Annotated in this window: 71 protein-coding genes and 3 pseudogenes; 24 read left to right on the top strand and 50 right to left on the bottom strand. The window is 62.7% G+C overall.

The genetic code is table 11. From position 1 onward, the window contains the following. Positions 1-199: 199 nt before the first annotated feature. The 26 genes from ACLFKU_RS34460 to ACLFKU_RS34335 form a co-directional block, all read right to left on the bottom strand. Entirely contained in the window at positions 200-400 is a 201-nt protein-coding gene (locus ACLFKU_RS34460; RefSeq protein ID WP_410852126.1) for a hypothetical protein, read from the bottom strand. Between the two features lie 207 nt (positions 401-607). Beyond that, positions 608-832, bottom strand: a complete 225-nt coding sequence (locus ACLFKU_RS34455; RefSeq protein WP_410852125.1) for a hypothetical protein — start codon at positions 830-832, stop codon at positions 608-610. Continuing rightward, complete coding sequence (locus tag ACLFKU_RS34450) at positions 829-1,248, bottom strand: tail fiber assembly protein (protein WP_410852124.1); 420 nt, start codon at positions 1,246-1,248, stop codon at positions 829-831. The genes ACLFKU_RS34455 and ACLFKU_RS34450 overlap by 4 nt, the downstream gene beginning before the upstream one ends. Before the next feature lie 2 nt (positions 1,249-1,250). After that, positions 1,251-2,162 carry a hypothetical protein gene (locus tag ACLFKU_RS34445; RefSeq protein WP_410852123.1) on the bottom strand — a complete coding sequence of 304 codons (912 nt, stop codon included), beginning with the start codon at positions 2,160-2,162 and terminating at the stop codon, positions 1,251-1,253. A gap of 11 nt (positions 2,163-2,173) precedes the next feature. Next, positions 2,174-2,770, bottom strand: coding sequence for a YmfQ family protein (locus tag ACLFKU_RS34440; protein WP_410852122.1), 597 nt, complete (start codon positions 2,768-2,770; stop codon positions 2,174-2,176). Positions 2,771-2,776: 6 nt separating this feature from the next. After that, positions 2,777-3,889: a baseplate J/gp47 family protein gene (locus ACLFKU_RS34435; protein ID WP_410852121.1), complete on the bottom strand. Its 1,113-nt coding sequence runs from the start codon at positions 3,887-3,889 to the stop codon at positions 2,777-2,779. A gap of 16 nt (positions 3,890-3,905) precedes the next feature. Then, positions 3,906-4,337: a phage GP46 family protein gene (locus ACLFKU_RS34430; RefSeq protein ID WP_410852120.1), complete on the bottom strand. Its 432-nt coding sequence runs from the start codon at positions 4,335-4,337 to the stop codon at positions 3,906-3,908. Positions 4,338-4,343: 6 nt separating this feature from the next. After that, the gene (locus ACLFKU_RS34425; RefSeq protein ID WP_410852119.1) at positions 4,344-4,949 is read right to left on the bottom strand and encodes a phage baseplate assembly protein V; all 606 of its coding nucleotides are present in this window, start codon (positions 4,947-4,949) and stop codon (positions 4,344-4,346) included. A 2-nt stretch (positions 4,950-4,951) separates the two neighbouring features. After that, a complete protein-coding gene (locus ACLFKU_RS34420) occupies positions 4,952-6,013 on the bottom strand; it encodes a phage baseplate assembly protein (RefSeq protein ID WP_410852118.1) in 1,062 nt (353 codons plus the stop codon). A 12-nt stretch (positions 6,014-6,025) separates the two neighbouring features. Beyond that, positions 6,026-7,378 (bottom strand): DNA circularization protein, encoded by a 1,353-nt coding sequence (locus ACLFKU_RS34415; protein ID WP_410852117.1) that lies wholly within the window; start codon positions 7,376-7,378, stop codon positions 6,026-6,028. A gap of 4 nt (positions 7,379-7,382) precedes the next feature. Next, positions 7,383-9,389, bottom strand: coding sequence for a transglycosylase SLT domain-containing protein (locus tag ACLFKU_RS34410; protein ID WP_410852116.1), 2,007 nt, complete (start codon positions 9,387-9,389; stop codon positions 7,383-7,385). Between the two features lie 3 nt (positions 9,390-9,392). Next, positions 9,393-9,521 (bottom strand): GpE family phage tail protein, encoded by a 129-nt coding sequence (locus ACLFKU_RS34405; protein ID WP_410852115.1) that lies wholly within the window; start codon positions 9,519-9,521, stop codon positions 9,393-9,395. A 20-nt stretch (positions 9,522-9,541) separates the two neighbouring features. After that, the gene (locus tag ACLFKU_RS34400) at positions 9,542-9,778 is read right to left on the bottom strand and encodes a phage tail assembly protein (RefSeq protein ID WP_410852114.1); all 237 of its coding nucleotides are present in this window, start codon (positions 9,776-9,778) and stop codon (positions 9,542-9,544) included. Between the two features lie 10 nt (positions 9,779-9,788). Beyond that, a complete protein-coding gene (locus ACLFKU_RS34395; protein WP_410852113.1) occupies positions 9,789-10,163 on the bottom strand; it encodes a phage tail tube protein in 375 nt (124 codons plus the stop codon). A 13-nt stretch (positions 10,164-10,176) separates the two neighbouring features. Next, positions 10,177-11,664 carry a phage tail sheath subtilisin-like domain-containing protein gene (locus tag ACLFKU_RS34390; protein ID WP_410852112.1) on the bottom strand — a complete coding sequence of 496 codons (1,488 nt, stop codon included), beginning with the start codon at positions 11,662-11,664 and terminating at the stop codon, positions 10,177-10,179. Continuing rightward, the gene (locus ACLFKU_RS34385) at positions 11,661-11,921 is read right to left on the bottom strand and encodes a DUF2635 domain-containing protein (RefSeq protein WP_410852111.1); all 261 of its coding nucleotides are present in this window, start codon (positions 11,919-11,921) and stop codon (positions 11,661-11,663) included. Before ACLFKU_RS34385 ends, ACLFKU_RS34390 begins: the two co-directional genes overlap by 4 nt. 17 nt (positions 11,922-11,938) lie before the next feature. Further along, entirely contained in the window at positions 11,939-12,640 is a 702-nt protein-coding gene (locus tag ACLFKU_RS34380) for a hypothetical protein (protein ID WP_410852110.1), read from the bottom strand. A 30-nt stretch (positions 12,641-12,670) separates the two neighbouring features. Beyond that, a complete protein-coding gene (locus ACLFKU_RS34375; protein WP_410852109.1) occupies positions 12,671-13,009 on the bottom strand; it encodes a hypothetical protein in 339 nt (112 codons plus the stop codon). Positions 13,010-13,011: 2 nt separating this feature from the next. After that, a complete protein-coding gene (locus ACLFKU_RS34370) occupies positions 13,012-14,175 on the bottom strand; it encodes a major capsid protein (protein ID WP_410852108.1) in 1,164 nt (387 codons plus the stop codon). Between the two features lie 98 nt (positions 14,176-14,273). Next, on the bottom strand, positions 14,274-14,654 hold the full coding sequence (locus ACLFKU_RS34365; protein ID WP_410852107.1) for a head decoration protein: 381 nt from the start codon (positions 14,652-14,654) through the stop codon (positions 14,274-14,276). A gap of 28 nt (positions 14,655-14,682) precedes the next feature. Then, on the bottom strand, positions 14,683-15,426 hold the full coding sequence (locus tag ACLFKU_RS34360) for a hypothetical protein (protein ID WP_410852106.1): 744 nt from the start codon (positions 15,424-15,426) through the stop codon (positions 14,683-14,685). Beyond that, complete coding sequence (locus ACLFKU_RS34355; protein ID WP_410852105.1) at positions 15,411-16,307, bottom strand: S49 family peptidase; 897 nt, start codon at positions 16,305-16,307, stop codon at positions 15,411-15,413. Before ACLFKU_RS34355 ends, ACLFKU_RS34360 begins: the two co-directional genes overlap by 16 nt. Positions 16,308-16,317: 10 nt before the next feature. Beyond that, on the bottom strand, positions 16,318-18,015 hold the full coding sequence (locus ACLFKU_RS34350) for a phage portal protein (RefSeq protein WP_410852104.1): 1,698 nt from the start codon (positions 18,013-18,015) through the stop codon (positions 16,318-16,320). A gap of 9 nt (positions 18,016-18,024) precedes the next feature. Continuing rightward, complete coding sequence (gene gpW / locus ACLFKU_RS34345) at positions 18,025-18,300, bottom strand: gpW family head-tail joining protein (RefSeq protein WP_410852103.1); 276 nt, start codon at positions 18,298-18,300, stop codon at positions 18,025-18,027. Positions 18,301-18,303: 3 nt separating this feature from the next. Next, a complete protein-coding gene (locus ACLFKU_RS34340) occupies positions 18,304-20,415 on the bottom strand; it encodes a phage terminase large subunit family protein (protein WP_410852102.1) in 2,112 nt (703 codons plus the stop codon). After that, positions 20,351-20,884 (bottom strand): hypothetical protein, encoded by a 534-nt coding sequence (locus ACLFKU_RS34335; RefSeq protein WP_410852101.1) that lies wholly within the window; start codon positions 20,882-20,884, stop codon positions 20,351-20,353. Before ACLFKU_RS34335 ends, ACLFKU_RS34340 begins: the two co-directional genes overlap by 65 nt. Before the next feature lie 184 nt (positions 20,885-21,068). Here ACLFKU_RS34335 and ACLFKU_RS34330 point away from each other — a divergent pair, with 184 nt between their 5' ends. Both ACLFKU_RS34330 and ACLFKU_RS34325 read left to right on the top strand, forming a co-directional pair. After that, positions 21,069-21,962 (top strand): DUF2971 domain-containing protein, encoded by an 894-nt coding sequence (locus ACLFKU_RS34330; protein WP_410852100.1) that lies wholly within the window; start codon positions 21,069-21,071, stop codon positions 21,960-21,962. 141 nt (positions 21,963-22,103) lie between these two features. Further along, positions 22,104-22,412: a hypothetical protein gene (locus ACLFKU_RS34325; RefSeq protein WP_410852099.1), complete on the top strand. Its 309-nt coding sequence runs from the start codon at positions 22,104-22,106 to the stop codon at positions 22,410-22,412. Positions 22,413-22,443: 31 nt separating this feature from the next. Here ACLFKU_RS34325 and ACLFKU_RS34320 read toward each other — a convergent pair whose 3' ends face one another. From ACLFKU_RS34320 to ACLFKU_RS34210, 23 genes are all read right to left on the bottom strand, one after another. Beyond that, the gene (locus ACLFKU_RS34320) at positions 22,444-23,106 is read right to left on the bottom strand and encodes a hypothetical protein (RefSeq protein ID WP_410852098.1); all 663 of its coding nucleotides are present in this window, start codon (positions 23,104-23,106) and stop codon (positions 22,444-22,446) included. Positions 23,107-23,118: 12 nt separating this feature from the next. Beyond that, entirely contained in the window at positions 23,119-23,802 is a 684-nt protein-coding gene (gene queE, locus ACLFKU_RS34315) for a 7-carboxy-7-deazaguanine synthase QueE (RefSeq protein ID WP_410852129.1), read from the bottom strand. After that, positions 23,799-24,215 (bottom strand): 6-pyruvoyl trahydropterin synthase family protein, encoded by a 417-nt coding sequence (locus ACLFKU_RS34310; protein WP_410852097.1) that lies wholly within the window; start codon positions 24,213-24,215, stop codon positions 23,799-23,801. The genes queE and ACLFKU_RS34310 overlap by 4 nt, the downstream gene beginning before the upstream one ends. 2 nt (positions 24,216-24,217) lie before the next feature. Beyond that, on the bottom strand, positions 24,218-24,421 hold the full coding sequence (locus ACLFKU_RS34305) for a GTP cyclohydrolase I (protein WP_410852096.1): 204 nt from the start codon (positions 24,419-24,421) through the stop codon (positions 24,218-24,220). Continuing rightward, positions 24,391-24,678 carry a GTP cyclohydrolase I gene (locus tag ACLFKU_RS34300; protein WP_410852095.1) on the bottom strand — a complete coding sequence of 96 codons (288 nt, stop codon included), beginning with the start codon at positions 24,676-24,678 and terminating at the stop codon, positions 24,391-24,393. The genes ACLFKU_RS34305 and ACLFKU_RS34300 overlap by 31 nt, the downstream gene beginning before the upstream one ends. After that, on the bottom strand, positions 24,627-24,881 hold the full coding sequence (locus ACLFKU_RS34295) for a hypothetical protein (protein ID WP_410852094.1): 255 nt from the start codon (positions 24,879-24,881) through the stop codon (positions 24,627-24,629). The genes ACLFKU_RS34300 and ACLFKU_RS34295 overlap by 52 nt, the downstream gene beginning before the upstream one ends. Continuing rightward, on the bottom strand, positions 24,878-25,303 hold the full coding sequence (locus ACLFKU_RS34290) for a DUF6884 domain-containing protein (RefSeq protein ID WP_410852093.1): 426 nt from the start codon (positions 25,301-25,303) through the stop codon (positions 24,878-24,880). Before ACLFKU_RS34290 ends, ACLFKU_RS34295 begins: the two co-directional genes overlap by 4 nt. Next, the gene (locus ACLFKU_RS34285) at positions 25,300-25,650 is read right to left on the bottom strand and encodes a 7-cyano-7-deazaguanine synthase (protein WP_410852092.1); all 351 of its coding nucleotides are present in this window, start codon (positions 25,648-25,650) and stop codon (positions 25,300-25,302) included. The genes ACLFKU_RS34290 and ACLFKU_RS34285 overlap by 4 nt, the downstream gene beginning before the upstream one ends. Further along, positions 25,598-26,185, bottom strand: coding sequence for a ParB N-terminal domain-containing protein (locus ACLFKU_RS34280; RefSeq protein WP_410852091.1), 588 nt, complete (start codon positions 26,183-26,185; stop codon positions 25,598-25,600). The genes ACLFKU_RS34285 and ACLFKU_RS34280 overlap by 53 nt, the downstream gene beginning before the upstream one ends. Further along, positions 26,166-27,368, bottom strand: coding sequence for a phosphoadenosine phosphosulfate reductase family protein (locus ACLFKU_RS34275; RefSeq protein ID WP_410852090.1), 1,203 nt, complete (start codon positions 27,366-27,368; stop codon positions 26,166-26,168). The genes ACLFKU_RS34280 and ACLFKU_RS34275 overlap by 20 nt, the downstream gene beginning before the upstream one ends. Beyond that, positions 27,365-28,108, bottom strand: coding sequence for a cupin domain-containing protein (locus tag ACLFKU_RS34270; RefSeq protein ID WP_410852089.1), 744 nt, complete (start codon positions 28,106-28,108; stop codon positions 27,365-27,367). The genes ACLFKU_RS34275 and ACLFKU_RS34270 overlap by 4 nt, the downstream gene beginning before the upstream one ends. Further along, positions 28,105-28,710, bottom strand: coding sequence for a class II glutamine amidotransferase (locus ACLFKU_RS34265; RefSeq protein ID WP_410852088.1), 606 nt, complete (start codon positions 28,708-28,710; stop codon positions 28,105-28,107). Before ACLFKU_RS34265 ends, ACLFKU_RS34270 begins: the two co-directional genes overlap by 4 nt. Next, positions 28,710-29,474, bottom strand: coding sequence for a phosphoadenosine phosphosulfate reductase family protein (locus ACLFKU_RS34260; protein ID WP_410852087.1), 765 nt, complete (start codon positions 29,472-29,474; stop codon positions 28,710-28,712). The genes ACLFKU_RS34265 and ACLFKU_RS34260 overlap by 1 nt, the downstream gene beginning before the upstream one ends. A 1-nt stretch (position 29,475) precedes the next feature. Beyond that, positions 29,476-30,264 (bottom strand): ParB/Srx family N-terminal domain-containing protein, encoded by a 789-nt coding sequence (locus ACLFKU_RS34255; RefSeq protein WP_410852086.1) that lies wholly within the window; start codon positions 30,262-30,264, stop codon positions 29,476-29,478. Positions 30,265-30,285: 21 nt separating this feature from the next. Continuing rightward, complete coding sequence (locus tag ACLFKU_RS34250) at positions 30,286-30,885, bottom strand: hypothetical protein (protein ID WP_410852085.1); 600 nt, start codon at positions 30,883-30,885, stop codon at positions 30,286-30,288. Between the two features lie 132 nt (positions 30,886-31,017). Beyond that, positions 31,018-31,509 carry a hypothetical protein gene (locus tag ACLFKU_RS34245; protein WP_410852084.1) on the bottom strand — a complete coding sequence of 164 codons (492 nt, stop codon included), beginning with the start codon at positions 31,507-31,509 and terminating at the stop codon, positions 31,018-31,020. After that, positions 31,506-31,997, bottom strand: a complete 492-nt coding sequence (locus ACLFKU_RS34240; protein WP_410852083.1) for a hypothetical protein — start codon at positions 31,995-31,997, stop codon at positions 31,506-31,508. The genes ACLFKU_RS34245 and ACLFKU_RS34240 overlap by 4 nt, the downstream gene beginning before the upstream one ends. An 8-nt stretch (positions 31,998-32,005) precedes the next feature. Beyond that, positions 32,006-32,365 (bottom strand): hypothetical protein, encoded by a 360-nt coding sequence (locus ACLFKU_RS34235; RefSeq protein WP_410852082.1) that lies wholly within the window; start codon positions 32,363-32,365, stop codon positions 32,006-32,008. Continuing rightward, a complete protein-coding gene (locus tag ACLFKU_RS34230) occupies positions 32,362-33,159 on the bottom strand; it encodes a hypothetical protein (protein ID WP_410852081.1) in 798 nt (265 codons plus the stop codon). Before ACLFKU_RS34230 ends, ACLFKU_RS34235 begins: the two co-directional genes overlap by 4 nt. Before the next feature lie 3 nt (positions 33,160-33,162). After that, entirely contained in the window at positions 33,163-34,188 is a 1,026-nt protein-coding gene (locus ACLFKU_RS34225) for a hypothetical protein (RefSeq protein WP_410852080.1), read from the bottom strand. Positions 34,189-34,206: 18 nt separating this feature from the next. Continuing rightward, a complete protein-coding gene (locus ACLFKU_RS34220; protein ID WP_410852079.1) occupies positions 34,207-34,416 on the bottom strand; it encodes a hypothetical protein in 210 nt (69 codons plus the stop codon). Next, a complete protein-coding gene (locus tag ACLFKU_RS34215) occupies positions 34,409-35,071 on the bottom strand; it encodes a hypothetical protein (protein ID WP_410852078.1) in 663 nt (220 codons plus the stop codon). Before ACLFKU_RS34215 ends, ACLFKU_RS34220 begins: the two co-directional genes overlap by 8 nt. 319 nt (positions 35,072-35,390) lie before the next feature. Beyond that, entirely contained in the window at positions 35,391-35,699 is a 309-nt protein-coding gene (locus ACLFKU_RS34210) for a hypothetical protein (RefSeq protein ID WP_410852077.1), read from the bottom strand. Positions 35,700-36,073: 374 nt separating this feature from the next. On the opposite strand from ACLFKU_RS34210, the gene ACLFKU_RS34205 reads away from it, so the two are divergent. The 14 genes from ACLFKU_RS34205 (at position 36,074) to ACLFKU_RS34140 (ending at position 43,504) form a co-directional block, all read left to right on the top strand. Further along, positions 36,074-36,301, top strand: a complete 228-nt coding sequence (locus ACLFKU_RS34205; protein WP_410852076.1) for a hypothetical protein — start codon at positions 36,074-36,076, stop codon at positions 36,299-36,301. Further along, the gene (locus ACLFKU_RS34200; protein WP_410852075.1) at positions 36,298-36,516 is read left to right on the top strand and encodes a DNA-directed RNA polymerase subunit alpha C-terminal domain-containing protein; all 219 of its coding nucleotides are present in this window, start codon (positions 36,298-36,300) and stop codon (positions 36,514-36,516) included. The genes ACLFKU_RS34205 and ACLFKU_RS34200 overlap by 4 nt, the downstream gene beginning before the upstream one ends. Further along, positions 36,513-36,761 carry a hypothetical protein gene (locus ACLFKU_RS34195; protein ID WP_410852074.1) on the top strand — a complete coding sequence of 83 codons (249 nt, stop codon included), beginning with the start codon at positions 36,513-36,515 and terminating at the stop codon, positions 36,759-36,761. The genes ACLFKU_RS34200 and ACLFKU_RS34195 overlap by 4 nt, the downstream gene beginning before the upstream one ends. Next, a complete protein-coding gene (locus ACLFKU_RS34190) occupies positions 36,758-36,904 on the top strand; it encodes a hypothetical protein (RefSeq protein WP_410852073.1) in 147 nt (48 codons plus the stop codon). The genes ACLFKU_RS34195 and ACLFKU_RS34190 overlap by 4 nt, the downstream gene beginning before the upstream one ends. Before the next feature lie 373 nt (positions 36,905-37,277). After that, positions 37,278-37,952, top strand: coding sequence for a hypothetical protein (locus ACLFKU_RS34185; RefSeq protein WP_410852072.1), 675 nt, complete (start codon positions 37,278-37,280; stop codon positions 37,950-37,952). Between the two features lie 5 nt (positions 37,953-37,957). Then, positions 37,958-38,404 carry a hypothetical protein gene (locus ACLFKU_RS34180; RefSeq protein WP_410852071.1) on the top strand — a complete coding sequence of 149 codons (447 nt, stop codon included), beginning with the start codon at positions 37,958-37,960 and terminating at the stop codon, positions 38,402-38,404. Then, positions 38,401-39,309, top strand: coding sequence for a YqaJ viral recombinase family protein (locus ACLFKU_RS34175; RefSeq protein ID WP_410852070.1), 909 nt, complete (start codon positions 38,401-38,403; stop codon positions 39,307-39,309). Before ACLFKU_RS34180 ends, ACLFKU_RS34175 begins: the two co-directional genes overlap by 4 nt. Then, positions 39,306-40,403, top strand: a complete 1,098-nt coding sequence (locus ACLFKU_RS34170; RefSeq protein WP_410852069.1) for a hypothetical protein — start codon at positions 39,306-39,308, stop codon at positions 40,401-40,403. Before ACLFKU_RS34175 ends, ACLFKU_RS34170 begins: the two co-directional genes overlap by 4 nt. Before the next feature lie 150 nt (positions 40,404-40,553). Then, complete coding sequence (locus ACLFKU_RS34165; RefSeq protein WP_410852068.1) at positions 40,554-41,009, top strand: hypothetical protein; 456 nt, start codon at positions 40,554-40,556, stop codon at positions 41,007-41,009. Between the two features lie 3 nt (positions 41,010-41,012). Further along, the gene (locus tag ACLFKU_RS34160; RefSeq protein WP_410852067.1) at positions 41,013-41,561 is read left to right on the top strand and encodes a hypothetical protein; all 549 of its coding nucleotides are present in this window, start codon (positions 41,013-41,015) and stop codon (positions 41,559-41,561) included. Continuing rightward, complete coding sequence (locus tag ACLFKU_RS34155; RefSeq protein ID WP_410852066.1) at positions 41,555-42,067, top strand: hypothetical protein; 513 nt, start codon at positions 41,555-41,557, stop codon at positions 42,065-42,067. The genes ACLFKU_RS34160 and ACLFKU_RS34155 overlap by 7 nt, the downstream gene beginning before the upstream one ends. Then, positions 42,054-42,287, top strand: a complete 234-nt coding sequence (locus ACLFKU_RS34150; RefSeq protein WP_410852065.1) for a hypothetical protein — start codon at positions 42,054-42,056, stop codon at positions 42,285-42,287. Before ACLFKU_RS34155 ends, ACLFKU_RS34150 begins: the two co-directional genes overlap by 14 nt. 16 nt (positions 42,288-42,303) lie before the next feature. Further along, entirely contained in the window at positions 42,304-42,588 is a 285-nt protein-coding gene (locus ACLFKU_RS34145) for a hypothetical protein (protein WP_410852064.1), read from the top strand. Position 42,589: 1 nt separating this feature from the next. After that, entirely contained in the window at positions 42,590-43,504 is a 915-nt protein-coding gene (locus tag ACLFKU_RS34140) for a hypothetical protein (protein ID WP_410852063.1), read from the top strand. 127 nt (positions 43,505-43,631) lie between these two features. Here the strand turns inward: ACLFKU_RS34140 and ACLFKU_RS34135 are convergent, their stop codons facing one another. Further along, entirely contained in the window at positions 43,632-45,371 is a 1,740-nt protein-coding gene (locus ACLFKU_RS34135) for a recombinase family protein (protein ID WP_410852062.1), read from the bottom strand. Between the two features lie 50 nt (positions 45,372-45,421). Here ACLFKU_RS34135 and ACLFKU_RS34130 point away from each other — a divergent pair. The 8 genes and pseudogenes from ACLFKU_RS34130 to ACLFKU_RS34095 form a co-directional block, all read left to right on the top strand. After that, positions 45,422-45,703 (top strand): annotated as a pseudogene (locus tag ACLFKU_RS34130) (SDR family NAD(P)-dependent oxidoreductase); the annotation flags it as partial. A gap of 25 nt (positions 45,704-45,728) precedes the next feature. Further along, the gene (locus tag ACLFKU_RS34125) at positions 45,729-46,232 is read left to right on the top strand and encodes a DUF3237 domain-containing protein (RefSeq protein ID WP_410852061.1); all 504 of its coding nucleotides are present in this window, start codon (positions 45,729-45,731) and stop codon (positions 46,230-46,232) included. Between the two features lie 18 nt (positions 46,233-46,250). Continuing rightward, on the top strand, positions 46,251-46,652 hold the full coding sequence (locus ACLFKU_RS34120; RefSeq protein ID WP_410852060.1) for a nuclear transport factor 2 family protein: 402 nt from the start codon (positions 46,251-46,253) through the stop codon (positions 46,650-46,652). A gap of 219 nt (positions 46,653-46,871) precedes the next feature. Further along, entirely contained in the window at positions 46,872-47,717 is an 846-nt protein-coding gene (locus ACLFKU_RS34115) for an alpha/beta fold hydrolase (RefSeq protein WP_410852128.1), read from the top strand. 48 nt (positions 47,718-47,765) lie between these two features. Further along, entirely contained in the window at positions 47,766-48,515 is a 750-nt protein-coding gene (locus ACLFKU_RS34110; protein WP_410852059.1) for an SDR family NAD(P)-dependent oxidoreductase, read from the top strand. Between the two features lie 98 nt (positions 48,516-48,613). Beyond that, a pseudogene (locus ACLFKU_RS34105) lies at positions 48,614-49,066 on the top strand (MFS transporter); the annotation flags it as partial. Continuing rightward, positions 48,975-49,846: pseudogene (locus tag ACLFKU_RS34100) on the top strand (L-histidine N(alpha)-methyltransferase). The pseudogenes ACLFKU_RS34105 and ACLFKU_RS34100, both read left to right, overlap by 92 nt. Then, a complete protein-coding gene (locus ACLFKU_RS34095) occupies positions 49,827-50,189 on the top strand; it encodes an L-histidine N(alpha)-methyltransferase (RefSeq protein WP_410852127.1) in 363 nt (120 codons plus the stop codon). The pseudogene ACLFKU_RS34100 and the gene ACLFKU_RS34095 overlap by 20 nt, the downstream one beginning before the upstream one ends. The last annotated feature ends 475 nt before the right edge of the window (positions 50,190-50,664 follow it).

The following is a 50,664-nucleotide window of genomic DNA, read 5'->3' as shown; positions in this document are numbered from 1 at the left end:
GGCCGAGCAGGTATGCGCGTTCCTTTCAATGAGTGAAACAACCATCACCCTTCGTTTCAAGCCCAGCGGCACCGATGACTAGCGAGTTACTCGATGGACAAGAGTAACGTGTTTTCACACAGCCTCGGTCGATATGAGGCGTCGGCTCGACGTCCCGAGCATAAGGTCCGATGCTTCGATCGGACGAATCATGCTCACCCTACCGAGGCGGTCGTTTTTGCATCGATATCGGCGAGCTTGACGATGCGAATGGCTGTGGCCCGAGCAATTCCTCAGAGCAGCCCGTATAGGCGCAGAAGTGGCCGAAGTCGACCATCGCAGCAAAGCCACGATCATTCGGTACGAGCGGCGTGGCTTCGAGCAGGTTCTCCAAAAGCTGGACGGGTTTCTGATAGCACATGATGACCTCCGGGCGAAGAATCTGCCAGAGCAAGGCAGATTCCCGATCGCACTTGTCGTCGGCTTCCGTCACATCCGTAACCGCCAAACTCTAGCGTCTGGCTGGCGCAGTGTCCCTGGTCAGCCATAGAATTGATTTGTCCGCATCCACGAGTGGACAGTTAGATCGGCCCGTCGTTCGCGGCGGGCTTTTTTTCGCGCTGAGCTTCTACGGTCTTGCCGATAGCGGCTCCGCGTAGTCCCGCAGTAACGGGCGTGCCTCTCGTGGCTGCGGGACCATGCTGGTGTCGCCGCCGATGTCGGTCAGCGTGTTGCCGTTGCCCGCGATGCGCACGCACGTACAGCCGAGCGCGCAGACGATCGCCACGACGCCGGCGAACACGATCACGCACAGCAGCGCGGAGCGCAGCGCGCGCACGAGATCGGGTTTCATGACTGAGGCAACTGCGGCCAGTCGATGTCGAGCGGGAACCCGGCCTGCTGCGGTATGTCGCGCAATGCCTGACGATACGCGAGGATGGCTTGATATTCCGTCTCAGGGATCGGTGGCGGCTTTACTTCGCTCTGACGCGTCGTGATCCAGTCCGTCTCGTGCAGCAGCACGTCACGTTGCGCCCGCACGGATATCGCGAGTTGTTCATCAGTCGGCCGAAGCTGATCGAGCAGTACTGCGCCGCCGCTTTCGTCGACGCTCATACGCTTGCCGTTGCTCTGTCCATCGAGCAACATCGTGTACGTGTCGTCGGTGATCGCGACGGCATCACCGGGAACGTTCTCGCCGTGAATGTCCTCGTCGTAGAAGCCGATTACGATGCGGTCGGCGTCGAGGTGCGCGTGCTTTTGGCCCATGTTCAATTCCCCATTGCGATATAGTTGGTGCCGGTGCCGGCGATGCTTGTCCCGGAAAGGTTGAACAGCGCAAACGGAAAGCTGGAGGTGTTCTGATTTGTGGTGGGAATGACGGGAATAATTGCTGCACCGATTGTCGGCGCGGCAAGCGCGACCATAAATAGACTGTGCGGAAACGTCGTGGGAAATGTCACATTACTGCCGCCCACTACTGATGCGCCGGTATATCCCCATTGCACCATCAAGCCGCTGGCCAATGTTTGATAGCCACTGGAAACCAGAGATTTCTTTCCGACGCCTTCAATCGCAACGAACCATTGCGTCGAACTGATTGCGACGAGACGGAATGCGATGCCTGGCGGCGGCGTATAGGTCGACGCGTTTGGAGTGCTGTCATTGAAATAAAAGTTGTCACTCCCGGAACAGTTGAAAACTGCCGCGCCCGTACCGACCGAGAAAGATAAGGCAGAGCCCAGGGGGACGGAATTAGCGGGTGGAGCGGTTACGGTCGCATTCGAATAGATATCCCAGAATCCGCCCACCTGTGCGGAAGTGATATTGATCGTTCCGCCTGCCGTCACCACGCCTGACTGATAGTTCCCGAGCGCGCGTTGCACGAATTGCGTCGTGGCCGTCTTCGTCGTGTTATCGAACTGCGGCGGCGTCACGCCCGGGTTCTTCGCGATGGTCTGCATCGCGGTCCAGAGCTGATTGAAAGCAGCCTTGTTCAAGGGCTGCCCGGAACTCGTGACGGCGTTGACGAGTTCCATCATCACGGAGTTCAGGAACTCTGCGGGCACGATCGTGGCCGCGAGATTCGAGGCCGGACTGCCATCGGTAAAGAACCCCGCCGCGCCTGCCGGCGTCGAAGGTGGCTGCGCACTGACAGCAGTCGAATTGTCGATCTGGAACATACGCCAGCCCCCTATGAATAGTGGAATTGCAGAATCGTGTGTGCGGGCTTGAGCGCGTTCATCTCGCACTCAAGGACGGCGTTACCCCACGTCGCGAGCGGATCGCCCGCTGCGGACTGACCCGCTGCAAAGTGAGTAACGGAGTTCTTCGGCGCGTTGATCGACCACGTAAAGAACCAGTCCTGAGTGCCTAGCTGCTGTCCACAGCGGCTCTGTCCCGCGCGAAACGGTGCGTAGTCGATCGTCGTGATCTGATAGCCGAGCGCCGCGGCGTAATCGATATAAAAAGCGGCGTTCTGTCCGCCCTCATTGGTGAGGCGCGCGACGACCTGCGCGCGGCGCTGCTGCGTCGAAGGATTCGAGCCAGTACATGGATCGGGTAGTCCTAACGTCGCTTCCCATTCGGGAAGGAAGTCCGTTACGGTCCCCGGGAATGCGGCGGCAATCAGCGTTAGCGCTGCGCCGTCCAGTGACTCAGCGGTAAAGCCGAGCGCGTCGAGTACTGCCGCCTGGGTACCATCGTCCTCACGCGTCCATACGCGCCCGCGAGGCTGGAGCTTGCGCAGCACGTCGCCATAGTCGGCGGCGCTATTACGCGGAGCGGTCATCGCGTCCTAGCTCCACGTGATCGCGCCGAGCGTCGGCAGAGCGCCGGTCGACAATTGAATGTCCGCCGTCGGTGAGAGAATCACGAAGTCGTTCACGCCCGGGACGGACGAAACGGCGCTCCACAGATGCGAGACGAGCACCTTGCCGCCTGGCTGACCGTCTGCGAGCAACTGAGTCTGTAGCGCGGCAGTGACCGCAGCCTGATACTGCACGGCGACGCCCTTGATGCTCATGGGAATAGCCTGCGCAGTCGGCGCGACGGCATACACGAGCGCCGTTACCGGTTGCTGCGGATAGATCGCATTCGCGACCGTCAACTGATCGCCGGTCGCAGTCGTCCCGCGTGTCTCCGCCGTCGCACAGCCATTGGTACCTTGCGGAAAGCCGCCTTCTGCGGTATTCGCGTTATCGAGCATGATGTACACGACGACCGTGCCCGGTCCCATGCCATTCGGCGTACACCACGCGCGCGTGACACCCGGCACCGCGAGAGCCCATTCGATATAGTCAGATGCCGAGCCACCCTGCGGCGGCTTCTGATACTCGTATAGGACGCGCTCGCGGTAGTCGTCATCGCTCTCGATATCCGCGCCGCCCGTGAAAGCCGTTGCCGCTGTCCCGGTCGAGTCGATGCCTGCGACTGCATTGGCGAGCGTGAACTGTGTACCCGCTGCGCAGTCGCCATTCGCGCCAGTCAGTCCCTGCGGGTCCGGGTTCGCGCTCGCCGTGACGGTCACGGTTCCGCTACTGACCTGAGCAGCAGAGGTCGTCGTGTACGGGACGTTATCGCTGCGCGTGACGATCGAGCCAATCGGCAACATCACGCCATTGGTGCCCGTGAACGTCAGTTGTCCGGACGCTTGCGCGCATGGCTTGCGCGTGACGCCTTTAAGCGCGCCCCATGCTTCTAGGTATTCGTCGGGCGCCGTGAATGGCGTGGCCTGTAGGGCAATCCAGTCGAGATAGCCGTAGAGCATGCAGGCGAGGCCTGCATCGATATCAGCAATCACGCGCAGATTCGAGAAGCGCAGCAGCGCGTCTGCCCCCGGCAGTTCCGCATTCAGTTGCTGCGCGCTCGCGTTGCGCAACTGCGTAAGCGTTGGGCGCGAGAAAGGCATGATGGGGAGGACTGCTTTAGCGCGTCCAGACCTGCGGGAAGTTCATCGCGACGTGCGTGCCGTCTGCGCGATTCGCGATAACGGTGAGGTCAAGACGATTGGGGTTGATCCACTGCGCCGAGATATCGAAGCTGGCCACCACGCCGTCATCGATCATCCATTGCAGGGCTTCCTGCGCGTAGTCCTGCGCGCGTTGCGGTACATCCATCGGACCCTTGACGCGGCCGAGGAGCCAGAGGCGCGAGCCGATCGGATGGAGCGGATCGTCGCCCCACCAGCCGCGCCGGTCGCCGTCCGGTGTCTCGTCGGACGGCAGCGCGAGGCGATCGGAAAACAGCGAGATCAGTACCGCAGTCTGGAGGTCGTCGCCCGATTGCAGGGACGCGCCGGCCATCGCCCAGTCGCCGCGCATGTCGGGAATGACCCAGACTGTCGAGACGTCGGCCATCGTTGCTCAGGCGTGGGGATCGTTCGCGGCGTCGCGCTGCAACTGGTTCGGAGCGTTCGTATTGATCGTGCTACCGCCGCTCTGTACGCTCGCGACCGGGTGCGTATGACTGTTGTACGTCGCTCGCATACCCGACATGGTTTTGTTGCCGTGGTCGGATATCTCTTTCTGGCCGGTGATATTTCCATCTACGTTCAGATTGCCGGTGCAATGCACAGTCGGAGAGTCGAGCGTGACCGTTGGCGTATTGGTCACGAGTACCGGATTGCCGCCACCGTTGAGCACGATGCCCGACGCCGTGAGATAGACCGACTGCCCGATGTTGTCGCTGATCGCGACTTCGCCCGACTTCAGGCCGCGCATACGGTATTGCTGGCTACCGCACGCGATAACAATTCCGTTTGAGCGCTTGCCGGCGAGAAAGACCGCGACCGCATCGCTACCTGCGGGCGGATTCGACTGGAAACCGTATTCCGCGAGGCGCGGTGTCGAGTCCCGTGTCTCGTTCTCCGATAGCTGCATCTGCACGAGCTGCACCACGCCGCTATCGTCGATGCGCGTCAGCCGTCCGCGCGAGAGCGAGCGCACGATGCTCCAGAAAAGCGAGTCCATTCCTATTGGCCGAGCGCTGCGCCTACGTCCTGCGCGAGTGGCAGATAGAGGATCGGTTCGGGCTGGAATGCCTGCGGCGGCATGAGAATGAGATCGCACGAAGTGCCGCCCATATCTCGCCGGTACGTGACCTCGCTAATGGTGAACTTCTGCCCCTCGATGAGCTTTAGCTGCGGCATCGAGAGCGCGGCGAGCGTGTTCGGCGCGTAGAGGGTGCCCACGTTATCGCGCCATGACGAAGTAGTCACGGTGACGATATTGCCGCGCCCGATGCGCCGATTGCACTCCCAAAGCGCGTGCTGGTTCGATACTGTTGCGCCCGCGTCATTCGTCTCCGCAATAAACGCCTTCGGACGATAGCGCGGCATCATCGTGTCGTTCACCGTATATTCAATGAACGACTGGTTGCCCGCGTCCTTCGTCGACGAGACACCGACGAGATACACGCGGTACTCGCTGAATCGCTGCGAGGTATCGCGCAGATAGCCCGCGCGCTTGCAGTTCACACCGAGCGCGAAGCCACCCGCCGCCTCGTCGGTCGAGAGCGGCGCAATCACGAGATCGCCGTCCGTGTTTTCGTAGCAGAGCAGTTGCGAGAGCTTGCAGACGGTATCGATGACGCTATATGGCGTATCGCCTACATTCATGACGTACTGCGCGATTTGCAGCCCGCCCGCTGCTGCCTTCACGCTGATACCGAACGGCTTCGCGAGTACGGTCGCAATTTCGGCAGCAGTCGCATTCATGAACTGGAACGAGTCGTACTGCGCAGAGCAGTCGACCAGATCCTCGCACTTGCCGCGCCCCGATATCGAGAGCAGATGATTGTGCGCGTCGTACTGGTCATTCACGCGATCGACATAGCCCGTGATGACGGAATCGCCACCGATCGAGAGCAGGCACGGATCGCCCTCATTCACGACCACATCGGCCTCGCCCGGGTAACGCTCGGTAAGTGCAATATCGAAGTCGGCCGGAATGCGCTCCATACCGCGCGTCACCCGCACGGCAGTCCACCCGGATATCGTCGAGCTGCCCACCGTGAGCGAAACATCGTCAGCCATCGTTGACGCGTCTCAGGCAGTCCGCGAGCCAGACGTCGACGAAGGGAGCGCGGCGCGGAACGAGACCGGCGAAAACGCCGGATTGACCGGATCGACCTGTTGCACGAGCGCGTCATACTCCGAGACGTCCTGATACAGCCGGTACGCAAGGACGAGCATCGGCATCGATTGCGCGAGATCGACTTCCTGCGTGGTCGCGAGCGAGTTGCCGCGCGTCGTGAGGTCCTGCACGACCGCCGTCTGTAGCGCCTGGAGTGCTTGATACGTCGCATCGCAGCCACTATCCGACGCGGCCACGATCTCCGTATCGAGCGCGTCACAGACCGTCTCGCGCAGCGACTGCGCATCGTCGTAAGAAGTGAGCCCATAGTCGGCGGTGCTGTCCGCGAGTGCAATCACGGCGCTGCGGCGGTAAAGATCGGTGCTCGATGTACTCGCGGCGGCGAGGTCCGCATTCGCGCGCGGCTCCGCAGTCGTGGCCTGCTGCAAGGCGAGCAGCGACTGGACCGCCTGGTGCGGATCGGGGTTCGCGCTCTGTACCGCGCCGACAAGCGACTGCGCGGCGCTGCTCATACCGCCATAGTCCGCCACTGCTGCGGCGCTGGTCAGCGCGTGGCCGGACTCGACCACGGACTCATGCGCCTTTGCGACCTGTCCAGAGAGCTGCGCCATTGTTGTGTAAGGATTCTTTATGCTCGCGGTGAACTGCCCGACATAGCGCCCGAAGTTACCCGGCAGCGTCGCGACCATCGAGACGAGATTGGTCGCGCGCGCCGTGATCGAGAGCGCGTTATTGACGAAGGCCTGCGCGGTGCGTTCGAGTTCGCCAATGACGGGCGGCGTCGTAAGTAGCGCCGACATCTGATTGGCGAAGTCCTGCGCAGTAGCAGCGAACGCGGCAAGCGCCGAGAGGCCGGTCTGCGCCTGCGTCGCAATGAGGAGCGTCGGAAACTGCTGCTTGCCCGCCGTAATGAAAGTAAAGCGGACCTCGAACGCGCGGCCCTGATCGGCGCTTTCCTCGCATTCGAAGTCGAGCAGCGAAACGGTCAGCCGCCCCAGCGACGGATGCACGAGTTCGCCGTCGCCCTCGTCGGGCGTCTCGCACGCGGCGATCATCGACGCGCGCTGCGCGATGACGTCGCCGCCACCATACGCGGCGTCCTGCACGAGAAACCCCGTAATCGAGATACGCCGCCCGGCGCGGCCCAAGTCCTCGACCCAGACGTCATCGCGGAACGGGTATTCGTGCACCGCGACGCGCCGCCCGACCTTCAGCGTTCCGCGTCGCGTGGCGAACGGCACGCCTCGCCAGGAGGCGCGCTGCAATTCGCCGAAGTAAGGCGAGGAGGAAATCAGCGTGCTCATGCTCTTACGCCGCCTCCGGCTGCATCGAGCGCTCGATCTTCAGACCCGACGGCGTCTGCGTGCGGATTGTCGCCTGGCCGTTGCTCGCGACGTGGAATGAATTCGTGACGTTCACGACCGGAGCGGGGACGATGACGTTCTGCGGCGGTGCGACGTTGAGCGACGGAAGCGCGGCCGTCTGCTGTTCGCCGCCCATGCGCGCGAGTATCCGAGGCGCGTAGTTCCGCGATTCAGCCGGCGCATTCGCAAGTCCCTTGCGGTCGACGTTACCTTCGCCCCAGTTGTACGCCATGAGTGCGGCAGTCATGTTGCCGTGATAGTGCTGAAGCAGTCCCGAAAGTTTTTTCGCCGCGGCGTTTGCCGACTGCGCCGGATCGAGCGCGTTGATACGGTACTCGCGTGCGGTCGCTGGCATGAACTGAAAGAGCCCCTGAGCGCCTTTGGGCGAGACTGCCGCTGGGTTCCCTTGCGACTCCTGCTGCGCGACCGATGCAAGCAGTCCAGCGGGCAGGCCGTACTGTTTTTCGAGCCCGGCGAAGTTCAGTTTCTTCGACCACTCCGCTACGGTCGCGGTCAGCGCGCCGCCTGGTGGCGCAGCGGCGGCGACCGGCGCGCCCGCTGCCATCGGTGCGGCGGCAGCGATCGCGGGCGCGCCCGCACCCGCAGGCGCACCCGGCGCAGGAGCCGCCTGGGGCGCGACGGGCTCACCCGTACCGAGCCAACCGCGTACGCGCGCGGGCAGACCGGTGAAGAAGGCCGGAATCTCCTTGAAAGTGCGCTTGAGATCTTCGAAGTGCGTGACGATCTCATAGATGGCGAGCGAGATCGCGCCGAGCGTGGCGAGGACCGGATTCGCCCACATCAACGCACTGAGCGCACGCAGTACGGTGCTGATCGTCCCGATGCTCGACACGACGCTCGTCAGGAACGAGCCCGCCATATAGACGGCGACGGCCGTCGCAATGGTCTTGAATCCGCCGAGCGCGTTGACGGCCTTAACGACTTCGGCTGCGAATACCGCCATGCCCTTGATCGACTCGCCAAGCGCCTTGAGAAAGGTCGGCCAGTCGATACCCTGCACGAGCTTCGCAACGGCGTCTGCGACGTTCGAGATCATCGCCCCGACGTTCTGCGCGATCATGTCGCGGTTCGCCGCGATCCACTCGGTAAAGCGGGCAATCACGGGTCCGAATACCGGCGCGAGGCGATCGCTGATCGAGGCCTTCAGGCCGTCGAGCGCGAGGCCCATGCTGGAGATCGATTGCGTGAACGCGAGCGCACGATCGGCCATATCGGGCGTGAAGTCGCCGCGCAGGCGTCGCGCTTCGGCTTCGTGGCGCTGGATTGCCTGTCGGCCCTGCACGAGCATGGGCAGAAGCTGCTCGACGCCGAGATTGCGCGCGAGGTTGCGCGCCGCTGCGGGGTCGCGCTTCTGGATGCGCTGGAATACGTCCGCGAGGTCGTACATTGCAGCCTGCGTGTCGATCGTTCCGGCCTTCGTCTGTTTGAGCTTCACGCCCAACGCGGTCAGCGTCGCGAACGCGGCCTGATTGCGACCCCAGCGCGCGTCCTGCAACGTGTCCTGCAATGACTGGAAGCCCGCCGTTACCGACTCCGACGAGACACCCATCAGGTTCGCGGCTCCGCGCATCTGCGTAAGCTCGCCCGCAGTAATGCCGAGCAGACGCGCAGTGCGTTCCGTCTTTGCGCCCATACGCTCCCACTGCGTGACCATCTCCGCGAGACCGGCGATTGTCCCGCCGCCGACGATCGCGAGCAGCGGCGCGCCCATTTTCATGATGCTGCCTGCCGCTTTTTCCGCATTCTTTGCGACGTTCGCGAGGTCCTTCGAAACGCGATCGAGTCCCGACGCCTTGGCGAAACGCTGCGCACTGCGGGCGAGCTTCGAGTACGGGCTCGTCATCTTCGCGATGGTGCGATTCACGCGATCGACGGTCGCCGTCGCCTTGTCGACTGCCGTAATGGTGAACGAGATGGATTTAGCGGCCACGGTCTAACCCCGCTGCGTCTGCATGTTGGCGATGCGTTGCGCCTGCTCGAACCACTCGCGCAGCTCTGTCCACGTCAGCGCGCCCGCGTCGCGCGGTCCCCAGTGATAGAACCATGTCACTTCGGCTATCACGTCGCGCAGGTTCGGCGGGACTACTCGAAAAAAGCGGAAAGGTACTTGTTGCACGCATTGAAGTCGCGCGCGCCCATCTTGCCGACGACCGAGACGTCAACGCCTGCCATGACCGCGATCAGATTTTTCATGGCGCGGACTGCGCCGAACTTTTTTTCGTCGTCGGTGACTTTGGCGATCTCGTCGACGGTCGGCTCGCGCAGGGCAATTTCAGTAATGCCGTCGACGGGCGCGAGGAGCGTTATTTTTTCAGTCATGCGTGCCCCCTTACTGCTCAGTCACCGAACCACTGAAGCCCTCGAACTTCACTTCGAACGTTGCTTCAGGGGTCTTGACTTCCTGCGCCTCGACGGTCCACATATTGCGACCAATGACGGTCTTGCCGTTCGCGAGTTCGCACGTGACTGTTACATTGGTCATCGCATTAAAGTCCGCGACGGTCAGCGTGCCTGCATCGCGGAAGCTACCCGAGATGAACGGCGCGCGCGGCTTTTCCGCGTAACCGTGCACCGTGTCCTGTCCGATAAGTGACTCGCGCTCGACGACGCCCGGCGAGTAGGACAGTTCGGCCGCGAGCATGTAGCTCTGGCCGTTCACGGCGATGTACGCGATCCCGGCAAGGCGGTTCGTGTTGTCTGCCATCGCACACCTCCAATTAGGATGCGGTCAGGCGGAACTGAGCGAGCAGCGCGAAAATCCGCAACTGATCGATCAGGATGCCGGGCCAGAGAACATCGAGACGGTTCGGGTTGCCGGAATTGCGCTCGACGATCAGCGCATCGGCAAAGACGGTGCTGTCCTGCACAAGCCCGTTCGCTTCGTCCTCCTGATACGCCGCAATCAGGTCAGCGCGGACGATGTTCGGCGTGACGATGTTCGAGCCCGCCGCGAAGCGTGTCCCGTCGTCCGCGAGCTTTACGCGCCCGTAGCGGCTCGTGACGATGATTCGCAGGTGCCGCAGCAGCGCCGCGAGCGTGAACAGCGTTTCGACTTCGAGGTAGCTGTCGTCGGGCTGACCGTAGGCGTTTTCCTGATAGGTGGTAATCAGGTTTTCAATCGCGACCGTTCCGTCATCGGCCACTGTGAAAGTGGCGATACCGTCATAGAGGAGCGAATTGCGCTCCGAGAGCGTGAAGCGGGACTGCACGGGCGGCGGTAGCACGCCGGTAAGCGGTAGCGTCTGCACGGGCGTCGCCGGATCAGCGCGCAGGCTGACCGCTGACGATGCCGCGAGCGCTGTCGCCCAGAGCCATGACGGCGTGGGGCTATCGTTCGCGCCCATGATCGACGCGTGCGGATCGTTGCGCGCGGTACCGATCGCGACGAGTTCGCCGAGCGTGCCACGCGCCGACGCGAACACGTGCCCGTAGAGCATCTGTTGCCACGACCAGCGCCCGTTCGCGTCATCCATGAAGGTCTTGAGCGCATCGAGCGAGATCGGATCGCTATACGGGCTGATGATGAAGTCATAGGACTCGTCGCCGAGCGCGTCGAGTGCTGCGCTCAGATCGGGCGCGGTCGCGCCGCCCGACATCGGCATGATCGTGACCGTCAGGCCGGTCGGCAGGACTTCACCGGCCGGCGTGCCCCGGTAGTTCACACGCAGGTCGATATCGTTCCCGCACGGCCCCTTGTTTCTCGCAGTCAGCGAAACGATGCCGCCCGTTCCGACGGTTGCCGTGACTGGCAACCCCGGCGTTACGCCGATCGTCGCGACGAGCGCGGCCGCGATATCCGAGACGGTCTGCGTAGGCTGTACCGGCTGCGCGATTCGGACCCCAGCCATGTAGAGGTAGAGCGTGCCGGCTGCGGTCGGAGCCGCCGTGATATCAACCTGGCCTGTTGCGGCGAGTGCACTCGGAGCGTCCGCGAGCGGGAGATACCAGACCTCGCCAAAGGCATCGTTGACGCGATACATCGCGAGCATCAGCGCGAGCATCGAGCCCTGTCCGCCTGCGGCGATTGCGTCGTCGCTGCCCTGGCTGATGGCCGGCACGTTCGGCGTCGCCGTACCTTGCGCCGTAATCTGTGCAATCACGAGCGCGCGCTGCGTCGTCTGCGCCGTGTTCGCATAGCTGTTATCGACCTCCGCGTAAAAGAGCGGGACGCGGATATTCGCGGGAATCTGCTTGAACGGGATCATTGCGGGTCTCCCTCAGTCGTGCGCTTCGTACTCGCGGCGGCTTTCGCGGCACTGCCTGCATGCGCGGATGCCCCTGCGGCCTGCGAGGCGGCTACAGGTGCCGATGGCGGGGAGTCGTCGAGTGCGACATCGCCGTCACGGATGCGGCGACGCCAGAAGCTCGTCGCGACGACCGTGCGAGGCTCGGTAATGAGGTCGTGCAACGCGGGATCGCGCACGACGCGGCCCGCAACCGGGCGGATGCGTAGCGTTTGCATGGCGGGAGTCCTTCCGGCTATCGACGGGCCGGGTCTTGCGGGTTGATGACGAGCGTTCCCTCGTCGCGTCCGTCCGGTCCCTGCGTGCGTGGCGCGGGCGTAACGGCGTCGGGAAATGGCGGATTGGGATACGTGCCCGTCTTGTCGGCGGGCGCGATCGTGTCGACGTGAATGGCGACCTGATCGAGTGGTGCTGGCGGCGGCGGATCGACCGGCCACGCACCGGGCGCGGGCACGGCCTCAGTCGGATCGAACGATTCGAAGCACTCGCAGCGGAATGACGCGGCTATCCCGGCGAGGTGCCGCGCACCGTCCGCGCGAATCTCCAGAGCGCTTTCGACGGCCTCGAACTGCTGGAGCATTCCGACGAGCGAATAGTCCGTGAATAGCGCCTGCTCGACGCTGAACCACAGCGCCTCGATCGCGTCCTGCGCCTCTTGCGCGCTCGACGCCTCGACGGTCGCTTTGACTTCGAGCGTGCATGTCGTCGTGAAGCGGGGCATGCCGCGCCCCTCCGACTCCTTGCCCTCGTGCGAGGTCCGCACGATAACGACCGGCAGCACAGCCGCGGGCACGGCCCAATCGCCCGGCGACTGCACCGTGACGGGCGTACCGCGATCGGTGAGCGCCGCGCCGTTGAGCGCGCCCAGAGCTGCGAGCCGCAGCCGCCTGCGCACCAGCATTGGCAGCACGACGATCGCCGTGCGCTTCGCTTTCATGACGGGGAGACAGACAGAACGCGTCGAGGCTCAGGACGCGAGATTGAGCAGGAGCAGACACCAGCCGTGCCCGTCGACGCGTACCTCGCGCACGACATAGGTGGTATCAGCGAGCGGCGCACCGGGTGCAGCGGGAATGAATAGCGAGTCGCCCTGCTGCGCGGTGACGGGTAGCTGCGAGACACGAAAGCCGTAACAGGGGCGCTTCGTTGTTACGGGTACGCCTTCCATTACATCGACGTCTGTCACCGCCTCATCGAACACGCCGTTCAGCGCCGCCACGACCGACCCGTCAGCGGAGCTATACGTCGCGCTCTGCCCGAAAACGCTCTCGACCGGCGCGAGCAGCAGTGGGTCCCAATCGATCACGGCTATGCCTTGCCGTGCGTCGACTTGCCGCCCTTGTCGGCCTTGTCGTCGCCCTTGTCGGCGCTGCCTTTCTCGATATTCGCGAGATTGGCATCGCGCGCCGCCTCACCCGCAGCGGCAGACGCGAGTCCGGTCCCCTGAAACAGGACCTCAGGCCGTGTGCAGATAAAGAGCGGATAGGAGTACGTTTCCATCTTCCACCACATGCGGCGCAGAAGATCGAAGATCGGGAGCACATACACGGGACGTCCCGGCGTATTGACCCAATCGACCGTTTCGCCCGGTGCCATCGCTTCGCGGAAAACGCCCGGCGCGCCGACCGGGAAAAACTGCACGTTCTCGTCCGGTACCTTGATCGTCGAGTTGTCATCCGAGCCGCGATAGTTGAACCACGTGATGCCCGCAAAATCGAACGCCTCGAACGCCGCGCCCTGCGAGTTATCGCGCAGCGCGCGCGCATCGGACCAGTTGACGAAGGTGCGGATAACGTCAGGGTGATTGACGAACGCGTCATAGAACGCATCGCCGCACAGCCCGTACACGCGCGTCGTCGCCGTGAATGCACCCTGCGCCTTGCGCGCCATCGAGCGCACCAGTCCGTTACAGATCGGGCGTAGCGTATTCGCCGTTCCTGCCGCGAGATTGAACGGAATCACGGCAGGCTGCGCGATGCCGAACTGCGTGAACCAGTTGTAATACACACTCCCATCTTTCGGATTGAGCACGAGCCCCTGCAGTGCCGCGAGACGCAAGTACTCTTTCGTGTACTCGACACTCGCGAGCAGGCCCGTAGGACCGGACAGACGCCGCGCGACTTCGGTCTCTACCTGCATGAGCACGCTTTCGGTACCGAACTCGCGGATGCCTTCGACTTCCTCCGCATACACCGTATCGTCGTGCATGAGGCGAGGTACGTCGAAGTAGCGCATCTGGCGCTTTTCGGTCGTGCGCTGCGTGCCTTCCGCGCCGCGCTCAGAGAACGGGATCAGCGCGAGCTTGCCCTGACGTTGCTCGACAGCGAGCGCCTTCGTGCGGATCGGGTTCGGTTCGAAAACATTGAGGGCACCAAGTCCGACCGGCTGGAACGGATTGCGCTGCACGGCATCCGTGAGCGCGATGGCCGTAAACGGGTCCTGGTGGAATACGTCGAGAATTTCGCCAGCCATGATCGGGCTCCCCGAAAAAAGAAAGGCCGCGCCGGAATAAACCGGAGCGGCCTTCGTGAAGTGGCAAGCAGTGAATAAAGCGCTCGTTGCGCGAGCAACTAGCGGAGGATGATGCCGACTGCCAGAAGCTGTTGCGTAGCGGTCGTAATCTGCGCGGGCGTGGCACCCGATGGCCAGATCAACTCGGAAGCGTTGACTTCCGCGTTGCGGTCAATCACCGTCGCCTGCCGGTCGCCTTGTGTTGCGTCGCGCGTGCCGTAGAGGATCGCCGCCGCAGTCTGCGAGCCATCGGAGCCGGCCGGATTGAGCGGCGCGAGAGAGCCCGACGCCGTGACCTTGCCGAGTACCGTACCGGCGAGCACGAGCACGCCGCCGGTCAGCGTCACCTGATCGCGTGACTGGTGGCCGTTCGCTTCGGAAACGATAAAGCCGCCGTCGTGCCATTGCTCGTTGAGCGGCGGTACAGTTGGAGCGCCCATGTTCGTATCTCCTTGAGGGGTGAGGAAATCAGGCTTGACGGGCACGCATCGGATTCGCCTTGGCAAAGGCGCGGTCCCAGCTCGTCGCGATTGCCTGGTGGTGCGTCAGTTCGGCACTACCCCCAGGGCCAATACTCGGATTGCGCGCGACGCGATTCGGCGTGCCCGATGCGGCAGGCGCGGGCGCGGCTTCGAGCATCGCGATTGCCTCGCCACGCGGCAGACGCGTCTTGAAAGCGAGTTGCGCAGCGAGGACCGGGTTGCGCGCCGCTGCGCGCGTCGCGAAGATCGCAGCGCAGCGCGCCTGCTCGCGTCGACGGGCCAGCGCGAGCGCCGACTGCCCACGCATCTCCTTGTCGTCGTCCTCGTCGTCCTCGGCTTCCTCGTCCTCGCCGGTATCGCCCTCGGCGCGTTTGCTTTTCGCCTTGCCCTTGCCGCGCTTGCCCTTGCCGCTATCGTCGTCGGGGTCTGCGTCGTCGTCGCCGTCGTCGCTTTCCTCGTCGTCCTCGTCGCCCTGAGCGCGTGCGCCTTCGTCATCCTCGTCGCCCTGAGCGCGCGACTTGGCCTTGCGACTCTTGCGGGTACCCGTGTTGTTGTCCTCGCGGTCGCGCTCGCCCGGGTCCTTATCGTCGTCCTCGGCTCGCGCGTCTCCGTCCCTGTCCTTTTCTTTCTCGTCGTCCTGCGCACTGGCGCGAGCACCGATGCCCGACAGATGCGCGAACGAGAGCGCCTTTTGCATGCCCATCTGCATGCCTTTCATTGCGATACCCATTTCGAACCTCCCGACTTTTGCTGCAACGTTGACCAGAGCGCCAAGAGCGCTTCATCCGGGGCTTGCACTGCGTCGGCAAAGCCGATATCGACACCCGCTGAACCGAGAAACGTCCCGGCCTGCGTCGCGCCGACCTTCGCGACGGAGAGGCCGCGATTGCGCGCGACTGTCGAGATGAACAGGTCCGCGACGCTATCGACGTCCGCCTGAATGCGCGCGCGTACCTCGTCCGCAAGCGGCTCGAATTCGTTCCCGTCTGCCTTGCGCGCGCCTGAGGTAATGAGCGTGACGGTGATGCCCGCCTCCGCGAGCGCCCGTGAAAAGTCGACGTGCGCGACGACGACGCCGACGCTGCCAGTCCCACCAGTGCGCGGAACGGTAATCACGTCGCACGCTGAGGCGAGCCCGTAGGCAGCAGAGAATGCGCACTCACTCAGAATTGCCCAGATGGGCTTCGTCCCGCGCGCGGCGTGGATCGCGTCGGCAAGATCGAAGCATCCGGCGACCTCGCCGCCGGGGCTGTCGATATCGAGCGCAATAGCGCGCACCTCGTCATCGGCGAGCGCCATCGAGAAGTTCGCGCGGATACCGTCATAACCGGTCATGCCGGAATACGGGTGCAACGTGCCGAGCTTCGCGACGAGCGTGCCCTGCACGGGAATGACTGCGATACCCTCGATAACCTGATAGGGCCGCTCCTGCGCGGGCTCGCCCACATCAACACCGTCCGCGAACATCACGACATTGCCATCGGCGCGAAAGAGTCGCGCGAGGCCGAAGCGGTCCGCGATCGCCGCCATCACAATTTCGATCTTGCTCGGCGTGATGGCGAGCGGGACGTTAAACAGCCGCTGCGCCAGATGCGGGTAATCGGGTTTCATGGCGCATCCCTCATTGCGGTTGCGGCGCTTCAGGAACCCGGCCCGCCTCAGCGGCGGCGACGTCTCCCGCCCAGTCGGGCAGCGTCAGCCCCAGTTCATTCATGAGGCGGATTTCTGTCGCGCGCTGATGCAGTACTTCCTCGTAATCCAGACCCTGTTCGGCGCATTCCCGTTTGAGGGTCGAGAGTGCCGCGTCCATACCCATGACTGCGCCGGCCTTTTCCTTGGTCGGATCGATCCACCCGCGCGCGACACCCATCCACGAGCAGCGCGAATAGGCCGATCGCGCCTCGATGAATGGCGGCGCGCCGTCAGGTAGCGGGAGTTCGCCCCGATCCATTGCTTCCCACAGCCACGACGTATAAAACGGCGTGGCAAAGTTCAGGCAGAACTCGTCGCGCCGCCGCTGCAATGTTTTCCAGGCCTCGAGGAGCGCTGCGCGCGCGCTGCTGTAATTCGTCTTGCTCCAGTCCTGCGTGACCTGTTCAGCAGAGAGGCCGAGCGTTGCAGCGAATACGCGCTGCATCTCGTGCGTGAACATCTCGAAATTGCTATGCGGATGCGTGGCCGAGACGTTTTCGAGTGATTCACCCGGCGCGAGCGTCGGAATGCGCGCGCCGTTCAGATACGCGGGCCGCTCGTTTGCCCACTGCGCACGCAGCGACTGGTAAAGCGGAAGCTCCTCGCCTTCGCCTGCGCCGAGCGCGTCCTGCACCAGTGCCGGATCGTACGGGCTCGTGACGTAGGTACCGAAGATCGAGCCGATGGCCGCGGCCTGCAATTCGACCTCGTAGTAACGCGCGAGCATCTTCGCGTGCGCGAGTACCGGCATGAATACGCCGAGGCCGCGATGCTGTCCCGCGCGATCGCGGTCGAAGTCGTGAATGACGCGTTGCCACCCGTCCTCGTCGTACCGCTCGATGCGCTCCCACGTGTTCGCCTCGATCGCGAGATACCAGTCGTTCGGCTCGGCGCGGCGGATGTGATAAGCAACGGGCGCGCCGTTATCGTCGATCTCGACGCCGCCGCGCAGGTTGCTCGAATCGATCATCTGATACGGATTGCACAGACGATCGGGGTCGACGAGCAGAAGCGCGGTCGCATAGTCGGCCGCGCCATAACCGACCTGATCGGGAAGCCAGAACGTAAGGCCGAGTCCTTCGCCGTCGATCAGCTTGTGACGCATCGCGAGGCGGAACTGCTGGCCGATCGTCAGTTGTCGCGCTACGTCATTGAAGCGCCCCGCGTTCTCTGCGTAGCCACGCCAGAGTGCTTCGGCAGTGCGGCGGAAGTCGTCCGCCCAATTCGCATCGAATGCGGCGATACCGAAGCGCAGCGCGAGCGCGCGGTAGTCAGGATTCGCGGAGAGTTGGAGATTCGTGCCGATCGTATTGTCGAGAATCCGGTTGACTGCACCGTTAATCCATCCGTCATTGCGCGAGAGGTCTCGCGAGCGCGCGACCATGCGGTCGCGAAAAAGGTTGATCTCCGAATCGGGCGAACGTATCCACGGGAGCCAGTTTCCGAATGCCTGGCTCATCCAGTCCGCAGCCTGATACGGGAACTGGTACTGCGTGCCGACGCCGAGCGCGGCACTCGACGGCCAGCCGGGACCACCTTCCTGCGCGCGTGCGGGCCCACTACCGCGCGCCGGCACGAGCGCGCCCGTATCAAGCGGCTTGCCGCTCTCGTCGACGATCAGACCCATGACAGGAACTCAGAAAAAAGGCGCGATCGGCGGGCGGCGATTGCAGCAGTAGCCGCTCAGCGCAGCGATCTGCTTCTGCACGGCGAGAATGCCCTGCACGAGATCGGGAATCGATGCGCGCGTGAAGGTAATCGAGCGGCTTCCATCGGCCTGCGTATAGGAGGCGCCTTCGGGCTTCGTGCCCGCAATCAGCGCGAGATACGCCGCCTGCATCGAGGCGAGTTGCGCTTGCAATGCGGCGAGCGGCACACCGTCGAGAATGCTCGTGCAATCACAGGTAGCCATGAGTTACGCCAGTCGGTTGATGAACGATCGGGGCGGCGCGGGTCGCGCTGCCGGTACGTTTGCAATAGCGGGTAGTTCTGCGAGTTCAACGGGCGCGAGCGGCGCGCTTACCGCGTCCGCGCGACGGTTCAGTTGCAGGCCGAAGTGCAGCAGTCCGCACAGCGCCCCATAGGCATAGACGCGACAGTCGAGCGCCTCATTCGCGCGCCCGCGTGGCAACTCCCAGACGCGATAGCGCTTGCCGCCCATCTCTTTCACGACGATCCGCTCGGCGGTCAGTTGCGCGTAGTAACCAATGTCGCGATCAGCGGGAAAGTGCATGTAACCCGGTCCCGCCGCTTCGAGGAGCAGACGCAGGCGAATCGTGTCCTTCGCCGCGTTCACGCCGAGAATCATGGGCCGATACGTCTTTTTCGAGCGCGAGGTCGGGCGCTTCGCGGGCCAGACGGGGTTACGCTCGCCACCGCGCGCGCTCTCGCCCTTGATCGCCCAGATTCGCCGGCCAATGCGGGCCTTCGAGAACTCATAGACGCTTTGTGTGTGGTGCCCGCCTGAGTCGATACACGCGGCCATGATCTCGAATGGTCGACCATCAGCGCGCGACCACGTGCGCCGCAAGTACTCGTCGACTGCCGCCTGCGTGGTCGCGTCAGAGAACTCGCCTTCGATAACCTGATACTCGATCGACCACGATTCCTCATTGCGTCCCCAGCCGACGACTTCGAGCTCAACGCGGTAGTCCTGCACGTCAACGCCGACCGTGAGCACGGCGACGCCATCGGGGACTTCTGCGGCCCATACCTCCCCACGCGCGGCTAGTAGCTCGTTCTGCACGCGCCGGCCGGTATGCGCCCGATAGGGGAGCCCCATCTGCGTATTCCACCAGGCTTGCAGCTTTTCCTCGTCGCCCTGCGCGGCGATCCACTTCTCAGCGATCGCGGGCGGACGGTCGCGCGTCCACGGGCTGAAAAGCTTCGACGCCTGAAAGCCGGCGTGACGGTTATCGACGCGCCACTCGCCGCACTTCGGGCACTTCGCGCGCCATACCGCATAGCGCCGGTTCGCGACGTCCTCCCACCAGTCCCACACTGTCTCGACTGCGCCCGCGCCGTCGTGCTCGCGCCACGCGCGTTCGTAGTCGTCGAGCGGGACATGCCGCCCGCCGCAGCAGACGAACGGTCTTGTCTGGTGCCAGCGTACGGATTGGAGCGCTTTCAACCGGTCCGCTTCGGACCACGCCGTGCCGCACGCTTCGCAGTACAGGCGCGCGGTATCGGTCTCGTGCGCCGAGATCGCGCCCGTCTCGCTGCGCGTCTTGTCCCACTCGACGTGTTTAAAAAAGTCCGGAAACATGCGGTGCCCGCAGTGCGGACACTCGACCGACGCGCGGCGCTGGTCGGACGCGAGGTAGCTGTCCTCGATGCGGCTTTCCTCCGAGATCGTCGGCGAGCACGCGCGTACGCTCAGCCACTCGGCAAACGTCGCCGTGCGCTCCTCCGCGAGCGTGATCGGATCGCCCTCGCGCGTTACCGGGTACTTGTCGATCTCGTCCGCGAGCACCACGCGGATCGGGCGGCGCGCGAGGTTATCGGGGCTACCCGCACCCGCGAGCGCGAGGAACCCGCCCGGGAATGCCTTGAAGAGCAGCGTGTCGCTCGCGATGCGTGTGCGCAGCGGTCCGATCAGTTCGCGCAGTACTGGCGTCGCCCGAATGAGCGGTGAGAGTCGTTCCTTGCTGAACTGCTCGGCCGCTTCGTCCTTCGGCTGAAGGAGCAGGATCGGGCACGGGTCAAGCTGCGCGAGGTAGCCGAAGATGTTTTCGAGCAGCGCGGTTTTCAGAAGCTGCGTGCAGACCATCACCGTGATCGTATGGACCCCGGGCTCGGTAACGGCCAGCATCGGCCCGCGCGCGATCTCGACGGTCGTCGTACGCCACTGTCCCGTCAGACTGCCTGCGGCTCGCGCGAGCTTCCTGTAACGATCGGCCCAATCGGGCAGCGACAGGCGCGGCGGCGGCGTCCAACCGCGGCGACCGGCCTGCGCGATCTGTTCATAGCTGTTCGCCGTCGAAGCGCGCGTGGGGCTCTCCGAGATCGGCAAGCTGATTGTGGACATGGGCAGCCAGGGAAGCGGTCAGCCGTTCGAGGTCTGCAATACCGAACTCAACCGCGAGGAACGGCGCAACCTTCGACGGGAATGCGAGCCACGCGTCGCGCTGCTCGCGGCACAGATCGAACACGACGCGCTGCGCGGTCGCGACCTCGACGAGTGAGCCCGCCTTGTGCTCGTAATCGAGCCGGCGCAGCAGCGCCAGCCAGTTCTCTTTCAGTCTCAGCGCCTCGCCATAGGACACGCCACGCACCGGGCCGGCGCCCGTCGCGAGTTCTTCGTCATTCTTTGCAGCCTCTGCAAAGCGCTTTGCGCTCGACTCCTCCTTGTGCCAGCCGGAGCCGACGAGCGCGGGATTCATCCGCCCGTCTGGCTCGCGCGAGAGCTTTCCCTTTTTCAGCGCCTGGTGTACGAGCGTGTCCGACACTCCCTCACGTCGCGCGAACTCGCGGATCGATATCGTGTCGTCGGGCATGACGTCTCCACAGCAGGGAATGCACAGACCTTTCAGACGTTGGAGCTAGAGAAAAAACGCGACGCGCAATTGCCCGCGTCTGCAGGAGGCGGGGAAGGACCCGCCCCTCGAGTGCGGTATGACCGCTTCGCGGTGCTACTATCGATCCGACGTCACCCGCCATTCATGCCGAGAAGGTGGATCAATGAGACAGAGGCAGCGCGCCAAGCGCAAAACGAAGCCAATTTACCAGGCGCGGCGAAAAGCTCCCGCCCCGGAATATCTGTACAAGTACACCCCGCTGCGCCCACCGGCAGACACGCTGGAAGAGCGACGGCAGGAAAAACAACGGCAACTTGATGCGCTTCTTACGACGCCACAGTTGTGGCTCGCCGCGCCATCAACGTTCAACGACCCGATGGATTGCAAGCCCAAATTCAGATTCACCGGAGGCACGCCCGAGGCACGCGAGCGGTTCCGCCGGGTCACGATCTGTCGCATGGTCAAACGCGATCATCCACACGCAGAAGGCGATGAACTCAGAAACCTGATAGTGGAATATTCGCAAACAAGGCAAGACGTCGACGCTAACTTCGAAATGGATGCTGACCTCGCACTCACAGGCGCTATCCAGAGCATTGGCGTTCTTTGCCTGTCGGAACGGCCAAACGATCCCGTGATGTTCTATCACTATGGCGACAGACATACCGGTATGTGTCTCAAGTTTCGAACTGACGGCTTCCTCGCAGGAGTCGAGCCTGTGACATACAGCGAAAACTATCCCGCAGTCGAATTCTTCGACGATTCGGACAATGAAAGGCAGTTCGAAAAAATATTCCTAACGAAGTACAAACGCTGGGAGTACGAACACGAGTGGCGCTACGTTGATGCACACCTCGGAGAGAACCCTCAGCGCCTTCGCGATTACCCGCCTGAATTGCTCAGCGGGGTAATCTTTGGATACAAGATGCTGCAGGAGGATCGTGACCGCGCCGTCGATCTACTGAGGCAACGCCCCTCAAGGGTCGACCTGTTTGAAGCCCGATTGGATCGCAACCACTATCAGTTAGATATCGTGCCCTACACTCGCGGCAACTGACGGCGGCGCGACCTCTTTTAGTGTGTGGGTCAGTCGCTGTCGCCTTCGTCAATTGCACGCCCACAGCCGCGCGCTCGCGAGAAGTCTCAAGTTTTTGGTGCCCCTGCCGATACCATGTAGGTCGCCACCCAGGAACACACAATGAATAACGACCTTACCCACGATGAGATGGCAGCCGCAATCATTGACACTTTCAGCCATACGCCCGAAACACTCGAAGGCAGGGCTGCGCTGATCAATCTCGCGCTCGATGCTGGCGACGCGGTCACAGCAGCGAGCGTAGTTTTTGACCACGCTCGTGATCTTCGCATTCCGCTAACAGAACTCGATCCCGAAGCGAACGCGACGTTCCCGTATCCCGCGCTCGTGCAGTTCGAGAATCCCCTGCTCGCGCAATTGATGGAAGCTCTGGAACATCTGGCCCTGAAACTGACGGTCACGCCGCGCTGAGAGCGTGCCGTAGCCGGGCGAGCGCCGCGCATCAGCGTGCGGTCGCTATCGCCTTCCCAAGCTCCCTGCCGAACACGCGGTCGAAGTTCGCGAGCACAACAGACTGCCCGCGCGCGCTGAACTCCAGGCGCTTTTTCGTCTCGACCGGCGCATGGAACGCGACCAGCAGCTTGAGCTTGCCAGTCGTGTTCGGCGCGAGTCCCCTGGGTGCGCGTCGGATCTTTCCCGGCTGCGACGTCGCGGCGCGCTGCCAGACGCCGTAGAGTTCGCCGCCCTTGGTCCGCACCGCGCCGATAAAGACGTCGGGCCGGTTGAGATACCTGCGGATCAGTCCACGCGGCAAATTGCCGTACTGGTTGACCGCTGCACCGACCGGGACGAGATCAGCGGGCTTCTGGCCGAGAAACTGAACGCCGCCGTACTCATACGGCGCGAGGTATTGCGCCGCCGCGGCGCGCACATAGACGCGCGCAATCGGCAAACCCCGCTTCGCACCCTGAACCGCCACGGAGTTGACCGTGAATGGCGTCGGTGATTCGAACACCTCGGGAATTGTCTTCTTTTCCGCCTGTGCCGCGAGCTTCGCCAGTTCGGTCACCGTGCGCGATTCGGCGAACGGAAGCTGCCGGCGCGCAAGGTTGTCGAGCTTCAGCGATACCGCGTCCACCTTCGCCTTGAATGAAATCCCGAGCACGGCCGCAGCCCTCTAACGGATGCCGATGAAGCGGTGCGTCTGTAACGAAACCCTCCAGTCGTAGCGTTGCGCCGCCGCGATACACAGCGCGGTCGCCGTGCTTGACTGGCTCAACGGCTGTAGCCAGATCGGTGTGCCCTTCTCGCGGTGGATCGGTTCGAGCCGGTATAGCACCCGCTCGATATCGCTCGGCTTGCCGACCGGATACTTCAATTCATCGGCGCGCATCAGCGCATCGGGTAGCACTAGCCGCCCACCCGGCATATTGAACTTCGGGCTGACCGTCAGAAATGTGGTGGGCGTGATCTGTGGCTCATAGGTGCCTGAGGTTTCGACCTGCACCCGACATGCCTGTGCTTGGAGCAGCGCAATCAGTGGCCGCAGATCGAACGCGCACGGTTCGCCGCCGCTGATCACCACGTGACGCGCGTTCGCGCTGCCCACGATGCGCCCGAGCGTCGGCAGATCGAACCACGCCCACGTCTGAACCGGTGTGTCGGTCTTGGCGCTGATCACATCGATGCTCACCATGTCGTCCATGTCGCGCCGCCATGTTTGCTTGGTGTCGCACCACGGACAGCCCACATCGCAGCCTTGCAGGCGGATCAATACGGCGGGCGTGCCGGTAAAGCTGCCTTCGCCCTGCAACGATTCAAACGTCTCGTTGACGGGATACGCGGCCGACTCCGTGCTCACAAGCTGTAGGTTGCGCTGCACTTGCGCGTCTCCTCCACGGTGACTTCAACGAGCCGCACGCCCGTCCCTTCCAGCGCCTCCGGACCCACCACGGTAACGAGGTATTCGGCCATGTTCTCGGCGGTAGGATTGAACGGCACCTTAACGACGGTTCTATCGATCTCCCGCAGGTAAACATGGAGCAGATCGTCGGCCCACATCAGCATGCGATGATCCCACTGGTCTTCCAGCCACATGCACAACCGTTGCTTGATTACGCTGAAATCGATTACACGCCCCAGTGCATCGACTGCCGCGGCTTCGCACGTGAAGTGGACGCGGTAGTTGTGGCCGTGCAGGTTGGCGCACTTGCCCTCGTGGCCCACCACGCGGTGACCGCAGGAAATATCGTGATATCGCGTCACTCGGATCATCGTCAGAACTCCTGTCCGCGCACGAGACGCATGAATTCGTCGCGCGGGTCCGGCTTCTCACGCAGCAGCCCGCGCATGACACTGGTCGTCATGGTAGTGTCGTGTTCGCGCACACCGCGCGCAGTCATACAGGAGTGCGTGGCGCGGATCACCACGCCGAGTCCCTGTGGCATGATCAATGTTTCGATCTCATCGGCAAGCTGCATGACTGCTTCTCCTGAATCTGTGGGCGTGCCATCACCCATTCGGTGATGCGGTTAAACTTGGACAGGCCGATCACGCGCTCACCGGGTATGACACCGATCCACGCGTGACCCGTGACGCTGCACAGGTGATGCGAGCACATCGAGCGCACGCTGATCGGTCCGACCGTGTACAGCTCATCGAGCCGGCGCACGTTGGGGAAATCGGTCAGGTTCGGGCGTGGCTCATAGCGACCGGCGAACACCTCGCGCACGTACATTTTCGCGACGCGATGCGCGATGTCGATGGTGTTGTGTCCGGCTCGATCACGAACGATTCGAGCAGCGCCCGCACATGCATTTCGGCTTCGTCCTGAATCGAATCGACTTCGCCGGCCACCAGGTACGCCGAGATACTGTCGTTCGCCTTGAACGACACACCGGCCTCGCGCAGCCATTCGATGATGCGCTCTGACGCGGTCATGGCAACTGCCCCCTGTGCGCCTTGAGCCACTGTATCTGATACCCGATTCCCGCGCCGGGCAGACGCGGAATGATCTGATCTACAACAAAGCGCTCGCGTGCAAACAGCCCACGGATCGCATCGTGGTACAGCCTGCCGCCGAGTATGATGGCTTCCTCCTGTTTCAGCCCAAGCTCCCGCACCTGTTCGCGCAAACGCGACCGCTCCACGTGTCCCGGCCGGTTGAACGTCTGTTCGTAGGGTTCGAGCCACCGGTCAGACGGGATCAGACCGTGCCGCGCCGAGAGGATGAACAGCCGGTTGATGGGGACGAGTGACAGCGCATAGGCCCGGTTCGCGCGGAAATACGTCCCCGTGTAAAGATTCACGGCACGTGCGGCATATCGCAGCTTGGAGCCGCCGCACGGAATGACCGCGATCATGCCTGCGCCCTCGCGATCAGGGGGTCTTCGACTCCCGCCTCATCAAAGCCATGCGCCCGCGGCACGCAGGCATGGCATTCACCGCACGGAGGAAACTTTCCGGCATAGCACGTGTGGCTGTAGGCGAGCGCGTCGTAGGCACCGGGCAGCGCGAGCGCCAGATCGATGCTGTTCGCCTTGGTCATGTGCATCAGCGGGGTCTCGATGCGGAAAGTTGCCGATACGCGAGATCGTCTAACTGACGCGCGACCGCATCGACGTTCGAGCGCAGCGAGATATCGAGCGGCGCGCTGCTCATTCCGGCACCCAGGCGTGTCCGAATTCGTTGCTCGCTGCGCGCTCGCCAATGCGTCGCGGCATGCCCGAGCGATCGGTCAGCCGGTCGATCTCCTCAGCTTCCATGCCGAGCCTGCGCCCGGCCTCGTCGGTGCTCACACCTGCCTCGATGATCGTTCGCACGATATCAGCCATCGGGATAACCGCGTGCGTGCCGCGCGCGCGGTTATGGCGAATCGTGGACATCATGCGATGGACCGGATCGGCTTCGATCAGCACGACGGGGACGAAGCCGCCATAGCGCGCGACGAGGCGCGGTTCGTCGGAAACGTGCCAGCGATGAAAGCCGTCCACGACCACGAATTCACCGGGCTCGCCTTCGGCGCTCGCGCGAACCACGAGCGGTTGCGTAAAACCGTCCTCGAGGATCGAGAGAATCAGCAGTTCGAGTTCGGGCGGTGCAACGCGATTCGGGTTGTAGGTGTTCGCAGTAATGCGGTCGCGGTGAATCCACTGCACGCGCGAGACTGGCGCGCGATCGATCGCCGCCTGTATCTCGTCGGGTGTCGGTAGCGTCGCTTTCGCCTTAGTAGCGCGTGCCGTCATTGTCCTGCTCCAGTGCGATGACTTCATCGAGCGTGAGGCCCAAACGGTCTTGCGTCTTGTGCGCCTGCTGCACGAGCGAGCCAATCTTGCGATTCTTGAAATCCCCCTTGAGCGCCATCTGCGCGAGTACGCGCCAGCAGACGCCGCTAAACGGGTCCGGCTCTGATTCCGAGATTGGGCGCATCGTCTTGCGCTGGTGCTCGCCGATGGCGGTACGCAGCGAGAGCGCAACGCGCGAGCGCCACGGCTGGCCATAGAGATCGAGCACGCGCCATGTCCACGCGCGCCACGTGAGCCCATCGGGCGGCGCTTTCAGGTGGTGGCCGTAGAGGTCCGTGAGTGCATAGCGCGCAGCGGTTGCCGCGCCGGGTACGCGCGCGATCATGCGGTGCCACAGTTCGGGGTAGCAGATCGCCCACGTGTGCAACAGTCCTAGCGGCTCCTCGCCAAAGGGCGGACAGACGCGCTGCTGCATGTGGTTCAGTCCCATTGCTTCGAAGCGGTCATATTGCCGGTTGTAGTCCCAGCCAAAGCGCGACGGCGCGACCCATACATCCTCGAAAGTCCAGTCATAGATCGGATCGCACAGCCAGAGGTTGCGCGAGTTCGGACTTTGATGAATGTAGTTATCGACCTGCGTCATGGTCGTCATGCGCAGACGTCGAAGCGATTCCTGCGTACGGATACCGCGCAGCATGGCGACCGTCTGCGCGCTACCGAGAAACGGCAGTTGCGAGCAGTCGGGAATCATCATTCCCTTGATGAATCCAGGCATCGAGACGACACCGGCAGCGGGCAGCGGACGGACCCACTTTTCGCGCTCGTCGGGATTCCAGCAGTACCAGTACGGCTGTTGCCGCGAGCACGCATTGCGATGCTTGATCGGCACGCACCACCACGTGAGCGCAATATCGGGCCACGCGCAGACGCGCTCGACATAGGCCTCGGTATCGGGCGAAATGCACTCCTCGTCGTAGAAGTGCGCTTCGAGTGGCAGACGGCCAAGCTCGCGCGCAACGTCGAGCGCGAGCTGAAGGACAACGGTCGAATCCTTTCCGCCCGAAAACGAAACCACCACGCGATCAAATCGCGCGTACAGGTGGCGCATGCGTTCGAGCGCCGCGTCATAAACGCTCTCGTCGACAAAGCGGCGGTCGCGTGTCTTGCGGGGCTTCGCTTTCATGAGCGTTCCAGCGTCGCATCGTCGCGGGTGCGGATCGAGGCGAGGTTACGCGCTGATACGCCGTCGACAATGGTCCGGTTAATCATCGCGTGATCGTCGTCGGTCGGTCCGCAGTCCGAGTCCGGGTGATACGCGAGTACGCGCAGTTCATCGCCGCGATCGGTCGAGAAGTAATGCCGGCCTTCGGCGTGAATGCAGAAGATCATCCCGGGTTCGAGCGCGATGCGCTCGTCGTCGTCGCCATTGCGCGCGATGCACGTCCCGTGTCCGGATAGCACCAGGCCGAGGCGGTCCGATGGATGCGTGTGCGCGGTCTGTACGACGCCGGGCGGAAAGTACAGCAGGTTCAGACAGGGATCGCCACGCCGTACCGGCTGGATCAGCGTGGTATCGCTGCACCGGTCGATATATCGCAGTCGTCCTTTGTGCTCGACCGGCCCGCCGATCATGAACAGTCCGCGCCAGCCTCCGTGCTCCATGAGTACGCCGCGGCTGTTACGCGCGCGCAGCGCGAAGCGGCCCGGCACGCAGAAGTACTGCCCCGCGTGAACGGTCCACGCGCGCCCGTCGCTTTCGAGACGTACTGCACCGTCATGCACGTAGCCGAAATGCGTTGTACCGGGTGCGCCTGCCGACACGTCATCGGTCCACGCGCTGAACGCATCCGAGAGTGCGCCATGCTGCCATGCGTAGGCAGAAAACGCATTCACGGGTGCGTGCGATTCGCCGGATTCACTCATTTTTCTGATCCTCGCAACAGGGAATGAAACGCGGGACGAGTTACCGCCGTCCAGTGTTCGTCGGGACGGACACTGCACCAGTACAGGCCCGAAACGTCCTCCAGCATGTAGAGACTTTGCCCGCGCGCGGCGAGTAGCACACCGCTCGCGACCTGATACGCGGCGAGCGCGAAGTGTTCGCCGAGATCGACGCGCGAGCGTGCGCGCGCGAGACGATCGGGGAGCGCGCCGGACTCAGCGGCGAGACACGCGGCGAGCAGTTCGCTATCGCATCCGGTCGTGACGTTCGCCGCTTCGGGCAGTTCGCGCGAGTTCCAGACGCTGCCGTTATGCGCGAGCACGATATCGGCGCATTGAACCGGCTGACCGTGTTCGGGCCGCTTCGTGCCGAGTACGGTCGCGAGTCGCGCGTGGCCGAGCATCACGGCGGCGTGAATGTCGACCATCTCGAACGATGCGCGACCAGCGCCTCGCCAGAGCGCACCATCGCACCAGACACCGAACGCGTCAGGACCGCGCCGGCTCGCGAGCTTCAGAACCTCGCGAATCACGTCCGCGTGCGCTTCGTCCCTGCGCCCGACGTAGCCCCACAGACCGCACATCAGAGACTCGCCATAAACCGGCGCGCGCTCGTCAGGCGCTGCGCTGCCCACGGCGCGATGTCGGGATCGATTGCGTGAACCTCGCGCCAGCCGTGCGCCTCGCTCTCGCACCACTGGCGCGCCGGCCAGCAGTGCGTGCCGGTCCGAAAGCCGCGCGGCCAGCCATAGAACGGCGGCAACGGGAGGCTGTAGCGGTCGATAACGGCGAATACGTCCTCGTGCGACCAGCCCGCCAGCGGCGCGATGTACGTCACGCCGCGCTTTTCGTACGTGATGCCGCCCGCGCGTCCCGTGAAATTTCCATCTTCGCGGCGACGGCCGAGCAGCAGCGCGTCGACGTCGCGCTCGCGGCAGAAGTCCTGCTGCGCACGGTGCTGGATGCGATGAAACCAGCCTGAGGCCGTTTGCGCGTCCTGAGGGAACAGCATCGATTCGTGCGCGGCGAGCCAGTCGAGATCGAGCCCGGTGTTGATGACGTGAAGGTGTTCCGGCATGTGGTCCGTCACCCACCGAAGGAAAGCCGGGAATTCGAGATCGCAGATACCGAGCACGCAGTCGACCACACCCGCGCGCTCCGCGACGAAGCGCAGCGCCTGCGAGTCCTTCCCGCCCGACCACGCGAAAGCCGCCTGGTGGCCCCGGCACGCGTCGCGAATCACGTCGATTGCCTGGTCGATCTTCAGTTCGAGCGCGTCCTGCGGGATCGACTGCGCGGCGGCGCGAAGCTTCAGAAAATCTTCGTGGCTCAGGCTCTGCTTGCGCATCTCAGTCCGCCTGCAACCACTCGCGAGCGATCAGCACGAGCGCCGCGCCTGTGTCGGGCGCTCCGCGCGATTTGGCGCGATTGATCGCGTCGAGCAGCGCCGGGCGATCCGCGATTGTCACCATGCACGAAAACACCGCGAGCAATGCGCCGGGCGAGGCCGTCGCGTTCACCGCTTCGGCCTGCGCCTCTGCAGTGGCGTGCAGCGTCGCGCCTTCGGGATACACGGGCGATATGCCGTTAGCTGGTGCCGGTGCGCTCGCACCGTTCGTGGGCGACGAGTTCCGCCAGTCGGTCGGATCGGACTGGCTCGCGGACTGCGCGGCATGTTCGAGCGCGAGGCGGTCCGTATCGTCGAGCAGACGCGCCATGTCCGCATCGGAAAAGCCGAGTACCTCGATCGGAAATGAATCGTTGGCGAGCGCGGCGAGTTCCTCGCTCAGTAGCGCGGAGTCCCAGCCACCGTTGAGCGCGAGCTTGTTGTCGAGAATGCGATAGGCGCGAATCTTCGCGTCGCTCCATCCACGCGCGACCATCACGCGCGCGTCAGTCAAGCCGATCAGGAGCGCCGCGCGATAGCGTCCGTGTCCGGCGATCAGCTCGCCCGACTCGTCGACGAGTACGGGAAAAGTCCAGCCGAAGCGGCGCATCGACTCCGCGATCTGCTCGATCTGCTCGTCGGAGTGCGTGCGCGGATTGCGCGACGATTCGCGGATGCGTCCGATCGGCCAGACGGCGTCGTCAGGCCAGGCAATCTCGCCGCTCGCGGCGCGTTCGATGGTCGTGGACATGGCGGGGGTACCGGTAGAGCGTCAGGCGACGCGGGCAGCAGCTTCGTTTTCGGGCTCGATGACGATCCCGGCCTCGCGCAGTAGCGCGTCGATGCGTCCGAACGCTGCGTCGAGTTCCCCGGCGCGCTGCCGGTTGCCCATGAGTGCCGCTTCGAGGATCGCGGCGTGCTCCGCGACGGTCTGGCGATGAACGCCGCAGCGCTGCGCGACGCTGACGGCCGTCTCGTGCGTACGCGTCAGCAGGTTCGCCACCAGCACGGTACGCAGGCGGATGTTCGACGCGTGGCCGACGAGCAGTGGCGCGCTGTGCGCGAGTACCACGTCGAGCGCTTCGCGCCACTCGGGATTCGGATAGCGCCCCGCGCAGCACGGCGCGCGGCAGTTGCAGGCGAGATCGCGCGGCGCGTGGGCGACGACGATCAGCGCGCGGGGAACGGGCGCGAGGCGGTCAAGCTGGCGGCGGATGCGCCCGGCCTGCGCTGTCGCTTCGTCGCCCGTCAGGATGGCGGCACCGGGTACGCCCTGATGCAGCACGCCAAGCGAGCACGCTCCGCCACGATCGACAGCATGGCGTAGCGCATCCCGCAGGGCCGTAGCGGTGCCCGCGTAGAAGTCGCGCATGGTGAGGAAATCCGGGAGAGGTCGGGAATGAAAAAGCCCGCGTTGCGCGGGCTTCGGAATCTCAGGGACAGCAAGCGAGCGTCCTGATTAACGGGGATGTTAGGCAACATTTGTCGAATGTCAAAATTTCTTTCAATGGGTGCCGTTAGTCCTGTCGGTCGTTGGCGAATTCGTGCGCCCAACGCAGCGCCGCGCGATGCGCGCGCAGGTAGCTCGCAGAGGGGTGAATGTCGCAATCCATGCCTTGCCGGTACGCGCGACCGATCCATGCGCGAAGATCCGGCGGTAGCGTTCGCCAGTGCGGTTTGCACCCCCAGAGATCGTTTCCCACAACGCTCGTGCATCCGGGCCACCGGCATCGATGGCTCGTGTGCTCGCGTCCTCCACGTGCCGGGCCGGCGCGTTCCCGCTGTGCTCGCCCGTCGCGAGCGACGGATTCGGCGGTACGTGCGTCGTGACGAGCGCAAGGCGTGCAATGCGGGCGATATCACCGAGCGACATTGCGCTCGTCGTGTTCTCGCTCATCTCCACGATCAGGCGCAATGCTTCGCGCAGGCGATCGTTCTCGTGCTGGAGGTGGTGACGCATGGCGATGCTCTGGCGGTTAAGCTGTTGCGCGTTCATGCACATTCCGAAAATGGGTCGAAGTCCGGTTCAAGCGCGAGCGCGATCTGCTGCGCCTGCAACGTCTCGACGATGATCTCTGCGCGAGGATTCGCGCGGTCGATGCCGTGAAAAATAAACTTCTGCCTTACTTGCCGATCGTTCGCGAAAACGCCTTTGCGCAAGCACTCGCGAACGTCGCGCCCCTTGCGCCTGACGGTTCGATACCGCGATTGCAGCGCGTCGAGAATCACGCTCTCGTCGAGGTCGGGCCTTTCGGTCGCGTAGAAAATCCGCATCGTCACGCGCACGGGTCCCGTGAGTTCGACGCGCGCAGCGGGCGGCACCTGTAGCAGCGCAGCGCGCTCATAGTCGCCCGCCTTGTCCGACTTGATCGACATCGGGCGAGTGCGCACCTTGCCGGTCGCGTCCCGGTAACTGCGCGCGACGATCGAGCGAGAATTTGCCTTGCTCGCAGGTTCGCCATGGATCACGAATTCAACTCGCATGTCATGCCTCAGGGGTTATCGGCTTCGGCGCTCGCGTAGTGGTGCGCCGGCTCAGTCGTGGGACCGATGACGCCACCGCGTGCACCGCGAGTGGGTTTGAGCGCGTACTGCTGACCGACTGCATGCGTACGCTCGATAAGCGCGTCCTCAGTCGAGCGGATAGCGAGGTAGTCCGCATACGAGCGGCGCGCGAGCAGCGCCGCATCGACGAGCGGCTTCTGCCGGTGAAGGACGGCGGTAATCGCATCGAACGCGCCGACGGGCTCGTGCCAGTGGCAGCAGCACCAGAAGCGCCCCGCGACGCCAATCGCCGCGATCATCGGACAGCCGTGCGCTGCGCATAGCTCGCCTTGCGCCGGTTCGCTCATGGCAGCTCTCCCTGCATGGGCTCGTCGTCGTCGCCCGGTTCGCGCGTGCGATGCGTAACGGCGTAACGTTCGGCCTGCTGTGCGATCTCGCGCTTGCGCTCGTTCGTCGCATCGCTCGCACGCGCGGCAGCATCTTCGCGCTGCTGCGCACGCATCTCGTGCGCGGCGGCGATACTGCCGATCAGGTCGCGCAGTTGCGCGCGATGGCGTAGCGCGTCAGCACTCGGCGCAGTGTCGGCCGCATCGGGCGCAGGCAGCGCGGGGACGGCGACGCGGGCATCAGCGAGCGAGAGACGACCGACGCGCACGGCTGCGTCGACGACCTCGACGCGTCGCTCGTGATCGTGCCCGAGCGATACGCGCCAACGCGCCGGAACGCCGCGCGCCTCGGCATCGTCAACGAGGCGCGTGTACGCAGCCCGAAACGCCAGGCGTGCGCCGATTTCGTCGGTGACAACGAGATCGCGTACCGCGTGCCATGCCTGCGCGGTTTCGTCCGTCCAGACGACCGTTTCGCGCTCGTGGCGCGCTTCCAGTGCTATCGCCCACGCTTCATCGGCGAGCGGTCTGCCGTCCTTCTCGCGCGGCAGGCGGCGAAGGATCGAAGCCGGAGCCGGTGCGTGCTCGCTTTCGTCCAGGTGCCTCGAAAACGCGTTTGCTACGGCGTCGAGCGGGAACGGCGCGAGCTTCGCCCACCAGACGTCGAGCACTTCTGCATCTGGCATGGGCGTACGGGTCGTACGGAAGGCGCGGGCGAGGATCGCGGCGAATTGCGGACGGTCGGCAGGCGTCATCGCTTACGGCTCCATGTCGATGGCATTCGGGTCGCCAGTAGCGTCGCTCTCAGCGGCCTGGCCGTGCATTGCGAGCCATGCCTTACCGTTCGCCTCGCTAAGCTCGCGCCTGCGGTCCTCGGCGCTTAACGTGCGCGACCCGTGCTGCGGCGGGTTCGCATCGTTCGCGATAAAGCGGTCGACATGGGCCGCGTCGCGCAGTATCAGCGTGAGGTCGTTGAACTTCTCGCCCCGGTCGTTATCGCCCATGTTGTGCGGCGTCAGGCTGCACCCACGGATAGCCGTGCACACTTCGCGCGCGGTATAGCCATTCGTGAGCGCGATCGAGATCGCCTTCGTACGCTTCGCGTCGAGCTTTGAACGTGGCGAGTTCATCGTCTTTTGCCAGTACGCGAAGATTTCCGCGATCACTTTCGCGTCGACGTTCGTCGTTTTTTCGGACGAACTCGACAAGCGCCGAAGGCGCAACCGGCCGGCGCCGGAAATCCCGGAAGTACCAGAAGTACCAGAAGTACCAGAAGTACCAGAAGGAATAGAAGTACCAGAGGTATTAGAAGGCTTAGAAGAAACAGAAGTATTAGAAGTACGTGCCCGGTCGGTTCGCATCTGGGTAAGAACCGGGTCCTTACCGGGTACGAACTCGCCCGCACCCATAAGTTGCGCCCTTGACTGGCGGGCCTTTGCGGGCGACTCGGGCGGCGCGGGCAGCTTGCTTTCCGTTTCCTTCGGGTGCGGGTGCTGATGTGTGCGCCACTTCGTAATGAAGATCAGCGGTTGCTCATCGACAACGTAGCGGCGGATCAGGTCGCGCAGATTGAGCATATCCAGCATCTCGTCGACGTCCTGTTCGGTGATGTCCTGATCGTAAGGAAACGCCTCGTCCCGAATTTTCCACGGCAAATCTTCGAGGCGTCCTTCACGATCGGCCTGCGTCCAGAGCGAGATAAAAAGCAGGCGGCACGCGACCGGCGTGTGCTGGATATCGGGCGAGCGAAAGAACCCGCCTTTAACCGTCCGTGAGCGTGGCATTGCGTTCACCTTCGTGCGTTAGTCGCTGTAGTCGCACGGCAGCCCGCGAACCGTCATCAGGTTGCGCGAGCGCATTTCGTGCTCGTCGTCGTACGCGTCACACGCAGCGGTCACGAGCTGCGCAATCCTGCCGCGTGCGCCGACATGGACATGACGCGCAAACGTCTCCATCGCCTTCATGAGCGCTTGCGTGTCGAGTGTCAGGCGCAGGGTCATCGGTTCATTCACGGTCTTTCTCCTCCATGTCGTCATCACCCGGGAGGACGAACGTGCCGCTCAGGTGAACAAGTTCCGGCATCTGCCGCTGCCTGTTCTCCTGCTCCGCAAGCGCTACTGCGATCTCGACCTTGTGCAAGTCGCGGTGCATTTTCACGATGCGCTCGCGCGTGGCACGGTCCTCGACCTTCGCGAGGTCGAAGGCGTTTTTTGCAGAGATGCGGTTATCGAATACCGCGTGCTGCAAGCGCTCGTAGCGGATGCCCGCGGCGCGCTGGAAGGTGCGCAGCTTGACCCCGAGCGCGGCGAGAATGCGGTCGCGCGCGCCCGGCTCCTGGAGGAAAAGGCGGTCGTAGTGTTCGAGCCAGGCGGGTTTGCGCTCGGCGAGTCCGGCGAGCCATGCGGCGACGATCGGAGCTTGCGCAACGGTCAGCCGTTGCCGGGCCTGACGCGCGACAAACAGCGTCAGCGGCCCGTCAGTGTGCGGGTCGAAGTGGCGCGCGGGACACGCCTTGCCCAGGCGCACGGCCTCGTCCCTGCGAGCGCGTCCGTCGATGATGCGCCAGTGGTCGTCCACGACGATCGGGGTCAGGATCTCGTCGCGAACCGAGACGGTCTGCGTAGAGGGGCAGAATGCGCCGATCGGATGCGGCTGAAGCGCAGACAATTCGGGCTCCTCGACGACGAAAATTCTCTTGGTCACTTCTCGTCCTCTTTAACCGTAGTGGGAATACTGAGGAGAAACCCCTCTATTTCCCTGTTTGAGAAACTCGTGATACCTTTTACTCGTCCTCTTTACCCGATTCACTGAGTCGGGAAAGACTGAGGCGCTGGAGTTAGCTCCTCCGGCGCCTTTTTTTCGGGACGAATGAATGCAAAAGGGCCCCGAGCGTCCAAACGCTAGGCCCAAAATGACTTCAACTGACTCCTATCGGTATCTCTTTACACGTCCTAATGCGACGGTGAGACCGATACTGTGGCGGAGCTTAGGCCGTCTCGCGTATTGGCTCCTCCGAGTTCAGCAATTCTTTAAGCATCCTCCAGCCTTTGCTGTACTCAGGACAAAGCTCAAATACTGAGACTGCTCCGTCGACCGCTGCCGAAATGAACGGCGCGATCTCCACCGGGACGGGGCTTTTTCTGTGGAACCACATATCGAGGCGACCGGCCGTACAAGGCACGTGGCGGGCGATGCGGCGCGCCAGTTCCCGCCGCGATCCAGCAAGCTCGATCGCGGTCTGAAGCGCCGCCAGTTGCGGCGGCACCGGGTTAGTCATCTGGATGCGGCGATCCATATTGCCTCTCAGGTCGCCATGCAAACGTTGGCGACTCCAGAAATCATAGACCCGTAATTCTCGTTTTGCCAACGGTCATTTCGCATTAAATCCCGAATGCCCAGGTGATTTCCCGCTTAGGGTTTGCACCGGTTTTGGCGCGTGCGGGGCGCGTGCGGGGCGCGAGTGGGGCGCGCGCGGGGCGCGTAAAGGCTAGTTTTCGTTGTTTCTAAAGACTTTTCTGTTTTGCCGATTATGTTGTCGTATCTCTAGTTAGTCCGATCCTTAAAACGCTCGTGAAGCGCCGCCCCTCACTTGCGAAAGAAAATGAATTGACTACGCTGAAGTTACATCAGCCATTCAATCGGTAAATTCAAAAGAATATGGAATATAAATTGAATAAATCGATTTATACCGGCATCGCCGTCGAGTTCGATCGGGACGAATACGGCGCGCGTCGTGCGACGGTTACGGGCGTGCAATTCGACGCGGTGAACGACTGGGCGCTCGACCTGAAAAACTCGTTGCCGGTCGAGGTCTGCCCCGAAGTCGAAGGGCCGTTCCTCGATATCGAGACAGGCAGTTATCGCGCGACAGTCCGTGTGCGCAAGGAGCAGTCATGACCGACCTTCATGAACTCGCGAATATCGGCCTGAATCTGCGCGTAGCGAATCGCCTCGGCGCGTCCGGCATCTGTCGGCTCGAGGAGTTGTGCGCACGTAGCGCAAAGGACTTGCTACAGCTTCCCGGCTTCGGTCCCCGTTCGCTCCTCGAAGTGCGCGACGCGCTCGCGCAGGCCGGCCGCACGCTGCGCGCAGACGGTCCGGAGGTCGCATGAAACCGCATTCATGTCTGATGCCCGGCGCGTTTGTCGGCGTGCGGGTGATCGTCCGCCATACGGTCGATGGACGCATGCTGCGCGAGGTTCGCGGCTTCGATGCAACGGCGGTACTCGCTCGCGCACTCGACGTATCGGACAGCATCAGCCTCGACGCGCATCCGCTCGTCTCCCGGCTGGAGCGCATCCGCTTGAATGAGCATGGCTACGTGATCGCTTCTGGCGAAGGTGGGCGCTTCAAATGACCTGCTATCGATTCGCGAGTCGCGCGCCGATGAGCTATCGCCGCGTACTGCGCACGGTCCCGAAGGCGCTGCGTCGCGCGTGGTGGCGACAGCGTTACCACTACGACGAGCCGCGCACGGCAATTGGCAACGGTCCGTTCTGATTTACCTCTCGCGTGCCTCGCACCGCGAGCCGGTGCATCAGGTAATGCAACTACGCAGGCGTCTGGAGGGCGCAGCGCGTAACAGAAAGAGGTGAACAAATGAAGTTGAGGGAATTTTTGATGGCCGCATTGTGCGGTCGTCACAGCGCGCCGACCGTGGCAGCGCGACGTCGCATTGCATGGATGCGTCGGGTGACTTTCGTAGCGGCGGCGATCTTCGCTGCGCGCGCGGCCGGCGACGTCATGCACATGGACGTGTTGCACGAAGGCGGTCGCGCCTGCCTCGATGGTCTGATCGCATTCGCAGTCGAGAAACTTTGCAGCGCTGAATAGCGCGCGGGCAACTGCGCGCCTCGATCGATGGAGAGTGGATATGACCGCAATAACGATGGCGACGCTTCCAGCGATCAGCGACGCGCGCCTGCCGGATACCTATCAGAGCGCTGTCATGGCGCTGGAAAAGGCGACCGCCATTGACGAGTGCCAGGCGTGGGCGGACAAGGCGATGGCGCTCGCCTCGTACGCGCGCCAGTCGCGAGACGACCGGCTGCAAAAGATGGCCGTACGCATTCAGGCACGCGCAACGAGGCGCTGCGGCGAACTGCTCGCCACAGTCCCACCGGCAACGGGGACGCGTAGCGATATCGAACCTCGGGCAGGCGACTGCCCGAAGTTGACGCGCGAACAGGCGGCGGCTGACGCGAATATGTCGCCGCACCAACGCAAGACGGCTCTGCGCGTCGCGGCAGTACCGAGAGCCGAGTTCGAGCGGCAGGTCGAGAGTGATGCACCGCCGACCATCACGACGCTCGCCGAGCAAGGCAAGAAAATCCGGCCGCTTGTCGATCTTGGCGGTATCCCGCCTGAGGACTACGCGAATGCAACACGCTTTCAGGGCGCGGTCGCGCGTCTCGCGGAACTGTGCGAAACGCAGGACGCGGCGCGAGTCGCGCGCGCGCTTCAGCCGCACGAGCGCAAGTCTATTCGAGATCGCATTGCCGTCATTGATGCCTGGCTCGATCAGTTCGCCGTCAACTTACCGGAGTAACGATCGTGTTCAACAGCAATGATCTTAACCGCGAGATTGATGAGGTAATCGTGCTCACAGTCGGCAAGAAGCACCCCGACTGGATCACTGAGGCCGTCATGCAGCGCCACGTCGCGCTGGAAGGCGAGGAATGCGAATTCTATCTCGTCTGCTCGCGCGGTTACGTGCGCTCAATGGTCGGCAAGCGCCTTGGCCGCGCGAAGCTCTCGACCTCGATCGTGCCCGACGAACAACTCGTGCTGCCCGGTTTCACGCGTGTTCAGAAGGAATATCTGATCGAGGAGGACGGCACCACCGTTTCTGTCCCGATCGAGGATATGACCGACGAGCAGATCATCGAGAAGGAAGCTGAATTGACCGCAATGGGCACTGGCTGCTTCGAGCACGCAGCCGAGTTGCAGCGATACCGTCTCGCGCGCGCTGCGTCTCGCGATCAGGGAGAGCAGGCATGAACGCTCGCGAACAATGGCTGGCCCAGCGAAAGAAAGGCCTCGGCGGCAGCGACGCGGCAGCAGCGCTCGGCGAGTCGCGCTATAAGACGGCGTTTCAGCTTTATCAGGAAAAGCTCGAACTCATTCCTGGGGGGATGCTTGTCTCGCCGGATGCGGCGGAGCGTATGCGCTTCGGTCAATTGATCGAGGACGTCATCGCGACTGCTTACGCTGAGCGCTATTCCGTTAAATTGCGGCGGCATAACAAGCTCGCGAAACATCCGCGCCTTCCGTGGATGATCGGCTCATACGATAGAACGATCGACGGCCAACGCGTCGGCTTCGAAGCAAAGAACGTTGACGCACTGACCTATCGTAACGACGAATGGGGCCCAGAGTTCGGCGATGCAATTCCGCGCGAGCACTACCTGCAGTGCTTGCACTATTTGAGCGTTAGTGGCTATGACGCGTGGGTGCTCGCGGCTTGCGTTGGCGGCAATAGCTTGAAAATTTACCGCATCGAGCGCGACGAGGAAATGATCGACATCCTCGAACAGAGCGAAGCAGAGTTCTGGGAGCGCGTCAGAAACGAGGACCCGCCACCGCTCGATTACCGCCACAAGAGCGCCATTCCGCTCCTGAAAAAACTGTATCCCGGCACGTCTGGCGAAACGGTCAACCTTCCTGCTGAAGCCGAGGCGCTTCATTACTGCCGTCTCGATTTCGAGGAACAGGCCGAGTTGATGGAGCAAGGCGCGAAGGCCGCAAAAGCCCGCATCCTGCATCTGATGGGCGAGGCATCGGTCGGCCTGCTGCCGAACGGCGGCGGCTATACGCGCAAGCTCGTCAAGCGCGACGGGTACACCGTCGAGCCTACCAGCTATGTCGACTTCAGGTTCAGCGCACGTAAAGGAGCGAGTCAATGAATGAGCTTGTGGAATCGCCATTCGCGGGACGCTCGAACGCGCCTGCGGAGACTGCGGGCGCGCGCCAGAATCAGGCCCGCGAACTCGCGGACCTTCAGGTTGCGTACACGATGGCGCGGCACTTTCCGCGCGACCCCGTGCGTGCGATGGATTCGATCCTCCTCGCCTTTACGAGTGCGCAACTCGCTGAGGTCGCGCAGTACCAGTTTGCGCGCGGCGGCACTGACATTCGCGGTCCAAGTATTCACGCGCTCGAAGCAATCGCCACTGCGTGGGGAAACATCGATATGGCGTGGCGCGTCGTCTCGCGTGGGTTCGATGCGCGCGGCGTCGGCTATTCAGAAGTCGAATCGCGTGCAATCGACATGCAGACCGGGGCACGCAAGACGATCTGCTTTCCGGTTTCGCACTGGCGCGATACGCGTCAGGGCGGGTACGAACTGAAGGACGAGCGCGACATTTACGAGCTGACCGCGAACATGGCGCAGCGTCGATTGCGCAAATGCCTTGAGGGCGTGATTCCGCGCGATGTCGTTGACTCCGCGATGGATCAGGCAGACGTGACGCTCAAGGCGAAAGCGGACACCAGTCCCGAGGCAATGGCGAAGATGGTCGACGCATTCGCCGCGTTCAGCGTGACGAAAGAGCAGATCGAGCAGCGCATTCAGCGGCGGCTCGATGCCATTACGCCGGCGCAGGTCGTCAGCCTGAAGCGCATCTATGCGTCGTTGCGCGACGGTATGAGCGAGCCCGGCGAATGGTTCGATAAGGGCGAGGCAAACGCCGACGACGCGAGCGGCGAGCAAGGCGGGAGCGCGCCCAAAGGTTCGGCCACGGCCGCGCTCAAGTCGCGCATGAAAGCCGGCGCGAAAAAGAAAGCCAGCGCCTCGCGCGCTGCCGCGACCGACAATCTGCCCGTTGCGTCCTACGCTGAAGTCGCGGATGCACTTAAAGCTGCAAAAACGATCGAAGCGCTAAACGATGCGGCGGACCTCATCAGGAACGTCAATGCGCAGGAGCAGCGCGCGGAGCTTGAGGCGCTCTATCGCGCGCGCGCCGCCGAGTTCGAGGTCGACCCCGACGAGCCGTCATGAGAGAACGGCAATGAAAAATTTCTTCGAAAACTGCTTCTGGGCCGCCGTGCTGGTCGCGGTGCTGGTGGTGTTGTTCAGCCTTGGGAGTTATCAATGATTGCGCTGGCGAAACACAAGGTAAAAATTTTGCATTTGAACGTGAGATCAGAAATGCGCGGCGACGAGGAGCGCACGGCGGTCGACGTCAAGATCGGCTTTGATCTCCCGAACACGTCGCTGGATTCGCTCGCTGTCGGCCTGCGCGATGCGCTGTACGAAGCGCCGAACGATCCCGACCTTCTCGGTGCTAATGGTCAGCCTTTCACGCGTGTCCGCTTCCCGCAACTCGGCACGCTGAAGTGGCTTGGCGAATGGTCGTCGGTCGGTCTGCATCTGCACCTTGGAAACGGACGCGGCAAAGGCGATCTGAATTTTCCCGATTCGGTATTCGGCAAGCTCACCGTCTCGCGCAAGGAAGGCGGCACGTGTGCCTGTGTCGCGCGCGTACAGCTTCTGCCGACGCCTGACGAAACGGCGAAGCTCGTCGCCCTGCTGAAGCACGAGGTGCCCGCCACGACCGATCTGACGAACGCCATTGATAGTGCCGCCGACGACGAGGAGGATTGAACCATGAGACTGACGACCGCTTACCTGCTGACACTCGACGCGCAGGACGTTTTCGATATCGTCGCCTGGCATCTGCTCAGGCAGAACGCGCAGGCGACGTTGCCGGGTACTGCGAAGTGCATGTACCGCGCGCCCGATGGCAAGCGCTGCGCGATCGGCTGGCTGCTGCCCGATGAGGTCTATTCTCCGAGCCTCGAATTTTTCGGCGTGCGCGATCTCGTCGCGATGCTTTACGAGACGCCGCACGGCGGGCAGTTCGCGCAGTTCCTGTTCGAGCACATGCCGTTGCTGCGTGACCTGCAGGGCACGCACGACGCGCGCGCGCCGCATGAGTGGCCCGTCGCGCTGCGGATGATCGCGCAGAAGCACGGCCTGCGGGAGACCGTCATCGACAAGGCATTCTGCGACGATCGGCCGAGCACGCCGCCCGTGCCATTCGGCCAGCGTCGCGCGCCGTCGCCCGCGTATCTGCTCGACCTCTCGCAAGTGCTCGCGTTCAAACCTGCGGGCGCGATCGTGGTCCCGCTCGAACCTGAGGAACTGGCATGGTAACGCGCTATCCGACCATCGACGAGCTTGCGCGCATGGATACGCAGGCCGTGTTCGATCACATCGCGCAGCATCTGCTCGCGCAGGGCGCGCGCAGCACGCACCGACTTACGGGCGACTGTCTCTACCGCAGCGCGAAGGGCCGCGCGTGCGCCGTTGGCTGCATCATCCCCGATGCCGTCTATAGCGCGGCGTTCGAGCATAGCCGCATCACCGGTCTGTTCTGGCTGCTCGGCAAGCCGGAGTTCCGGACCGCGCATCACGAGCTTTTTTGCGACTTCCTGCTCGCGAACTGCACGTTGCTGACGCGGCTGATGGTGGTCCACGACTGCGGCGCGCCGCGGCTCTGGCCTCTCGTGCTGCGCGACTGCGCCGATATGTTCGGGCTGAGCGCCGCTGTCATCGATCGGTACGAGGGAATAGTCGAGCCCGAAGCGTCAGACGGTCAGGCAGCGCATGTGACGCCTGAACGTCTCGTCGAGCACGAGGCGAGCGATGTCCTCGCGTAGTCGCAAGGCGTGCGAGAAGCTGCGCCCCGTCGAGCCCGCGCCCGCCGACAATTCGTTGCTGGTCGATGCCTGGGTGCCCGACTACGGGCGACAGTGCGAAGTCTGCGGGCAGTCGCCGTGCGTCACTGGTGTTCGCGCCGGCAAGGTCGTCTATCACGGGTCAATGTGCGGCGTCTGCACGTGGGGCGATTCCGCGTGCATCGATCCGGCGAACTGGTAGATCAGGGAGACGAATGATGAGAGAAGATCAGATTGAACACGACCCGGACAGCGCGCCGATACTGAAGCACTCGATTGTCAGCGCTCGCGCGTGGGACCGCTACGCGTTCCTAACCGAGCGCGGCGAGCCTGCGACGCTCGCGATCATCGATAAGGACGGGAACATACTGGACAGCGGTCCGGAGGTCGCGCGCGAGATTTGGGACATTGCCATACTCGCGTATCGCCGCTATCTGAAGGGCGAGCCGTTCCGGACGATCATCTCGTCGCCCGACGGGCTGTATCAGAAGACTGGCCGATAAAGTGTCGAAGTCGAAACTCGATATGACAGTCATAGGCAGACGTTCAGAGTTGACCGTTGATCGCGCTTTGCGCATACAATTTTCGGATGATCAATCAAAATCACTCAAATATATGCTCAAACGTCGCCTCCCTCGGACACTTAGAAAAATTGGCTTCACGATAGTAAGCGCCGATCGGCGGACGTATTTCGAGCGTGCGGACCCCATCGTCAGACATCCGTTTATCTTGACGATCACCGCTTTTGTATTCACCGGATTGGTTGGAACATGGCTTTCGGAGCGTTATCAACGAGAGCAACATGAACAGGAAGCGATGCGAAAAACCATGGATGAGGTTCGTCTGTCAATCGATACCACGAATCAGGCATTCGACGATTATCTAAATGCAGCGGCCGTAGTGGATGGTGACCTTACTTCGAACGCAGACAGTAAGCGGCTAGATGAGGACAGAGAGATTTTTTGGAAGGCTAGGCGCGATCTTGACAGCAAGCTCGCAATAGAGACCCCTCGCATACGACAGGCCATGCCTTATGGTCTAGGTGGCGCGTTTCAGGTCAGTGCGAGTCTTATGCGCGTCGGCGCGTGGAGAATTTCTGACTGCGTTGATTCGGGCAAAGTGATCGATGCTCCGAATGCAGGATTGCAGCGGAAAAAAATTGAATGCCCGAACAATCAAACATTTTCCATCAAATACGCGGATGAGCAGATCTCTAAGGTTCAGATTTGCGTTGCGGAGTTTTTTTTTGCTATTCGGCCAAGTCCTTTCGATGATCTCGATCCAAAGAAAATCGCTTCTAATGTTGGTCATGCTATCAATAATTTCACCGCGGTTTGCAATGGCGTGACAATGTTAGGTTTGTCTTATGATGCAACATACGGGAAATACAAAGCACCCAATAATGGGCCAGCTAATTGACGGTGTAGGCGGTAAGTTATGAAATCAATCTCGGGGGCGACAGTCGGGTCTTGGCCGAACTGAGCCGGACGATCGGACATCATCTGCCGATTGTGTCCGGACTTTTAGAGTGAAGGGCCGCCGCAGCTCACTGTCCAGCGCGCGTACGAGGCGCGCGCGCCGGTTTCTGCTTCGCCTCGATCTCCCTGATTGCAAAGCGCTGTTCGTCGATACGTTCGCCCGTCACGTGGTCGATCTCGATCTCCTGCGTCTGCCCGCTTTTCGAGAGCAGATGCAGGCGCACGACCTTCGGCTGGTCAAAGTTCAGGCCCTTCATATAAACTTCGATCCGCTCGAACGTATCCGCTACCAGTTGGCGGGCCTTCATGCGCGCGTCAGGGTCGAGCAGTCTCACATCCTCGATCAATGCCGCCCAGGCATCAGCGGTGGATTGCTTGGTGCGCTGCACCACCGATAGCTCACGTTGAAGCGCTGAAACCTTGTCGCGCTGCTCGCGCTGCTCGTTCTCCAGTTTCTCTGCCGCCTTTGAAAGCGTGGCGATGCTACCCGCGCCGCTCTCCATCGCCTGTTGAATTTCAGCGAGTCGAGCGTCGACTTTCTCTAGCTGTGCGCGCTGATTCGCGAGCGTGGCCGTACGTGGGTCAGGCTTGCCCGTAGTGGCGAGCAGACGGTCGAGGTTCATCTGGTCCGAGCAGTACGTCATAAGCGCGTGCTCGACCGGTTGCACCGAGCAGGATTCGCCACCGCTGCACCGCTGCCCGAGTCTGTAATAGCTGCCGCAGCGAAGGCGGCGCGCGCCGAGCCGATAGGTGCCGTCAGGCAGCTTGTTTGCTTCCTTGAGTTGACTATGCGAAACCATCAGCGATCCGCAGTGGCCGCAATACGTGAGGTTCAAACCAGTGAGTAGCCCGGGCACTTGGCTTTTTACCCGGCGCTTCCCGCGAAGCGAAACGACGTGCCGTAGCTGTTCGAACTTTTCCGCTGTAATCAGCGCAGCGTCACCATAGTAGCCTTCGAGCGTGAACGTCTGACCCTTGGAGACGATGACCTTGTCGCCCATGAGTCCACGATTCGCGGCGACACGGCTGACGCGATTCGTTGGAAAGCGTCCGCCAAACTCGAAACCTTCATCGCGCATCTTGCGGGCGATCGCCATTGCGCCGTATCCCTCGCAGTAAAGATCGACCATGCGGCGCGTTGCCTCCGCCTTGTCGGGCACGAGTTCGAAGCGCATCGAGTCATAATTGAACGTCACCCATTCCGGATCGGTATGCGGAGCGCCGATCAGTCCTTTTAGTTCCTTGTCGCCGTGACGAGCGCCCCGTTCCCAAGCCTGACATTTCTTCACATACGCCTCCTGAATCAGACCGCTCTTGCGCTTGCTTTCGCCATAGGCGCGAGCCATATCGATGAGGACTTCCAGCAACGAAAATTCGTTCTCCGCGATGATTTCAGGCGTCCAGACTTTGCCGTTGACTGAGGTAACGACGCGAATGCCACGGTCGATAATATCGCCGAGCAACGCCAGAGCCTGAAGCGGAGTCTGCCGCGAGAAACGATCCCACGCCTCGACGATCAGCGTTGAACCGGGCCGGACGCTGCCGCCGTCCTTGATCTGTTCCATGAACAGCCCGAGCGCGCCCTTCAGATGGTCGCCCTTGAACGCGCTTCTGGCCGCGTCGAACAGGTGCAGCGAGGTATCGAGCACGAGATTGTTGTCCGCTGCCCACTTGGCGGCGTAGTCCTCCTGCCGCTGCTTGCTGGTGCCGGCCGCCTGCGGCTTCGAGCTGAACCGGACGTACGAGTAGACAGGCCCGTCATAGACGATGGCGGCTGGATTCCGGGATCGGGTGACGCGCCTAAGCATCTGGTTTCCTCAGTTTGTTTCGACTGAAAACCAGTATAGACAATGGGACCGCATCCAAGCATGCCGTCGAAGGCCTCACGAAGTCCGCTGCATTGGAAGCCGCTGCCTCCGGCGTGCGCGTGAATGCCGTCGCGCCCGGCCCCATCGATACGGAGATGCTCACCCGGCTGACCGGCTCCAGCGAACGCAAGGCCGCCATGCTGTCGAGCGTTCCGCTCAAACGCGCCGGAACGCCCGAGGAAATCGCCGAGGCCATCGCTTTCGTCGGTTCGGGCAAGGCCAGCTATATGACCGGCGAAGTCCTGCGCGTCAACGGCGGCAGGACCGCATGAACCCGTCAGATGGGATGACAACACCATGTCCGCAAACCATACGCCCCAATTTGACGATCTACCCCCGGTCATGAAGGAAGTCCGGACGCGGCCGCTGTTCGTGGTCCGTCTTGGCGTCAAGCCAATCGTGACGGTCGGTCAGACACCGGGCGCCTTGCGCCGCGTCGGCATCGTTGAGTCCGGCACATTCGGAGGCGACCGGCTCACCGGTACCGTGCTCGACGGCAGTAACGACTGGCAGACCGTGCGCGGCGATACCGGCACGACGCACGATGTGCGCCTCACGCTGCGCACCGACGACGGCGTCAACCTGCTGATGTCATACCACGGCGTCCGGCATGGTCCGGCCGACGTGATCCAACGCCTGGAACATGGAGAAGTCGTCGACCCCGCAAGTTACTACTTCCGCATCAACCCCATGTTCGAGGCGCCAGCCGGGCGCTACGAATGGCTTAACGGCATTCAGGCCATCGGCCTCGGCCACCGTTTCGCCTACGGCCCCGTGTACAGCGTATTTGAAGTGCTCTGATTCTCACTGGAGAACAACATGACCACAACCACCCCCGCACAGAACAAGGCACTGCTCCTCGAAGCCTTCGATACGCTCTTCAACCAGCGCGACTACGCTGTCGCCGAGCGTTTCTGGTCGGATTCCTATATCCAGCACAGCGCGCACATCGCGCCTGGACGCGAAGGACTGTTCGACCTGATCCGTACCCTGCCTGCCACCTTGCGTTACGAGAACCAGCTCGTGGTGGCGGAAGGGGATTACGTGATTGCGCATGGCCGGTTTTCCGGGAATGGCAGGCCAACCTCGTGGATTGCCGCCGATATCGTGCGTTTCGAGAATGGCAGGCTGGCCGAACACTGGGACGTGCTCCAGGACGAGGCTAGTGCGACGCAATCGGTCAGCGGCCTGCCCATGTTCGGGGAACGCTTTCCGTCCTGATTTGCGCAGGCAACCGGCAGCCATGCGCGTCCCATACCCGTCAGGCATCGCCGCGTGCCTACAAAGTCTTTTTCCTGTTGCCAGCCACCGCATAAATTACCCATCAGCAGCGCCCGACGAGATTTCCAGGCGCGTGACTGGATTTCAAAAGCGGCACCCCATGCATCTGAAACATACCGGAAAACAACTGCTGAACTTACCTCTGAAAGGATCGCAATCATGAGCCGCCAGACGCACCAGACCGCACCGACGCAGTACGTCGACGCAAACGGTATCCGCTTCGCCTATCGCCGCTTCGGCAATCGCGCGGGGGTTCCGCTCGTCATGAACATCCACTTCACCGGCACCATGGATCACTGGGACCCCGCCGTAACTGACGGCCTGGCCGTCGGACGTGAGGTCATCCTGTTCAACAACGCCGGCATTTCGAGTAGTTCGGGCAGCGTTCCCGAATCGATCGAGGAAATGGCGGCCGACGCTGCCGCATTCATCCGTGCGCTCGGTCTCGAACAGGTCGATGTACTGGGATTCTCGATGGGTGGCCTGATTGCGCAGACGCTCGCCATTGCGGAGCCCACGCTGGTTCGCCGCCTGATCCTCGTCGGCACCGGCCCGCGCAGCGGAGAAGGTATGGCCTCGCTGACGCCCGAAGCGCAGGAAATCTTCGGCGCGAGCTATGCCGAACCGGACCATCTCTGGCTGCGCGTCCATTTCTCGCCGACCGGAACCAGCCAGACGGCCGGACGTGCGTTCCTCGAACGCTTCCGCCTTCGCACGGAGAACCGTGATCCAGCGGCCAACGAAGCCGTGGCACCGGCTCAGCTCGCGGCACTCGCGAAATGGGGCGCGCCGCAAGACAAACCATATGCCTACCTGTCTGTACTCAGCCAGCCAACTCTGATCGTCAATGGTGACAACGACGTGATCATCTACACGGTCAATTCGCTGATTCTGCGCCAGCACATCCCGAATGCCCAACTGATCATCTATCCGGACGCCAATCACGGCTCGCTCTATCAATACCCCGAGCGTTTCGTGGAAGACGTTTCCAGGTTCCTTTCCTGAGTCGCCAGTTACACCGACATTTCATCCCGAATTCAACAGGAGTTAATCGTGGCTACTAATCTTCGCGGCAAAACTGCACTCGTCACGGGCGCTTCGCGCGGCATCGGCCGCGCAACCGCTCAGGCTCTGGCAGCAGCAGGCGCGCGCGTGATCGTGCACTTCGGCAGCGACGAGAAGGCGGCGAATTCCGTCGTCGAGGCGATCCGTGCGTCGGGTGGTTCTGCCGACAAGGTCGCGGCAGACCTGAGCGCGGCGAACGGCCCTCACGAACTGGCCCGTCAGGTACGCGGGCTGATTGGCGAGCGTCTCAACATTCTCGTTGCGAATGCCGGCATCTCGAAGGCCTCGTCAATCGCGGAAACGACTGTAGAGGACTTCGACCGGTTGTTCGCCGTCAATGTGCGCGCCCCATACTTCCTCGTCCAGCAACTGCTGCCCGTGCTGGGCGAGGGCAGTAGCGTAGTCCTGCTGTCCTCACTTGCAGCCCGCGCTTCGGTTGGCAATCTGTCAGCCTACGCCGCGAGTAAGGGAGCAATCGACACCCTGGTCAAGCATTTCGCCGCAGCGCTCGGCGAGCGCGGCATTCGCGTGAACGCCATCGCGCCGGGCGTTGTTGAAACTGACATGTCGAACTTCGCCAAAACCGATGCCGGGCGGGACTTCAGCCTCGGCATGCAGGCCCTCAAGCGCGTGGCGCAACCCGACGACATCGCAGGCGCAGCCCTGTTCCTCGCATCCGATGCGGCACGCTGGGTGACGGGTGACACGCTGCGTGTCGATGGCGGCTCCAAGCTCTGATACCGGGGGAGACGGCCATGACCCATACAGCCTGCCCGACTGCCCCCGCGATAGACAGCGGGAGCACCCGTCGATAGACGCATGCCGCACTTGGCCACCGGGCCAGTTTCTGGGTCTCGGCTGGCGTGGTCGCTCATACCCTCTGGACCAGCGCTGCACCCGCCATGACGTACCGGCTCTACGCAAGCGAATGGCATCTCACCCCGACGACCACAGCCGAAATCTTCGCTGTCTACCCGATCGCGGTTGTCAGCGTGCTCATCCTGTTCGGCGGCCTGTCCGACCAGATTGGCCGACGGGCGACGATGCTGCTCGGTCTGAATGCCTCTTTCCTCGGCGCACTGATCCTCGCGCTCGCGCACGATATCTCATGGCTTTTCCTGGCCCGGGCATTCATGGGTGTCGGCGTCGGCCTGACCGCCGGACCGTCGACGGCGGCGATGGTCGAATTCAACGAGGGTGGTGCGCCCCGGCGAGCCTCTGTGGTTGCCACAGCTGCCCAGGCCGCCGGCTTCGCAGCCGCGCTCATCGTCGGAGGCGCACTCACTTAATACGCGCCCTGGCCCTTGCACCTGGCTTTCTGGCTGTTGGCTCTCCTCATCGCGGCCTTGTTCACTGTCACGTGGTTCCTGCCCCTGCCGGCGGAGCGCGGTGCCGCAGGCGGCTGGACGCCCAGTTTGCCGTCCGCCTCTCGCGCGGGACACTGCGTCCGACAATGGTGACGGTGAACACGATCTGTTGTCCGGCACGGACGCGTTTGCTCGCGATGTTCTCGAAGGTCTGTCGCGTCCGGTCAAATCGCTGCCTTTCAAGTATTTCTACGATGCGCAAGGGTCGGCGCTGTTCGAAGCGATCTGCGCGACCCCCGAGTATTACCCGACGCGCACGGAAACGGCATGCTCAAGGACATTGCAGCGCAGCTCGCCTCAGAGATTCCTGACCACGCCACCCCGGTCGAATTCGGCAGCGGTGCGAGCACAAAAACCCGGATCGTCCTCGATGCCGCCCGGCAGATCGACACCTGCGTGCCGATCGATATCAGTACAGCGGCACAGAAACAGGCTCGGCAACGCATCGCCGACGCCTACGCGGCGCTGGACGTCCGCCCAGTCGCAGGCGACTTCACTCGGGACATCACACCGCCCGACATGCACGGGGACGAAACCATGATCGGCTTCTTCCCTGGATCGACAGTAGGCAATTTCGAGCCCGACGACGCAATCGCCTTCCTGCGCTCGGCGAAGAAACTCCTGGGCAGTCAGGCAAAGCTCATTGTCGGCGTCGACATAGTCAAGGACGCCGCCGGCGCTCCTGTCTGCCTACAACGATGAAGGCGAGGTCACGGCACGTTTCAATCGGAACCTCCTGCTCCGCATCAATCGCGAGCTGGAAGGAAATTTCGAACTGGGCGCGTTTGCTCATTCAGCCATCTCGAACGATGATCTGAAGCGGATCGAGATGCATCTAGTCAGCCAGGCAAAACAGACGGTTCGCGTGTTGAATCTTGATATTCATTTCGACGCCGCCGAAAGCATGCACACCGAGAACTCGCACAAGTACACCACCGATTCGTTCGAAGACCTCGCGAGATCTGCTGGATGGGAAGTGACGCAATCCTGGGTGAGTACCGCGCCTCAGTTTGGCGTTTTTCCGCTCGAAGCCGTCGCCCGCTAGTGAGCGCAGCAATTTCAGTTCAGCCGGTTCGACGGCAAGCGCAATTGCGATGGTGTTAGCCGATCGAACGGCCGCTTTCACGCGGCGACCGGCCGGTCGAATGTGGGAGCAAGAGCGACGACGAACGACGGCTCTTGGCCGACTGGACTCATTCACAGATGCCGGCCGAAAGCGGCCGTCGACGATTTCGACGACCGCTTTACGGGACCTTCAGCGAACTGGTGGTCTCGGCCAAATCCGGCCGATCGTCGATTCCGCAGACTGGCGATTTGAAAGACTGCTTTGCAGCTCAGACCTGACACCGGACACAGATCATACTTTCACCCAAGAGGAGCAAACGAAAAGTCGCTACAAGGGCTTCCCCGTTGGACGCAAGTACAACGTTGACTTTTGGTGCTTTCTGCTGCGCTGCCTGGCTGGTGCAAGTGAGAAGGTGAAGGACTGCGGTACTACAACCGGTCATGTTGGGCTCATT

The sequence above is a fragment of the Paraburkholderia sp. EG304 genome (assembly GCF_046543485.1).
Taxonomy (GTDB): Bacteria; Pseudomonadota; Gammaproteobacteria; order Burkholderiales; family Burkholderiaceae; genus Paraburkholderia; species Paraburkholderia youngii.
This window is presented reverse-complemented; position numbering and strand designations above follow the sequence as displayed.

Bases quoted from the DNA above. Each gene is read 5' to 3' on its own strand.
- ACLFKU_RS34460 (WP_410852126.1), bottom strand. From the start codon at position 400: ATGTGCTATCAGAAACCCGTCCAGCTTTTGGAGAACCTGCTCGAAGCC.
- ACLFKU_RS34455 (WP_410852125.1), bottom strand. From the start codon at position 832: ATGAAACCCGATCTCGTGCGCGCGCTGCGCTCCGCGCTGCTGTGCGTG.
- ACLFKU_RS34450 (WP_410852124.1), bottom strand. From the start codon at position 1,248: ATGGGCCAAAAGCACGCGCACCTCGACGCCGACCGCATCGTAATCGGC.
- ACLFKU_RS34445 (WP_410852123.1), bottom strand. From the start codon at position 2,162: ATGTTCCAGATCGACAATTCGACTGCTGTCAGTGCGCAGCCACCTTCG.
- ACLFKU_RS34440 (WP_410852122.1), bottom strand. From the start codon at position 2,770: ATGACCGCTCCGCGTAATAGCGCCGCCGACTATGGCGACGTGCTGCGC.
- ACLFKU_RS34435 (WP_410852121.1), bottom strand. From the start codon at position 3,889: ATGCCTTTCTCGCGCCCAACGCTTACGCAGTTGCGCAACGCGAGCGCG.
- ACLFKU_RS34430 (WP_410852120.1), bottom strand. From the start codon at position 4,337: ATGGCCGACGTCTCGACAGTCTGGGTCATTCCCGACATGCGCGGCGAC.
- ACLFKU_RS34425 (WP_410852119.1), bottom strand. From the start codon at position 4,949: ATGGACTCGCTTTTCTGGAGCATCGTGCGCTCGCTCTCGCGCGGACGG.
- ACLFKU_RS34420 (WP_410852118.1), bottom strand. From the start codon at position 6,013: ATGGCTGACGATGTTTCGCTCACGGTGGGCAGCTCGACGATATCCGGG.
- ACLFKU_RS34415 (WP_410852117.1), bottom strand. From the start codon at position 7,378: ATGAGCACGCTGATTTCCTCCTCGCCTTACTTCGGCGAATTGCAGCGC.
- ACLFKU_RS34400 (WP_410852114.1), bottom strand. From the start codon at position 9,778: ATGACTGAAAAAATAACGCTCCTCGCGCCCGTCGACGGCATTACTGAA.
- ACLFKU_RS34395 (WP_410852113.1), bottom strand. From the start codon at position 10,163: ATGGCAGACAACACGAACCGCCTTGCCGGGATCGCGTACATCGCCGTG.
- ACLFKU_RS34390 (WP_410852112.1), bottom strand. From the start codon at position 11,664: ATGATCCCGTTCAAGCAGATTCCCGCGAATATCCGCGTCCCGCTCTTT.
- ACLFKU_RS34385 (WP_410852111.1), bottom strand. From the start codon at position 11,921: ATGCAAACGCTACGCATCCGCCCGGTTGCGGGCCGCGTCGTGCGCGAT.
- ACLFKU_RS34380 (WP_410852110.1), bottom strand. From the start codon at position 12,640: ATGAAAGCGAAGCGCACGGCGATCGTCGTGCTGCCAATGCTGGTGCGC.
- ACLFKU_RS34370 (WP_410852108.1), bottom strand. From the start codon at position 14,175: ATGGCTGGCGAAATTCTCGACGTATTCCACCAGGACCCGTTTACGGCC.
- ACLFKU_RS34365 (WP_410852107.1), bottom strand. From the start codon at position 14,654: ATGGGCGCTCCAACTGTACCGCCGCTCAACGAGCAATGGCACGACGGC.
- ACLFKU_RS34360 (WP_410852106.1), bottom strand. From the start codon at position 15,426: ATGGGTATCGCAATGAAAGGCATGCAGATGGGCATGCAAAAGGCGCTC.
- ACLFKU_RS34355 (WP_410852105.1), bottom strand. From the start codon at position 16,307: ATGAAACCCGATTACCCGCATCTGGCGCAGCGGCTGTTTAACGTCCCG.
- ACLFKU_RS34350 (WP_410852104.1), bottom strand. From the start codon at position 18,015: ATGGGTCTGATCGTCGACGAGAGCGGCAAGCCGCTTGATACGGGCGCG.
- gpW (WP_410852103.1), bottom strand. From the start codon at position 18,300: ATGGCTACCTGTGATTGCACGAGCATTCTCGACGGTGTGCCGCTCGCC.
- ACLFKU_RS34340 (WP_410852102.1), bottom strand. From the start codon at position 20,415: ATGTCCACAATCAGCTTGCCGATCTCGGAGAGCCCCACGCGCGCTTCG.
- ACLFKU_RS34335 (WP_410852101.1), bottom strand. From the start codon at position 20,884: ATGCCCGACGACACGATATCGATCCGCGAGTTCGCGCGACGTGAGGGA.
- ACLFKU_RS34330 (WP_410852100.1), top strand. From the start codon at position 21,069: ATGAGACAGAGGCAGCGCGCCAAGCGCAAAACGAAGCCAATTTACCAG.
- ACLFKU_RS34325 (WP_410852099.1), top strand. From the start codon at position 22,104: ATGAATAACGACCTTACCCACGATGAGATGGCAGCCGCAATCATTGAC.
- ACLFKU_RS34310 (WP_410852097.1), bottom strand. From the start codon at position 24,215: ATGATCCGAGTGACGCGATATCACGATATTTCCTGCGGTCACCGCGTG.
- ACLFKU_RS34305 (WP_410852096.1), bottom strand. From the start codon at position 24,421: ATGCAGCTTGCCGATGAGATCGAAACATTGATCATGCCACAGGGACTC.
- ACLFKU_RS34300 (WP_410852095.1), bottom strand. From the start codon at position 24,678: ATGTACGTGCGCGAGGTGTTCGCCGGTCGCTATGAGCCACGCCCGAAC.
- ACLFKU_RS34295 (WP_410852094.1), bottom strand. From the start codon at position 24,881: ATGACCGCGTCAGAGCGCATCATCGAATGGCTGCGCGAGGCCGGTGTG.
- ACLFKU_RS34290 (WP_410852093.1), bottom strand. From the start codon at position 25,303: ATGATCGCGGTCATTCCGTGCGGCGGCTCCAAGCTGCGATATGCCGCA.
- ACLFKU_RS34280 (WP_410852091.1), bottom strand. From the start codon at position 26,185: ATGACGGCACGCGCTACTAAGGCGAAAGCGACGCTACCGACACCCGAC.
- ACLFKU_RS34275 (WP_410852090.1), bottom strand. From the start codon at position 27,368: ATGAAAGCGAAGCCCCGCAAGACACGCGACCGCCGCTTTGTCGACGAG.
- ACLFKU_RS34270 (WP_410852089.1), bottom strand. From the start codon at position 28,108: ATGAGTGAATCCGGCGAATCGCACGCACCCGTGAATGCGTTTTCTGCC.
- ACLFKU_RS34265 (WP_410852088.1), bottom strand. From the start codon at position 28,710: ATGTGCGGTCTGTGGGGCTACGTCGGGCGCAGGGACGAAGCGCACGCG.
- ACLFKU_RS34260 (WP_410852087.1), bottom strand. From the start codon at position 29,474: ATGCGCAAGCAGAGCCTGAGCCACGAAGATTTTCTGAAGCTTCGCGCC.
- ACLFKU_RS34255 (WP_410852086.1), bottom strand. From the start codon at position 30,264: ATGTCCACGACCATCGAACGCGCCGCGAGCGGCGAGATTGCCTGGCCT.
- ACLFKU_RS34250 (WP_410852085.1), bottom strand. From the start codon at position 30,885: ATGCGCGACTTCTACGCGGGCACCGCTACGGCCCTGCGGGATGCGCTA.
- ACLFKU_RS34245 (WP_410852084.1), bottom strand. From the start codon at position 31,509: ATGAACGCGCAACAGCTTAACCGCCAGAGCATCGCCATGCGTCACCAC.
- ACLFKU_RS34240 (WP_410852083.1), bottom strand. From the start codon at position 31,997: ATGCGAGTTGAATTCGTGATCCATGGCGAACCTGCGAGCAAGGCAAAT.
- ACLFKU_RS34235 (WP_410852082.1), bottom strand. From the start codon at position 32,365: ATGAGCGAACCGGCGCAAGGCGAGCTATGCGCAGCGCACGGCTGTCCG.
- ACLFKU_RS34230 (WP_410852081.1), bottom strand. From the start codon at position 33,159: ATGACGCCTGCCGACCGTCCGCAATTCGCCGCGATCCTCGCCCGCGCC.
- ACLFKU_RS34225 (WP_410852080.1), bottom strand. From the start codon at position 34,188: ATGCCACGCTCACGGACGGTTAAAGGCGGGTTCTTTCGCTCGCCCGAT.
- ACLFKU_RS34210 (WP_410852077.1), bottom strand. From the start codon at position 35,699: ATGGATCGCCGCATCCAGATGACTAACCCGGTGCCGCCGCAACTGGCG.
- ACLFKU_RS34200 (WP_410852075.1), top strand. From the start codon at position 36,298: ATGACCGACCTTCATGAACTCGCGAATATCGGCCTGAATCTGCGCGTA.
- ACLFKU_RS34195 (WP_410852074.1), top strand. From the start codon at position 36,513: ATGAAACCGCATTCATGTCTGATGCCCGGCGCGTTTGTCGGCGTGCGG.
- ACLFKU_RS34190 (WP_410852073.1), top strand. From the start codon at position 36,758: ATGACCTGCTATCGATTCGCGAGTCGCGCGCCGATGAGCTATCGCCGC.
- ACLFKU_RS34185 (WP_410852072.1), top strand. From the start codon at position 37,278: ATGACCGCAATAACGATGGCGACGCTTCCAGCGATCAGCGACGCGCGC.
- ACLFKU_RS34175 (WP_410852070.1), top strand. From the start codon at position 38,401: ATGAACGCTCGCGAACAATGGCTGGCCCAGCGAAAGAAAGGCCTCGGC.
- ACLFKU_RS34170 (WP_410852069.1), top strand. From the start codon at position 39,306: ATGAATGAGCTTGTGGAATCGCCATTCGCGGGACGCTCGAACGCGCCT.
- ACLFKU_RS34165 (WP_410852068.1), top strand. From the start codon at position 40,554: ATGCGCGGCGACGAGGAGCGCACGGCGGTCGACGTCAAGATCGGCTTT.
- ACLFKU_RS34160 (WP_410852067.1), top strand. From the start codon at position 41,013: ATGAGACTGACGACCGCTTACCTGCTGACACTCGACGCGCAGGACGTT.
- ACLFKU_RS34155 (WP_410852066.1), top strand. From the start codon at position 41,555: ATGGTAACGCGCTATCCGACCATCGACGAGCTTGCGCGCATGGATACG.
- ACLFKU_RS34150 (WP_410852065.1), top strand. From the start codon at position 42,054: ATGTCCTCGCGTAGTCGCAAGGCGTGCGAGAAGCTGCGCCCCGTCGAG.
- ACLFKU_RS34145 (WP_410852064.1), top strand. From the start codon at position 42,304: ATGAGAGAAGATCAGATTGAACACGACCCGGACAGCGCGCCGATACTG.
- ACLFKU_RS34135 (WP_410852062.1), bottom strand. From the start codon at position 45,371: ATGCTTAGGCGCGTCACCCGATCCCGGAATCCAGCCGCCATCGTCTAT.
- ACLFKU_RS34125 (WP_410852061.1), top strand. From the start codon at position 45,729: ATGTCCGCAAACCATACGCCCCAATTTGACGATCTACCCCCGGTCATG.
- ACLFKU_RS34120 (WP_410852060.1), top strand. From the start codon at position 46,251: ATGACCACAACCACCCCCGCACAGAACAAGGCACTGCTCCTCGAAGCC.
- ACLFKU_RS34115 (WP_410852128.1), top strand. From the start codon at position 46,872: ATGAGCCGCCAGACGCACCAGACCGCACCGACGCAGTACGTCGACGCA.